At 35.4% G+C, this 57,671-nt stretch carries 56 protein-coding genes and 1 tRNA gene (2 of these 57 only partly in view); 35 read left to right on the top strand and 22 right to left on the bottom strand.

Translation table 11 applies throughout. The annotated features are described in order from the left end of the window. The 5 genes from AP058_RS14575 to AP058_RS14595 all read right to left on the bottom strand — a co-directional run. Positions 1 to 148 carry the 5' end (the start) of an efflux RND transporter permease subunit gene (locus AP058_RS14575; protein ID WP_066312473.1) on the bottom strand. The gene continues 3,029 nt to the left of window position 1, outside the view, so 148 of the gene's 3,177 nt are visible here — the first part of the coding sequence; the start codon lies at positions 146 to 148; its stop codon lies off the left edge, out of view. 124 nt (positions 149 to 272) lie between these two features. Then, entirely contained in the window at positions 273 to 1,337 is a 1,065-nt protein-coding gene (locus tag AP058_RS14580) for an efflux RND transporter periplasmic adaptor subunit (protein ID WP_066312476.1), read from the bottom strand. A gap of 1 nt (position 1,338) precedes the next feature. Beyond that, complete coding sequence (locus AP058_RS14585) at positions 1,339 to 2,679, bottom strand: TolC family protein (protein WP_066312477.1); 1,341 nt, start codon at positions 2,677 to 2,679, stop codon at positions 1,339 to 1,341. Further along, positions 2,676 to 3,284, bottom strand: coding sequence for a TetR/AcrR family transcriptional regulator (locus AP058_RS14590; protein WP_066312480.1), 609 nt, complete (start codon positions 3,282 to 3,284; stop codon positions 2,676 to 2,678). Before AP058_RS14590 ends, AP058_RS14585 begins: the two co-directional genes overlap by 4 nt. 151 nt (positions 3,285 to 3,435) lie before the next feature. Further along, entirely contained in the window at positions 3,436 to 3,957 is a 522-nt protein-coding gene (locus tag AP058_RS14595; protein WP_066312483.1) for a YceI family protein, read from the bottom strand. A gap of 254 nt (positions 3,958 to 4,211) precedes the next feature. Between AP058_RS14595 and AP058_RS14600 the strand changes: the two genes are divergently transcribed. Further along, complete coding sequence (locus AP058_RS14600) at positions 4,212 to 5,186, top strand: polyprenyl synthetase family protein (RefSeq protein WP_066312485.1); 975 nt, start codon at positions 4,212 to 4,214, stop codon at positions 5,184 to 5,186. 13 nt (positions 5,187 to 5,199) lie between these two features. Beyond that, complete coding sequence (locus AP058_RS14605; protein WP_066312486.1) at positions 5,200 to 5,553, top strand: hypothetical protein; 354 nt, start codon at positions 5,200 to 5,202, stop codon at positions 5,551 to 5,553. A gap of 149 nt (positions 5,554 to 5,702) precedes the next feature. On the opposite strand, the gene AP058_RS14610 is transcribed toward AP058_RS14605, so the two are convergent. Then, a complete protein-coding gene (locus AP058_RS14610; RefSeq protein ID WP_066312491.1) occupies positions 5,703 to 6,248 on the bottom strand; it encodes a hypothetical protein in 546 nt (181 codons plus the stop codon). A gap of 116 nt (positions 6,249 to 6,364) precedes the next feature. Here AP058_RS14610 and AP058_RS14615 point away from each other — a divergent pair, with 116 nt between their 5' ends. After that, a complete protein-coding gene (locus AP058_RS14615) occupies positions 6,365 to 9,154 on the top strand; it encodes a 2-oxoglutarate dehydrogenase E1 component (RefSeq protein ID WP_066312493.1) in 2,790 nt (929 codons plus the stop codon). A gap of 84 nt (positions 9,155 to 9,238) precedes the next feature. Further along, positions 9,239 to 10,483 carry a 2-oxoglutarate dehydrogenase complex dihydrolipoyllysine-residue succinyltransferase gene (gene odhB, locus AP058_RS14620; protein WP_066312499.1) on the top strand — a complete coding sequence of 415 codons (1,245 nt, stop codon included), beginning with the start codon at positions 9,239 to 9,241 and terminating at the stop codon, positions 10,481 to 10,483. Between the two features lie 102 nt (positions 10,484 to 10,585). Here odhB and AP058_RS14625 read toward each other — a convergent pair whose 3' ends face one another. Next, positions 10,586 to 10,909, bottom strand: a complete 324-nt coding sequence (locus AP058_RS14625; RefSeq protein WP_066312501.1) for a toxin-antitoxin system YwqK family antitoxin — start codon at positions 10,907 to 10,909, stop codon at positions 10,586 to 10,588. Positions 10,910 to 11,086: 177 nt separating this feature from the next. Continuing rightward, positions 11,087 to 12,079, bottom strand: a complete 993-nt coding sequence (locus AP058_RS14630) for a TlpA disulfide reductase family protein (RefSeq protein WP_066312503.1) — start codon at positions 12,077 to 12,079, stop codon at positions 11,087 to 11,089. A 141-nt stretch (positions 12,080 to 12,220) separates the two neighbouring features. Between AP058_RS14630 and aspS the strand changes: the two genes are divergently transcribed. Further along, positions 12,221 to 13,966 carry an aspartate--tRNA ligase gene (gene aspS, locus AP058_RS14635; protein ID WP_066312504.1) on the top strand — a complete coding sequence of 582 codons (1,746 nt, stop codon included), beginning with the start codon at positions 12,221 to 12,223 and terminating at the stop codon, positions 13,964 to 13,966. A 269-nt stretch (positions 13,967 to 14,235) separates the two neighbouring features. On the opposite strand, the gene AP058_RS14640 is transcribed toward aspS, so the two are convergent. Together AP058_RS14640 and AP058_RS14645 are read right to left on the bottom strand one after the other, a co-directional pair. Beyond that, positions 14,236 to 16,254 (bottom strand): OmpA family protein, encoded by a 2,019-nt coding sequence (locus AP058_RS14640; RefSeq protein ID WP_066312506.1) that lies wholly within the window; start codon positions 16,252 to 16,254, stop codon positions 14,236 to 14,238. 11 nt (positions 16,255 to 16,265) lie between these two features. Next, a complete protein-coding gene (locus tag AP058_RS14645; protein WP_066312507.1) occupies positions 16,266 to 18,260 on the bottom strand; it encodes an Ig-like domain-containing protein in 1,995 nt (664 codons plus the stop codon). A gap of 614 nt (positions 18,261 to 18,874) precedes the next feature. Here AP058_RS14645 and AP058_RS14650 point away from each other — a divergent pair. The 16 genes from AP058_RS14650 to AP058_RS14725 all read left to right on the top strand — a co-directional run bounded on the left by AP058_RS14650 (position 18,875) and on the right by AP058_RS14725 (position 33,519). Then, the gene (locus AP058_RS14650) at positions 18,875 to 19,069 is read left to right on the top strand and encodes a cold-shock protein (RefSeq protein WP_007137066.1); all 195 of its coding nucleotides are present in this window, start codon (positions 18,875 to 18,877) and stop codon (positions 19,067 to 19,069) included. Positions 19,070 to 19,306: 237 nt separating this feature from the next. Next, a complete protein-coding gene (locus AP058_RS14655) occupies positions 19,307 to 19,672 on the top strand; it encodes an NADH-quinone oxidoreductase subunit A (RefSeq protein WP_066312508.1) in 366 nt (121 codons plus the stop codon). Positions 19,673 to 19,809: 137 nt separating this feature from the next. Further along, positions 19,810 to 20,358 (top strand): NADH-quinone oxidoreductase subunit B, encoded by a 549-nt coding sequence (locus AP058_RS14660; RefSeq protein WP_066312510.1) that lies wholly within the window; start codon positions 19,810 to 19,812, stop codon positions 20,356 to 20,358. A 1-nt stretch (position 20,359) separates the two neighbouring features. Further along, positions 20,360 to 20,881, top strand: coding sequence for an NADH-quinone oxidoreductase subunit C (locus AP058_RS14665; protein WP_066312512.1), 522 nt, complete (start codon positions 20,360 to 20,362; stop codon positions 20,879 to 20,881). A 32-nt stretch (positions 20,882 to 20,913) separates the two neighbouring features. Then, the gene (locus AP058_RS14670) at positions 20,914 to 22,149 is read left to right on the top strand and encodes an NADH-quinone oxidoreductase subunit D (protein WP_066312514.1); all 1,236 of its coding nucleotides are present in this window, start codon (positions 20,914 to 20,916) and stop codon (positions 22,147 to 22,149) included. Between the two features lie 51 nt (positions 22,150 to 22,200). Continuing rightward, the gene (locus tag AP058_RS14675) at positions 22,201 to 22,731 is read left to right on the top strand and encodes an NAD(P)H-dependent oxidoreductase subunit E (protein WP_066312517.1); all 531 of its coding nucleotides are present in this window, start codon (positions 22,201 to 22,203) and stop codon (positions 22,729 to 22,731) included. 1 nt (position 22,732) lies between these two features. Beyond that, complete coding sequence (nuoF, locus tag AP058_RS14680) at positions 22,733 to 24,100, top strand: NADH-quinone oxidoreductase subunit NuoF (RefSeq protein ID WP_066312519.1); 1,368 nt, start codon at positions 22,733 to 22,735, stop codon at positions 24,098 to 24,100. Between the two features lie 81 nt (positions 24,101 to 24,181). Continuing rightward, positions 24,182 to 25,207, top strand: coding sequence for a 2Fe-2S iron-sulfur cluster-binding protein (locus AP058_RS14685; protein WP_066312521.1), 1,026 nt, complete (start codon positions 24,182 to 24,184; stop codon positions 25,205 to 25,207). A 3-nt stretch (positions 25,208 to 25,210) separates the two neighbouring features. Further along, positions 25,211 to 26,263, top strand: coding sequence for an NADH-quinone oxidoreductase subunit NuoH (gene nuoH / locus AP058_RS14690; protein WP_066312526.1), 1,053 nt, complete (start codon positions 25,211 to 25,213; stop codon positions 26,261 to 26,263). Between the two features lie 154 nt (positions 26,264 to 26,417). Beyond that, positions 26,418 to 26,960 carry an NADH-quinone oxidoreductase subunit I gene (locus AP058_RS14695; RefSeq protein WP_066312527.1) on the top strand — a complete coding sequence of 181 codons (543 nt, stop codon included), beginning with the start codon at positions 26,418 to 26,420 and terminating at the stop codon, positions 26,958 to 26,960. Between the two features lie 3 nt (positions 26,961 to 26,963). After that, positions 26,964 to 27,476, top strand: coding sequence for an NADH-quinone oxidoreductase subunit J (locus AP058_RS14700; protein WP_066312529.1), 513 nt, complete (start codon positions 26,964 to 26,966; stop codon positions 27,474 to 27,476). After that, positions 27,476 to 27,796, top strand: a complete 321-nt coding sequence (gene nuoK / locus AP058_RS14705; RefSeq protein WP_066312537.1) for an NADH-quinone oxidoreductase subunit NuoK — start codon at positions 27,476 to 27,478, stop codon at positions 27,794 to 27,796. Before AP058_RS14700 ends, nuoK begins: the two co-directional genes overlap by 1 nt. 6 nt (positions 27,797 to 27,802) lie before the next feature. Further along, the gene (gene nuoL / locus AP058_RS14710; RefSeq protein ID WP_066313506.1) at positions 27,803 to 29,686 is read left to right on the top strand and encodes an NADH-quinone oxidoreductase subunit L; all 1,884 of its coding nucleotides are present in this window, start codon (positions 27,803 to 27,805) and stop codon (positions 29,684 to 29,686) included. 10 nt (positions 29,687 to 29,696) lie between these two features. Further along, entirely contained in the window at positions 29,697 to 31,136 is a 1,440-nt protein-coding gene (locus AP058_RS14715; protein WP_066312542.1) for a NuoM family protein, read from the top strand. 88 nt (positions 31,137 to 31,224) lie between these two features. Further along, positions 31,225 to 32,598 carry an NADH-quinone oxidoreductase subunit N gene (locus tag AP058_RS14720; protein WP_066312543.1) on the top strand — a complete coding sequence of 458 codons (1,374 nt, stop codon included), beginning with the start codon at positions 31,225 to 31,227 and terminating at the stop codon, positions 32,596 to 32,598. A 153-nt stretch (positions 32,599 to 32,751) separates the two neighbouring features. Beyond that, positions 32,752 to 33,519, top strand: a complete 768-nt coding sequence (locus AP058_RS14725; protein WP_066312544.1) for a Bax inhibitor-1/YccA family protein — start codon at positions 32,752 to 32,754, stop codon at positions 33,517 to 33,519. A gap of 54 nt (positions 33,520 to 33,573) precedes the next feature. On the opposite strand, the gene AP058_RS14730 is transcribed toward AP058_RS14725, so the two are convergent. Both AP058_RS14730 and dinB read right to left on the bottom strand, forming a co-directional pair. Further along, a complete protein-coding gene (locus AP058_RS14730; RefSeq protein WP_066312545.1) occupies positions 33,574 to 34,080 on the bottom strand; it encodes a PAS domain-containing protein in 507 nt (168 codons plus the stop codon). An 89-nt stretch (positions 34,081 to 34,169) separates the two neighbouring features. Then, positions 34,170 to 35,252 carry a DNA polymerase IV gene (gene dinB, locus AP058_RS14735; RefSeq protein ID WP_066312546.1) on the bottom strand — a complete coding sequence of 361 codons (1,083 nt, stop codon included), beginning with the start codon at positions 35,250 to 35,252 and terminating at the stop codon, positions 34,170 to 34,172. 133 nt (positions 35,253 to 35,385) lie between these two features. On the opposite strand from dinB, the gene AP058_RS14740 reads away from it, so the two are divergent. Then, a complete protein-coding gene (locus AP058_RS14740) occupies positions 35,386 to 36,111 on the top strand; it encodes a metallophosphoesterase family protein (protein WP_066312547.1) in 726 nt (241 codons plus the stop codon). Positions 36,112 to 36,152: 41 nt separating this feature from the next. Continuing rightward, the gene (locus AP058_RS14745; protein ID WP_066312552.1) at positions 36,153 to 36,653 is read left to right on the top strand and encodes a DUF6646 family protein; all 501 of its coding nucleotides are present in this window, start codon (positions 36,153 to 36,155) and stop codon (positions 36,651 to 36,653) included. An 83-nt stretch (positions 36,654 to 36,736) separates the two neighbouring features. On the opposite strand, the gene AP058_RS14750 is transcribed toward AP058_RS14745, so the two are convergent. The 6 genes from AP058_RS14750 to AP058_RS14775 all read right to left on the bottom strand — a co-directional run bounded on the left by AP058_RS14750 (position 36,737) and on the right by AP058_RS14775 (position 44,068). Continuing rightward, positions 36,737 to 37,174 (bottom strand): retropepsin-like aspartic protease, encoded by a 438-nt coding sequence (locus tag AP058_RS14750; RefSeq protein WP_066312554.1) that lies wholly within the window; start codon positions 37,172 to 37,174, stop codon positions 36,737 to 36,739. Beyond that, a complete protein-coding gene (locus AP058_RS14755; RefSeq protein ID WP_066312557.1) occupies positions 37,126 to 39,789 on the bottom strand; it encodes a CHAT domain-containing protein in 2,664 nt (887 codons plus the stop codon). Before AP058_RS14755 ends, AP058_RS14750 begins: the two co-directional genes overlap by 49 nt. A gap of 96 nt (positions 39,790 to 39,885) precedes the next feature. Further along, the gene (locus AP058_RS14760; RefSeq protein WP_066313507.1) at positions 39,886 to 41,838 is read right to left on the bottom strand and encodes a PKD domain-containing protein; all 1,953 of its coding nucleotides are present in this window, start codon (positions 41,836 to 41,838) and stop codon (positions 39,886 to 39,888) included. A 186-nt stretch (positions 41,839 to 42,024) separates the two neighbouring features. Next, positions 42,025 to 43,005, bottom strand: coding sequence for a hypothetical protein (locus tag AP058_RS14765; protein ID WP_066312559.1), 981 nt, complete (start codon positions 43,003 to 43,005; stop codon positions 42,025 to 42,027). A gap of 115 nt (positions 43,006 to 43,120) precedes the next feature. After that, positions 43,121 to 43,702 (bottom strand): hypothetical protein, encoded by a 582-nt coding sequence (locus AP058_RS14770; RefSeq protein WP_066312565.1) that lies wholly within the window; start codon positions 43,700 to 43,702, stop codon positions 43,121 to 43,123. Positions 43,703 to 43,768: 66 nt separating this feature from the next. Further along, positions 43,769 to 44,068: a hypothetical protein gene (locus AP058_RS14775; protein WP_066312567.1), complete on the bottom strand. Its 300-nt coding sequence runs from the start codon at positions 44,066 to 44,068 to the stop codon at positions 43,769 to 43,771. 127 nt (positions 44,069 to 44,195) lie between these two features. Here AP058_RS14775 and AP058_RS14780 point away from each other — a divergent pair, with 127 nt between their 5' ends. The 5 genes from AP058_RS14780 to AP058_RS14800 all read left to right on the top strand — a co-directional run bounded on the left by AP058_RS14780 (position 44,196) and on the right by AP058_RS14800 (position 48,656). Further along, the gene (locus tag AP058_RS14780) at positions 44,196 to 44,780 is read left to right on the top strand and encodes an RNA polymerase sigma factor (RefSeq protein WP_066312576.1); all 585 of its coding nucleotides are present in this window, start codon (positions 44,196 to 44,198) and stop codon (positions 44,778 to 44,780) included. 2 nt (positions 44,781 to 44,782) lie between these two features. Beyond that, positions 44,783 to 45,508 (top strand): tetratricopeptide repeat protein, encoded by a 726-nt coding sequence (locus AP058_RS14785; protein ID WP_066312582.1) that lies wholly within the window; start codon positions 44,783 to 44,785, stop codon positions 45,506 to 45,508. A gap of 146 nt (positions 45,509 to 45,654) precedes the next feature. Beyond that, positions 45,655 to 46,434 carry a TatD family hydrolase gene (locus AP058_RS14790; protein WP_066312584.1) on the top strand — a complete coding sequence of 260 codons (780 nt, stop codon included), beginning with the start codon at positions 45,655 to 45,657 and terminating at the stop codon, positions 46,432 to 46,434. Positions 46,435 to 46,498: 64 nt separating this feature from the next. After that, positions 46,499 to 47,635, top strand: coding sequence for a 1-acyl-sn-glycerol-3-phosphate acyltransferase (locus AP058_RS14795; protein ID WP_066312586.1), 1,137 nt, complete (start codon positions 46,499 to 46,501; stop codon positions 47,633 to 47,635). Then, positions 47,625 to 48,656: an asparaginase gene (locus tag AP058_RS14800; RefSeq protein WP_066312588.1), complete on the top strand. Its 1,032-nt coding sequence runs from the start codon at positions 47,625 to 47,627 to the stop codon at positions 48,654 to 48,656. Before AP058_RS14795 ends, AP058_RS14800 begins: the two co-directional genes overlap by 11 nt. Before the next feature lie 154 nt (positions 48,657 to 48,810). Here the strand turns inward: AP058_RS14800 and AP058_RS17175 are convergent, their stop codons facing one another. Beyond that, on the bottom strand, positions 48,811 to 49,002 hold the full coding sequence (locus AP058_RS17175) for a hypothetical protein (RefSeq protein WP_231739694.1): 192 nt from the start codon (positions 49,000 to 49,002) through the stop codon (positions 48,811 to 48,813). A gap of 7 nt (positions 49,003 to 49,009) precedes the next feature. After that, a complete protein-coding gene (locus AP058_RS14805; protein ID WP_231739696.1) occupies positions 49,010 to 50,041 on the bottom strand; it encodes an MFS transporter in 1,032 nt (343 codons plus the stop codon). Positions 50,042 to 50,131: 90 nt separating this feature from the next. On the opposite strand from AP058_RS14805, the gene AP058_RS14810 reads away from it, so the two are divergent. Both AP058_RS14810 and AP058_RS14815 read left to right on the top strand, forming a co-directional pair. Then, positions 50,132 to 51,010: a LysR substrate-binding domain-containing protein gene (locus AP058_RS14810; protein WP_066312590.1), complete on the top strand. Its 879-nt coding sequence runs from the start codon at positions 50,132 to 50,134 to the stop codon at positions 51,008 to 51,010. A gap of 58 nt (positions 51,011 to 51,068) precedes the next feature. Further along, positions 51,069 to 51,153: transfer RNA gene (locus AP058_RS14815), tRNA-Ser, on the top strand. Positions 51,154 to 51,229: 76 nt separating this feature from the next. Here AP058_RS14815 and AP058_RS14820 read toward each other — a convergent pair. Then, entirely contained in the window at positions 51,230 to 52,027 is a 798-nt protein-coding gene (locus AP058_RS14820) for an endonuclease/exonuclease/phosphatase family protein (RefSeq protein WP_197413410.1), read from the bottom strand. A gap of 498 nt (positions 52,028 to 52,525) precedes the next feature. Between AP058_RS14820 and AP058_RS14825 the strand changes: the two genes are divergently transcribed. From AP058_RS14825 to AP058_RS14840, 4 genes are all read left to right on the top strand, one after another. After that, positions 52,526 to 53,398 (top strand): DUF808 family protein, encoded by an 873-nt coding sequence (locus AP058_RS14825; protein WP_066312595.1) that lies wholly within the window; start codon positions 52,526 to 52,528, stop codon positions 53,396 to 53,398. A 190-nt stretch (positions 53,399 to 53,588) separates the two neighbouring features. Next, complete coding sequence (locus AP058_RS14830; protein ID WP_066312597.1) at positions 53,589 to 54,062, top strand: BON domain-containing protein; 474 nt, start codon at positions 53,589 to 53,591, stop codon at positions 54,060 to 54,062. A 7-nt stretch (positions 54,063 to 54,069) separates the two neighbouring features. Further along, complete coding sequence (locus AP058_RS14835; protein WP_066312599.1) at positions 54,070 to 54,441, top strand: LysM peptidoglycan-binding domain-containing protein; 372 nt, start codon at positions 54,070 to 54,072, stop codon at positions 54,439 to 54,441. A 179-nt stretch (positions 54,442 to 54,620) separates the two neighbouring features. Next, complete coding sequence (locus tag AP058_RS14840; protein WP_066312600.1) at positions 54,621 to 55,319, top strand: porin family protein; 699 nt, start codon at positions 54,621 to 54,623, stop codon at positions 55,317 to 55,319. Positions 55,320 to 55,373: 54 nt separating this feature from the next. On the opposite strand, the gene AP058_RS14845 is transcribed toward AP058_RS14840, so the two are convergent. Beyond that, positions 55,374 to 55,979: a hypothetical protein gene (locus tag AP058_RS14845; protein WP_066312601.1), complete on the bottom strand. Its 606-nt coding sequence runs from the start codon at positions 55,977 to 55,979 to the stop codon at positions 55,374 to 55,376. 143 nt (positions 55,980 to 56,122) lie between these two features. Between AP058_RS14845 and AP058_RS14850 the strand changes: the two genes are divergently transcribed. Then, positions 56,123 to 57,671, top strand: partial view of a bifunctional UDP-N-acetylmuramoyl-tripeptide:D-alanyl-D-alanine ligase/alanine racemase gene (locus tag AP058_RS14850; protein WP_066312604.1) — the 5' portion only. 914 nt of this gene lie beyond the right edge of the window; 1,549 of the gene's 2,463 nt are visible here — the first part of the coding sequence; it begins with the start codon at positions 56,123 to 56,125; its stop codon lies beyond the right edge, outside the window.

The raw sequence follows: 57,671 nt of genomic DNA on the forward strand, positions 1-57,671 counted from the left end.
TGGTCGAAATTGTAATTACGTTTTGTTCAAATTTCGGAATCAGTTCATAGCCAAGTTGGCTATAACTAAAGAGTCCACCAAGTGTCAAAATTGTAAATAATACAATTATAATCGACGGACGTTTTATGGATATTTCGGCTAATTTCATTTTTTTCTTTTAAATAGTGATGAGCGAGTATGGAATAGTACGTAGTAATTAGCGTATGGTATTCAACAGAAGTTTAGTCTGTAGCGAATTACTAAGATTTAATTACTAGGCACTTGAATTGCTTTTATTTAATAATCTCTACTGCGTTACCATCTTGCAAGTTAATTTGTCCAGTAACAATCACGATGTCACCATCAGACAATCCATCGACAATTTCGACTTGATCTCCTAAGATTCTTCCAGCGGTTACTTTTTTCAATTTAGCAATACCATTTTCTACCACAAAAATTTGATTGCTGCTCACACTACCTACAAAAGCATTTCTAGGTACAACTTTTAATTCTTGTTTTTGGTGTGAACCAAAACTAGCTGTTCCGTACATTCCTGCTTTTAAACTGTTGTCAGAGTTGTTTGCAATTTCGATTTCCACTGGAAAATTTAATGTTTCATCTGCTTTAGAAGCAATAAATGTGATAGTACCCGAAAATGTTTTGTCAGGGAACACACTTGATGAAACCGTTACTTTATTTCCTTTTTTCAAACTAGCTACTTGGTTTTCATTTACATTCACGTTCAGTTTTAATTTTGAAACATTTACAATGTCGAATAAAGGTGTAGCAGGCATACCTGTCAAAATAGAACCAGGTTCAATGTATTTTTTGTTGATGAATCCTTTAATAGGCGCTTTTAAATGCGTATCACCTACATTGATGTTGGCCTGTGTAAGATTGGCTTGTGCATTCGTTAGGCCTAATTTTGCTTGATCCAGTTGTTGTTTGGTTACACCGCCTGTTTTAAAAGCATTTTCGTAGCGAGAATAATCAGATTTTGCATTGTCGTATGCTGCTTTAGCAGTTTGTGCGTTTACATTAATCACGTCACTTCGAACAATTACTAACGTTTGTCCTACGTTTACGTAATCACCTTCTTTTGCCAAAACGCGAATTACTTTTCCTGATTTTTCTGCAGAGAAAGTCAGTTCTTGAATCGGTTCAAAATTTCCGTTGGCTACAAAATCTAATGAAACGCCTTCGGTTTTAACTGTAGCAGTTTTTACAGAAACCGATGCGTTTTTTATGGCTACAATATCTGTTTTTGCTTTATTCTCTGCTTTGTTTTTCGTAAGTACGTAACCAATTACACCTAAGGAAGCAACGATTGCGATTATTATAAGTATTGTCTTTTTCATTTTAGTTATTTATTAATGTTTTAAGTTCTCCTTGTGATTTAATTAGCGCAATTTCAGCTAGTTTGTATTCTAATAAAGCAGTAGTATAATTATTTTGAGCCGCTATCAATTCGTTTTCGGCATCCAATAGATCAGTTAATGAAGCCAATCCTTGAACGTAATTGTTGTTGGTGTTGGTCAAAACTTCTTGTGCTAATTGTGCATTTTCTTTTTGATTATTAATCGAAATTAAACTGTTTTCGATTTGAGTTTTAGCATTGTCGTATTCAAAATCCAAAGCCAATTTGGTATCTTCCAAATCTACTTTTATAGATTCCAATTTATTTTCAGCCTGACGAACTCTGGCACGAGTTCCAAATCCGGTAAAAATAGGAACGTGTAAATTTAATCCAATAGCCGCGAAATCAGACCAGTAAACGCCGTGTGAAGGTTTTTTAAACCAAGGCATTTCTGGACCTTGTCCAATATAGTTGTAGCTTCCAGATAAGGAAAGTGTTGGGTAGTAAGCCGCTTCCACTGATTTTTTCTGGAATTCTAAAAGTTGCTCGTTCTTTTTCATCAACAAATATTCTGATCGATTAGCTGTGTTGGGTCTTTCTGAAAGTACGTTGGCACTCACTTCGAACTCGGTTTCGGGAATCGTAATTTCAGTTTCAATTGGCATTCCCATCAAAAACTTCAACGCGTTTTCCTGTAGCGCAACTGCATTTAAAGTTTGCTGGCGCTGCGTAGTAATGTTTGAAAGACGAACGCTAGTACGGTCTAAATCAATTTTTTTAGCCAATCCATTATCAAATTGTCCTTGAATAATGTCTTTTATTTTGTTGGTGTTTTTTAAATTATTATCTAAAACACTCAATTTTTCACGGGTAACATACACTTGGTAATACGCATTAGCTACTTTTTCAATCACTTGCTCTTCCGTTAATTGCGCATTGATCTGATAAAATTCTTTGGTAGATTTTGCAGCTTTCAATCCGATAAAAACCGATTGGTCATACAGTGCTTGATTAAGAGAAAGACCTGCGACAGAACTCCATTTTTGACCAAAAGCAGCTTGAATTGTAGTTCCTGGAGCACCAAAACCTGAACCATCAATAACCGTGGTTTGAATGACAGGATTGTAAGTTAAACTTCCGTTGGCTGAAATTTGTGGTAAAGCGCGAGCACGAATTTCCTGAATTTGATAGTCGCTATTTTCTACTTGTAATTTTGCTTTTTTAGCGTCGGATTTATTTTCTAACGCATAATTTATCGCTTCTTTAAGCGTTAGCGTTTTAGGGTTTTGTGCTTGCAGCGTAAAGGCAAACGCAAAGACCAAAAGAGACATTATTGTTTTCATAAATTGATTTGTTGAAATATATTGTGTAATTGTTTTTCTAATTCTTCGACTCCTTTAGTCGTGGCCATAGCTCTTGTGTGATATTCTAATGCTTCGAGTTCTATTTTACGAGCTTCAATTTCAGAACTGGTGTTTTCATTGATGTTAAAAATTAAGATGTAATAAAAACGAACGTAATAGTCAATGTTGATGTCTGAGCGGTATAATCCTTGATTTATTCCTTTAGTAATATTTTCATAAAAGCAGGATTTACATTCGTCAATTTCTACCCTTAAAACGTTTTGATAAATCTCTGGATAATGCTTCTTTAGCTGATAAATTGGAGAACTATCTGACGATTTAAACATTTCTTTAAACATCTTTCTAATCTCAAAATTTTCCCTAATCGCATTATGATTGTTGGAAACAATGGTGTCAATTACAAAGTGAACCTGTTCGTGAACCAGTGCGGTACTTTGCTCGATCAATTTTTCTTTGTTGCAGAAATACTTGTATATCGTCTTCTTTGAAATACACATTTCTCCTGCAATATCATCCATAGTGACACTTTTGAATCCTAATTTTAAAAATAGTTCACTAGCTTTTTCTATGATTTTTTCTTTCATACAGATAGAGTTTATTTTTTTTCTCGGTGTTGTTTGTAACCTTTTATGTCTAGCAAATCGATTGTCTATTAATAGGCCATTTTTTTATAAGACCCTTAAAACTAAAGAAGGAAACTATTTTAGTTTACCTAGTTTTCTGTTTTTTCATGAATTAGATACTAAATTCGAAATTGGCAATGAATTGAATGTCTTTTCCAATCGCAAATCCGTTATTGGTGCTCATGTTACTATTCATTAGACCAAAGTCTTGACGATTGATGTTTCCTGTAATTTCAAAAGCAACTTTTTTATTGCCATTGTAGGTATCCGAATCAATGTACTCTGCTTGTAATTCTACTACTCGCGTCACATCTTTGATAGTAAGGTTCCCCTTAAAGAAGTTGATATTTTTATTTATTTTTTGAAAAGAAGTCGATTCAAAACTCAATACAGGCACTTCGTCATTGTTGAATAGATCCAACAATTGCATGTAGTTTTTAGCCGATTCTCTACGATTTGTCTTTAGACTATTGCCCATTGAAAAGGCAACAGAAGCATCTTCGACTTCATTACCGTCAAAATCTACATAACCTGCAAAAGTATTCGAGTTTCCAGCCAAATAACCAATCGTGTTGTGTCTACTTTGTAGTAAAACGTCTGATTGTGCTGGGTTTATTTTCCATTTGGTCTTCATAAACAACTAATTTAGTATTGGTATCTAGTAGTTTGTGCGTTTATTCACAAAAAACAACGGTGCAAAGATAGAAAGGAAACTCTAAACACCAATAAAGTTTCCAATGTTTTTTCTAAATTTTTTTATTTTGTTGTTATTGCCTTTTTTCAATACTTGATCTTCATTCGAAGAAGAGTGCTAAACAGCAACATTTGATGTCGTTTTATTGTGATGGTAGTTGTATATTTGAATCCAAAAAAATCTCCAGTTTAATTATGTACGCAATTACGGACTATCAATCCTTTTTTATAGAATATTTAAAAAAGCAATCCATTACCAAAGAGCCTCAAAACTTATACATGCCAATTGATTATATTTTACATCTTGGCGGAAAACGCATGCGTCCTGTTTTGACGTTAATGGCCGCAGAAATTTTCGATATTTCTTATGTAGAAGCACTTCCAGCAGCGATGGCAGTAGAGGTTTTTCATAATTTTTCTTTAGTGCATGATGACATTATGGATGCCGCTCCGTTGCGACGTGGACAAGTAACGGTTCATGAAAAATGGGATTTAAACACCGGTATTCTTTCTGGAGATGCCATGCTAATCTTGGCTTACCAGTACTTTGAACAATACGAACCGGTAATCTTTAGAGATCTTGCAAAACTATTTAGTAAAACGGCATTAGAGGTTTGCGAAGGACAACAATTAGACGTTGACTTTGAAGTTCGTGATGATGTTACGATCCCCGAGTATTTACAGATGATTCAATATAAAACGGCTGTTTTAGTGGCAGCAGCTTTAAAAATGGGAGCAATTGTAGCAGATACTACTAAGGAAAACGCTGATTTAATTTATGAATTCGGTCTGAATTTAGGTTTAGCTTTTCAGTTGCAAGACGATTATTTAGATGCATTTGGTGATCCAGAAACTTTTGGCAAGCAAGTGGGAGGAGATATTATTGAAAATAAAAAGACCTATTTGTATCTTAAAGCCATGCAGTTTTCTAGCGAGAGTCAAAAAGTGCAATTGAAAGGATTTTTTGGAGTACAATTGGACAATAGTGAGGAAAAGATAGAAGCCGTAAAAGAAATTTTTAATGAATCTGGTGCTTCAAAAATGACTCAGGAAGCTATTGAAGAATATACTTTGAAAGCTTTTGAAACATTGAAAAAAATGACAATCGCCGAAGAAAAGAAATCCATTTTGGTGACTTTTGGAAAAAATTTAATGAAACGTAAAGTGTAACGCTGAAGGTATGATGTTTGTAGCGCCCCAAAATACCGATCTTTTATTGCAAGAAGCCGAAAAGCTTGCTTTGTATTTAAGCTTAGTAGAACAACTCAACAAGGATTTTAATTTAGCTAACGAGGGAATTGATTTTCCGTTGAGTATAGCTCCAGACGAATTAAAAATTCAGTTGCACGAAAAGGTGTATCGAATGATTCAGTATAAATTTGCCGAATACTTAAATTTGCTCTACATTATAGATGTTTCCGAAGCTGAAATTAAAAAACTGGACGGTTCAGACTTAGTTTTGCTTGCTGAGCAAGTTGCTTTTTTAATTTTAAAAAGAGAATGGCAAAAAGTGTGGTTTAGAAATCATTATAAGTAGGTTTTTTTTGAGAAAGACTCGAATTTTTTGAGTTGTAGTTTTTGATTCAAATGATTTCTGCTTCGCAATATTTTCTAAGATACTTTGACTCGAAGAAAAATACAGTTTAAATCTTCCACGCTTTCGATCTTTTAAGTTCTATGTTTTACTTAAAAATATACCCTAACAAAAGGCATAAAAGGTTCGGCGTAAATGCTTTTGTCTTTATTGTATAGAACGTCGTAACGAACGCCTACAGTTATGTTTTGAGTTCTATAACCTGCTCCTAAATATAAAGCGGTGTTCCAATATTTGTCAGATAAATTTCCGCCCTCCAACTCGTAAGTAGTATTAAATCTAGTTTCTTCTAATTCAGCAGAAAGTTGCACTTGTGGTATCGGATTAACTAATCCGATAATACTTCCTCCATAATAAAAAGAGTTATAGTAATCAGTATTTACATAGCCGAACAATAAACTAGCTCCCGCCGATACAATTGGATTGATATTGTAAATCGCACTGGGTGAGACCGTAATGTCGGTGTATCCAGAGCCGATATTAAGGCCGAGGCCACCTCCAAATTGCACTTTATCCCAAAAATTAGGACCTTGATTTATGGCCGGATTGTTTTGTTGCGCAATCGTTGTATCTGAAAATAATAGAAAAACGATGCAAAAAAGATTTATGAAAACGATTGAGCTTTGAGTATTCTTCATAACAAGATGGTTTTTAACAAATTTTTACGTAAAAGTAAGTAAAAAAGAGATTTAAATAATTTGTATTGTCGTACTTTTGTCGAACTATTTAACAAAAAGTATATTCACTAAATATTATGGATAGGTTTTCATTTTTAAATGCAGCACACACGGAGTTTTTCGCTCAATTGTACGATCAATATATAGAGAATCCAGACAGCGTCGAGCCAAGTTGGAGAAGTTTTTTCCAAGGTTTCGATTTTGGAATGACCACTTACGGTGAAGAGAATCAAACTCAAGCACCGGTACAACAAATGGCCGATTATGCTGCTAATGCACCAGCAGATTGCAGTTTGGTTTCTGAAAAATTACAAAAAGAATTTAATGTTCTTAAATTGATAGAGGGCTACAGAGTTCGTGGTCACTTGTTTACAATGACCAATCCTGTTCGTGATCGTCGAAAGTCGTCACCTTCTTTAGAAATTGAAACTTTTGATTTATCAAGTTCCGATTTAAACACCGTTTTCGACGCCGCAAAAATATTAGGGTTACAAAGTGCGACACTGCAAGAAATCGTTAATCATCTAAAATCAGTTTATTGTCAACACATTGGAATCGAATACATGTACATTCGAAATCCTGGTGTAGTGCAATGGATTCAAGATAAATTAAGTGTAAATGCGAATCAGCCAAGTTTTAATTCTTCAGAGAAAAAGAACATTTTAAATAAATTAAATGAAGCGGTTTCTTTTGAGAATTTCTTACATACTAAATACGTAGGTCAAAAACGTTTCTCGCTTGAAGGAGGAGAAACAATTATTCCGGCTTTGGATGCTTTAATAGAAAAAGCTGCCGAAAAAGGAGTAGAGCAATTCGTTATGGGAATGGCACACCGTGGTCGTTTGAACGTTTTAGCGAACATATTTGGAAAATCAACACAAGATATATTTGGAGAGTTTGATGGTAAAGATTACGATCAAGAATACTTTGATGGTGACGTAAAATACCACTTAGGGCTTACTGCTGATAAGGTTACTGCTTCAGGTAAAAAAATAAACATCAATTTAGCGCCAAATCCTTCGCATTTAGAAACAGTAGGTGCGGTTATCGAAGGAATCACTCGTGCCAAACAAGACCGTCATTATGCGGATGATTTCTCAAAAGTTTTGCCAATTGCCGTTCACGGTGATGCTGCGATTGCGGGTCAAGGTCTTTTGTATGAAATTATTCAAATGGCACTTTTGGATGGATACAAAACTGGTGGAACAATTCATATTGTAATTAACAATCAAGTTGGTTTTACGACTAATTATTTGGACGCTCGTTCATCTACCTATTGTACAGATATTGCCAAAGTTACTTTGTCGCCAGTATTGCACGTAAATGCCGATGATGCGGAAGCAGTTGTTCATGCAGTTTCGTTTGCTTTGGACTACAGAATGAAATATGGTCGTGACGTATTTATCGATTTATTAGGATATAGAAAATACGGTCATAACGAAGGTGATGAGCCTCGTTTTACACAACCGGTTTTATATAAATTAATTGCAAAACATAAAAATCCACGTGACATATATGCTGATAAATTGTTAACAGAAGGAGTTATTGATGCTACCTACGTAAATGGTTTAGAAGAAGCGTATAAGGCGAAAATGGAAGAAAATCTGGAAGCATCTAGAAAGAAAGAGCTTACCGTAATTACACCATTTATGCAAAATGAATGGCAAGGTTTCGCCCAAGTAAGTGATGATGTAATGCTTCAAAATGTAGATACTTCTTATTCAAAAGAAGAATTAAAAAAAGTGGCTACTGCAGTTTCTAATTTGCCTGCAGATAAAAAGTTCATTAAGAAAATTGAAAAATTAATTAATGCTCGTAAAACAATGTTTTTTGAAACAGACAAACTGGATTGGGGAATGGCAGAGCACTTAGCTTACGGTTCACTTTTGCAAGAAGGTTTTGATGTTCGTATTTCTGGTCAAGATGTCGAGAGAGGAACTTTCTCACACCGTCATGCTGTTGTTAAAGTGGAGGATTCTGAGGAAGAAGTAATTCTAATTAATAATTTAGAGAATAAAAAAGGACAGTTTCAAATTTACAACTCATTGCTTTCAGAATATGGAGTATTAGGTTTTGATTATGGATACGCTTTAGCAAGTCCTAAAACACTGACAATTTGGGAAGCACAATTTGGAGATTTCTCTAACGGTGCTCAAATTATCATCGATCAATATATTTCTTGTGGAGAAGACAAATGGAACAATCAAAACGGTATTGTTTTATTATTGCCCCATGGATATGAAGGCCAAGGTGCAGAGCATTCTTCGGCTAGAATGGAACGTTACTTGCAATTGTGTGCGAGACAAAACATGTACGTTGCCGATTGTACTACTCCAGCAAACTTCTTTCACTTGTTAAGAAGACAAATGAAGACCAATTTCCGTAAACCATTAATTGTGTTTACACCAAAGAGTTTGTTGCGTGACCCACGTTGTGTTTCTTCAATTGAAGAGTTAGCAACTGGAAGCTTTCAAGAAACAATTGATGACGTTACTGTAGATAAAAATGAAGTTAAGACATTGGTTTTCTGTACAGGTAAATTCTATTACGACATTACAGCTGAGAGAGAAACTAATGGACGTACTGATGTAGCAGTAGTTCGTATCGAACAATTGTTTCCATTTCCTGCAGATCAAATCAAAGCGATTATTGCAAAATATCCAAACGCAGACGATTATGTTTGGGCACAAGAAGAGCCTAAAAATATGGGAGCGTACAGCTTTATGTTAATGAACTTCGACTTCATAAAATGGAGATTGGCTTCATTAAAAGCATATTCAGCACCAGCAGCGGGAAGTTACACTCGTGCAAAACGCCGTCATGCAGATGCAATACGAATGGTATTTGATAAAAATTTATTTAGATAATTAAAAATTGTTTCAAGTTTAAAGTTTCAGATTTTATTTCGAATCTGAAACTTTAAACCAATTAAACTTTAAACGAAAAACAAGATGATTTTAGAAATGAAAGTCCCATCACCAGGGGAATCAATTAAAGAAGTTGAAATTGCAACTTGGTTAGTAAAAGATGGCGATTATGTAGAAAAAGATCAAGCTATTGCAGAGGTTGACTCAGATAAAGCAACACTTGAACTGCCTGCTGAAGCAAGTGGAATTATCACACTAAAAGCGGAAGAAGGTGATGCGGTAGCAGTAGGTGCAGTCGTTTGTTTAATTGATACAGAAGGTGTAAAACCATCTGGAGCAACTACCGAATCAAAAAGCGAAGCTCCTAAAGAGGAGACTCCAAAAGAAGAAGCTCCAAAGGCTGAGGTTAAAGCTGAAGCACCAAAAGCAGCTCCAGCAGTAACTTCTCATGCAGCGGGAAGTCCTTCGCCAGCAGCAAGAAAAATCTTAGATGAAAAAAATATAGCTCCAGCTACTGTTTCAGGAACAGGAAAAGGAGGAAGAATCACTAAAGACGATGCTGTAAACGCAATGCCTTCAATGGGAACTCCAACAGGAGGAAATCGTGGTTCTGAGCGTTCAAAATTATCAATGTTGCGTCGTAAAGTAGCGGAAAGATTAGTTTCTGCTAAAAATGAAACAGCAATGTTAACTACTTTTAACGAAGTGAACATGTCTCCAATTAATGCGATTCGTAATGAATACAAAGATGCTTTTAAAGCAAAGCACGCTGGGGTTGGTTTAGGATACATGTCTTTCTTTACCAAAGCAGTTACTAGAGCATTAGAGTTGTATCCAGATGTAAACTCTATGATGGATGGTGATTATAAAGTAGCTTACGATTTTGCTGATATTTCGATTGCAGTTTCAGGTCCAAAAGGTTTGATGGTTCCTGTAGTTCGCAATGCTGAGAATTTATCTTTCCGTGGTGTTGAAGCAGAAATTAAAAGATTAGCGATTAAAGCGCGTGACGGTCAAATAACGGTTGACGACATGACTGGTGGTACTTTTACAATTACCAACGGAGGTGTTTTCGGAAGTATGTTGTCTACGCCAATTATCAATCCGCCACAATCAGGAATTTTAGGAATGCACAATATTATTGAGCGCCCAATTGCGGTGAATGGTAAAGTTGAAATTCACCCAATGATGTACGTGGCATTATCATATGACCACAGAATTATTGACGGTCGTGAGTCTGTTGGCTTCTTAGTAGCAGTTAAAGAGGCGTTAGAGAATCCAATGGAGTTATTGATGGATAACAATCCTAAAAAAGCATTAGAGTTGTAATAACAACGTATTTAGCTATAAAAAAATCCCAGATTCGTTAAGAGTCTGGGATTTTTTGGTTTATTGGTTTGGTTGTAATGCTATTTTTTAAAATAAGATATCCTATTTGCAGTTTTTAACGTTTGCAATTCGGCTGTCCGAATAATCTACTTCGGTAAGACAGCTGTCGTTCCAGAAAAACCACTTTCCTATTTTGTTTCCGTTTCGGTATTCAGCAATAGCTTTTTTATGCCCCGCTTCATCATAGGCGATCCAAGTACCATCGAGTTTTCCATTTTTAAAAAAACCTTGTTGCTGCACGGTGCCATTCTCAAAATAATACGTGGCTTTTACTTTGCTATCGACAACTTCTAACTCCGGCTTTGTCTGTTGTGAAGATACAACTGCCGAAATCAATATTGCTACTAAACTTAAAGAATTTTTCATGTTTTAGTTTTAAATGTTAGCCAGTTCTCCATCAAATATAAAAAATAGTTTACATTAAATAAACTTTTAGTTAACAATTTAATAACACAACAGAAAACCTTAACATTAGAATTTTCTGATAAATAAAAAAGCCAGCACATTTGTGCTGGCTTTTTCTATCTAAAATTGGTTTGCTTCTTACTTCAATAAAGCATTTAATTGACCTTCTAAGTCTCCTGAAGATGGGCGAGAAGCATTAGCATCAACTACGTTTCCGTTTGGGTCTATTAATATAAAACGTGGAATTCCGGTAATGTTATAGCTGGTTACAAACTCTGAGTTCCAGTCTTTATCAGCGATAAGCTGAATGCCTCCTAATTGTTTGTCAGTAACAAATTTTTTCCATTTGTCATGGTCTTTTGCTGCATCTATAGAAATACTAACGAAAACAACATTTTTACCATGAAATTCTTTTTCTATTTTTTGAAGATATGGAATTTCCATACGGCACGGTGCACACCACGTGGCCCACATATCAAGATAAACATATTTGCCTTTTAAGTCAGATAACTTGGTTTTTCCACCTGCGTGGTTTTCATAATCAAACGTTGGTGAAGGTTTGCCACCCAAAGAATTCATTTTTTGGTTGTTGTCGTATTCCATTTTTGCATATTCATTGGATTTTAGCATCGACTTTTTGTACGCTTCTTTAAAATCCTTGTCGTAAAGTCCATTTTCTATCGCTTCACTTTCAAATTTTTGCTTGGCTGCTAATAATTTTTCAAATTCTTCAGGCCCTTTTGTAAAAGCTTCATTTTGGAAAGTTTCGTCACGCAAAGCAGATTGAGCCAAAAAATTATTTTCGTCAGCACCTTTACCAGTATAAACGATTGTCTCGTCAAATTGAGCTGCATCCATGGTCAACTTAATGTCGTCGCCCGGTTTTAAAAATAAATTGGAAACTTCTTGTTTGTCTGAAAATTGATAAAAGCCTTTTGGCCCTTCAAAGCTGGTGCTAAATGTGCCTTTTTTGTCAAGTATAATAATTTTGTTGAATTTGTTAGCTCCTCTAATCATTAGAGTGTCACTATTTCTATTGGCAATTTTTGCTGTAAAGTCAATACGGCCTACAGAAGTTTGTGCGTAAGAGCAGCTCATTGCAAGTAACAGTAACCAGGTAAGTTTTTTCATTGTAATTTATTTAGTTATAGCAAAAATAATCTAATTTTTGTTTAAAGGTATAAAAAAAACTAGCACTGATTATCGATAATATTTTAGAATATACAGGTTTTCTAGTTTTTGTGTTTACTTTTGCAAACTAAAATAGGAATCATGTATAGAAGTCATAATTGTGGCGAATTAAACGCCTCTCACATTAATACAGAAGTTACACTTGCTGGTTGGGTACAAAAATCTCGTGATAAAGGATTTATGAATTGGATTGACTTGCGTGATCGGTACGGGATCACGCAGCTTATTTTTGACGAAGGTCGTACCGATAAAACTGTTTTTGAATTAGCAAAAACACTAGGTCGTGAATTTGTAGTTCAGGTAAAAGGTATCGTAATTGAACGTGAAGCAAAAAATAAAAATATAGCCACAGGTGAAATAGAGATCTTAGTTTCTGAACTAACTATTTTAAATAGCGCATTAACTCCTCCGTTTACGATTGAAGATGAAACGGATGGCGGTGAAGATATTCGTATGAAATACCGTTACTTGGATATTCGAAGAAATCCCGTAAAAAACAGTTTACTGTTTCGTCATAAAGTAGCTATGGAAGTGCGTAAGTATTTATCGGACCTAGATTTCTGTGAAGTAGAAACTCCATATCTGATCAAATCTACTCCAGAAGGAGCTAGAGATTTTGTGGTGCCAAGCCGCATGAACGAAGGGCAATTTTATGCCTTGCCGCAATCGCCACAAACTTTTAAGCAATTACTAATGGTGGGCGGAATGGATAAATATTTTCAAATTGTAAAATGTTTTCGCGACGAAGATTTACGTGCCGATCGTCAACCTGAGTTTACTCAAATTGACTGCGAGATGGCCTTTGTAGAGCAAGAAGATATTTTGAATGTATTTGAAGGGCTAACAAGACATTTATTGCAAGAAATAAAAGGAGTTACAGTAGAAAAATTTCCTAGAATGACATACGAGCATGCTATGAAAACCTATGGTAACGACAAGCCAGACATTCGTTTTGGGATGGAGTTCGGTGAATTGAACGAATTTGCACAACATAAAGAATTTCCTGTATTTAATGCTGCTGAATTGGTAGTTGGAATTGCAGTTCCTAATGCGGGAAACTATACGCGTAAAGAAATTGATGCTTTAATTGACTGGGTTAAAAGGCCTCAAGTTGGTGCAAGCGGAATGGTGTATGCAAAGTGCAATGAAGATGGTACTTACAAATCATCAGTTGATAAATTTTACGCTCAGGAAGATTTAGCGCAGTGGGCAAAAATAACTGGTGCAACAGCGGGGGATATGATTTTTGTTCTTTCTGGTCCTGCCAACAAAACGCGTACACAATTGAGTGCTTTGCGTATGGAATTGGCGACACGTTTGGGCTTAAGAAAGCCAGAAGAATTTGCTCCACTGTGGGTAGTTGATTTTCCTTTATTAGAGTTTGATGAAGAAAGTGGTCGTTACCATGCCATGCATCATCCATTTACATCTCCAAAACCAGAAGACTTACATTTATTACCAACCGACCCAGGCAAAGTTCGTGCAAATGCGTACGACATGGTTTTAAATGGAAATGAAATAGGTGGTGGTTCTATTCGTATTCACGATAAAGCGACGCAACAAATGATGTTCAAGTATTTGGGTTTCACAGATGAAGAAGCCAAAGCGCAATTTGGATTTTTAATGGATGCTTTTCAATTTGGGGCACCTCCACATGGTGGCTTAGCCTTTGGTTTAGACCGATTGGTTGCGATTTTAGGTGGTCAAGAAACGATTAGAGACTTTATCGCATTTCCAAAAAATAATTCGGGAAGAGATGTAATGATCGATGCGCCAGCTGCGATTGATGAGAAACAATTAAAGGAATTGAATATTAAATTAAGATAAAGAGCATTAATACGAATGCAAAAGCCTCGAACTTTTCGAGGCTTTTTTGGTTTGTAACTTTGATACAATTCCTTGTAAAGAGATTATGATTTCTCATAAAAAAACGGCATTTTCGTTGTGGTTTTTTAAGAAACAAATACAGGTTAAGTAGCCTTTTTGAAAAACAAAAAAGGAGTGAAAATCATTTTGATTTTCACTCCTTTACTTTGGTTAATTTCAATTACAAAACTTGCAATTGAAGAAGCTCAGTTGTAAAGATATACATTACTTTATTTAGCTGGAATGATATCAATGATTACGGTTCGATTGTAAAAACGCTCTTCGGGAAACTTGTTATCAAAAGGGGCATCGTTTGGATTTTCTCCAAAACCGTTAACTACAAACTTAACATCGTTACGACCTGCTTTTGATAGGCTGCTTTCAATAATAGTTTTTGTGTCATTAGCACGTGCTAGTGACAACTCTTGATTGTAAGTTTCTTCTCCAATGATATCCGTATAACCTTTAATTAATACTGTTGCACCTATTGGAATTTGAGTTGTAACAATATCAGAAAGATATCTTTCGTAAATGTTAGTAGCCTTAGATTCGTTAAAATCATAAATAATACTGTAACGAATTCCTTGCTCAAATGTAGCAGGAGTCCACAAGGTAACGTGCGTTTTGACTTCTTTTTCAGATAATTTTCCACTTTTAGTTGTACCGATCATTTTTGCAGTATAGTCACCTTGTGATCGACTTCCCAAAATGGTAGCGGTGGGTAGGCTAACAGTATCTTCTGTATATGGTCCGAAGTTTTTAATTTTTCCATTCTCATCCTTTAGTTCCATGTTCCATGAACTGAATGCTTCTGTAGCTCCCGCATTCTGAAATACGACATAACTTTCAAGCGGCGCTTCTTGCGGCGCATTTATTACTACTGGTTTCAAAGGAGCATTTGGCCCATTTTGAAATTCCATTAACAGTACTGGCGAATTACTTTCTATTGAAACCCTGCGGTCTCCCTCTCGTAATAATTCTAGCTCACGTGTTCCTCCAGGTTGTTCTGACGGATTTTTTGGCTTTTCACGCCCTTCAACTAAAATTCTTTCTGAAGAAATTTCAAATACATTTACTAAATAGGATTGAATGGCAGTTGCCATTTCTAAACCGTTTGCCTGTCCCTTGTCAGAAGAGCCTACCAAAGTTATTTTTGCTGAAGGGTTTTTTTGCATGCGATCGCCTAAAATGTTTAAAACATTATAGTACACAATCATTTGGCGTTTTGATCGTTCTGAAAGATTTTCTGAATTTGAAACTTTCAATTGATCTTCCTTGAAATCTTTGACTTGCTCTTTTCGTAACAATTCATATCGTGCCGGAATCTGGCTAGAACCTTCGTCGAAAAAGACATAATTACGAAGCGGAAAAATTTCACTAGCGGGTCTTCTTTCCGAATAATTACTCGGGGAATTGATTGAAAATTGTGATTCGCTGTCGATTACTTCAAGGGTCTCACTTCTAGTTCCTGTTCCAAATTTTAGTGCCACACCAGCTCGTACTGTAGTTATATTCCACGTTTCTACTGAACGAGGATGCTGACCAAAATAGGGCTGAAAGGCTACAAAAGGAGAAAGTACAAATTGTGTTTTCTTGCCTGATGCAGTAAGTGGAATGTCGTAACCGGCTCCAATTTGAATTGAAAGTATGGTTTTTTCAACATCACTAAAATCGCCTTTTATCGCTTCTCCTTCTATTTGGTTTGGAAATGCGGGATTAGCGTGCAATTGGTATGTGAATGATTTATCGACATTGAAAGCTAATCTTGGTCCACCGTATAAATAAAACCCAGATTTGAATGGTGCAAAACGCACGCTTGGCTCTAGTGTTATATAGCTAAGATCTGTCTTTAAATCAGCTGGACAGTTGCAGTCACTAAGTACTTGATCAAAAGAGCCTTTACGACTGTCGTAACCTGCTTGAAACATTATTCCCCATTTTGAATTTGCGGGACGGTATTCAATAAGTGGTGCTGCAAATAGTCCAATCCCATCACCATCATGAAATGCAACTGGCGGAGTAAAGGCAGCATTCATTTTTTGGGTCGAACCTTCAAAGAAATTAAAGTTAGCTCCGGCGACTGCTCCAAAGTACCAAGAAGGTTTGCTGTAATCTGTGTCTTGTGCTTGTAAGGATGTTAGCGAACTAACTAAAACCAGAACAGCTACCATAAAATGTCTAAGAACTAGACTATGGCTGCAGAAAAGTATTGGATACGGTTCCTTTTTATATTTATATATATTGATCATAAAGTGATGAATTAAGGTTTAGTTATCGTATTTGTATCAGTCATTACTACGGCACCGTTACTGGCTAGCATTCTGCCTACAGCAGTTGCGTGAGATCCCATAGTTATAGATGTTAATGCTAAAACGTTTCCTTTGAAACTGGTGTAGTCTCCTATTGTTGCAGAACTACCTGTTTGCCAATAAATATTTTTAGCTTGAGCTCCATTCGTTAAGATTACGTTTCCACCAGCACCCCCAACTGTTGTAAAAGCAGCAGCAATTTGAAATACAAAAATAGCATTCGGGTCTCCTTGTGCGTCAAGCGTAAGGTCGCCAGACTGAATAAGCAGTGTTGAAGTCGATTTATAAACTCCTGGTGCTAGCGTTAATCCACCTTGGTCACCAGAAACGGTTGTAGTTGCTGGCATACCTTCGATTTGTAAATAAGCGTCAGACAAATCTTGTTTTGCTTGTTGCAGTACAGCTGCTATCCCTGCTGGAGCAATATCGTCGGAAGCATAGATAGCTCCATTAACAACTATTGCAGGAGGAAATCCGGTAATTGATGAGCGAACTCCGGGACTAATACCAACATTCATATTGTTAATTACACTAAAACCAGCATTATTACTAACGCCAACTCCTGCTAATATTCCAAAATTACCTGCAGACTTAAGATAATTAGTAAGTGCTGTTCCAGTTGTAAACTTCCAAACAAAGTCTGCTGTAAGTGCCTTACCTTGATCGCTTTTAGCCCCTGTTGTTACAGTCGCAGTGTACTCTTTGTTAGTTTCGAGCGCAATACTAGGAGTAAACTGAACTGTAGTTCCATTATAAGAAATAGTCCCAGTAAGTGCTGTAGTGCCTTGTTTTACACTAAACGTACTGTTGTTTAATGTTGTCGGATCCATAGCCATGTCAAACTGAGCGCTAATTATTTTGCTAACAGCTACATTTGTAGCAAGATTTTGAGGATCAGTAGTTAGTATTTTGGGTGCAACAGCTGTTTGTGTAGTGAACTTCCAGACGTGATTATTAGCAATAGCATTGCCTTGTGTGTTTTTTGCACCTGTGGTTATAGTGGCGGTATATTCTAAATTACTATTTAAAACAGTTGTTGGTACAAATTGAGCCGTTGTTCCACTATAGGAAACGGTTCCAGCGATTTGAGTTGTGCCTTGGTTTAGAGTGAAAGTTGTATTATTTAGCGTCATTGGATCCATCGCTGTGTCAAATTTCGCTGTAATTACTTTATTTAAAGGTACGGCGGTGGCCAAATCTAGTGGATCTGTCAAAATAATTTGTGGTGCGGTAAGTATACCCGTCGTGAACTTCCAAACATAATTTAAAGCAATGGGCGTTCCATCTAAATTTTTTGCACCAGTCGTGATTGTAGCAGTATATTCTGTATTAGCTGTTAAAGCAACTGTTGGTGTAAAGAACGCTTTGCTTTGATCGATAGTTACGGTACCAGCAATGGTAGTTGTTCCTTGTTTTAGAGTAAACGTTGCTGCATTTATAGATGCTATATCCATAGGCATGTTAAAGGTAGCGTTTACGATTTTGTTCAAAGGAATATCGATCGCATTGGCTAAAGGATCTGTAAGCACAATGGTTGGTGTAAGTAATTTACCAGTGCTAAAAGCCCAAATGTAATCTTCTTGCAAAGCATTTCCTTTTAAATCTTTTACGGTAGTCTTGATTACTGCAGTGTAAGTAGTATTGATTGCCAAGGGTACTGAAGGAGTAAACGACGCAGTTTGCCCTGTATACGAAATTGTACCATCAACGGGCGTGTTGTCTTGTAAAATGAAAGAGGCTTCTGTAAAAGTGTCAGAATCCATCTCCTCATTGAATGTAACTGTAATTATTTGATCAAGAGGTACATCTATAGCGCCATTAGCAGGTGCTGTTGCGACTACAACAGGGCAAACCCCAATGGTTTCTACGAAATCATCTTTCTCACATCCGGCTAGAACAGCAACGAATGCCAATAAAGAGAGTGTTAACGTTTGTTTAATTTTCATTTTTTAGAATTAAGCGTGAAATAGTTTTCACGTGGTAAAGATAAATTACATGCGACTGGAATGTTATACAATTAAGCCTTTTATTTGTATAATTTTTAGAATTTAATTTTTATCAGTTTTTACGTATTTAAGTTGAAAAATATTACTCTTAGTATTTATTTGTTGAATATTATTAAGCATTATAGTGCATTAAGTAAGAAATGGTTAAATAGTAGTTAATGATAAATGGTAGTATTTGTCCAAACAAAAGAAAATACGCTTGTTCTGCAGATGTTAATTCTGTACATAGTTGAAAATAAACTGCTACGTATAAAGATTAAACAATATTTAAAAAAATAGTAAAATATAGAAGGTTTATTGATAGTTGATTAAAGTAGTAGTGTTTGATGTTCAAATAGATGCGTTGTTTTTTAATTAAGTTAATTCTTGTTAAAATTTTATAAATATTGATTTTCTCTAGATTGTAAATCCCTGAATCTGCTTACCGATCTCTGAACATGAAAGTAAGTTCACAACTAAAAAAATATTATTTGTAAAATATTTTAACATAACATGTTGGTAGTATGATATTAAACGTTACATTTGCTTCATTATAAATTATTATTATTATTACAATGCGTACAGGTACAGTAAAATTTTTCAATGAGTCAAAAGGTTACGGATTCATTACAGACGAAGAAACAGGAAAAGATATCTTCGTTCATGCTTCAGGAATCAACGCGGAAGAATTGCGCGAAGGTGACCGTGTAAGTTACGAAGAAGAAGAAGGAAGAAAAGGTAAAGTTGCTGCTAAAGTTGCAGTAATCTAAGCAATAAATATAGCATTCTATTTTTTTTTGCCTACGAAAGGTAAAACGTTCCGATATATCGGAACGTTTTTTTTTATACCTAACTCAAAAAACTTACAAAAGAAGGCTGCTATTTATAATCAATAAAAATTATAACTAATGCCCGATTCAGTGGACACTTAAATCCGCTTTTGTCTTGTGATTTACATACATGCGAACTATCTTTGTGACTCATTTTTTATATATAATTCAAGGATTATGCAAGCCGATCAAATTAATTATATTCCAATCTTCATGCAGGCTGTTCTAGCTGTAGGATTTGTGGTAGGTACCATCATTATTTCTGGAAAATTAGGACCAAGTAGAAAGTCACAGAAGAAAGATAAAAGTTTTGAATGTGGAATAGAATCTGTGGGTAATGCCCGTATTCCTTTTTCAGTAAAATATTTCCTAGTAGCGATCTTGTTTGTGCTTTTTGATGTTGAAGTTATCTTCTTGTATCCTTGGGCAATTAATTTCCAAGAACTAGGATTAGAAGGAATGGTGAAAATGGTTATTTTCATGATGTTGCTTTTAGTTGGGTTCTTTTACATAATCAAAAAGAAGGCTTTAGAATGGGAATAAAGTACTGTTTGAAAATCAGTTTTGTAAAAGTTGATATTAGTGCTACTACCTTCTAAATGCTGTTTATTTTTATACAAAATAGTTTTACTTCTTCAAGAAGTTTTCTTGAAAATTAGAACTCAAAATCTAAAACGAATATGAGTAATTCAGATGTAAAAATCGTTGCTCCGCCAGAAGGTGTTTCTGGTGAGGGTTTTTTTGCTACAAAATTAAATGATGTAGTAGGATTGGCTCGTGCAAACTCCCTTTGGCCTTTGCCATTTGCAACTTCTTGTTGCGGGATTGAATTTATGGCTACCATGGCCTCGCATTATGATTTAGCGCGATTTGGATCAGAGCGTGTTAGCTTTTCTCCTCGTCAAGCAGATATGTTGTTGGTAATGGGAACTATTTCAAAAAAAATGGGACCTATTCTACGTCAAGTATATGAGCAAATGGCTGAACCTCGTTGGGTTATTGCTGTTGGTGCGTGTGCAACTTCAGGTGGTATTTTTGATACCTATTCTGTTTTGCAAGGTATTGATAAGGTAATTCCTGTTGATGTTTATGTGCCGGGATGTCCGCCAAGGCCAGAGCAAATTCTAGACGGCGTAATGAAATTGCAAGAGTTGGTACGAAGCGAGTCTGTTAGACGCAGAAGTTCGCCAGAATACCAAGAATTATTAGCATCGTATAATATTCAATAAAATGGCATTAGAGACTCAAAAAATACAAGAGAAACTTGTAGAAGCATTTGGAACTGATGTGTTTAACTTCGTTCAAGATAAAGATATTTTTACATTAGAAGTTTCTGCGGATGTAATTACTTCTGTGGTTTTATTTTTAAAGAACGATCCAGAATTGCGTTTTCACTTTCTTACCGATTTGTGTGGCGTACATTATCCTGATAATGAATTAGAGCGTCAATTTACCATTGTGTATCACATGCATAACTGGTACGAAAATGTACGACTGAAAGTTAAAGTTTTTATCAACGGTGAAAAGCCAGAGATAAAGACTGTGTCTAATATTTTTCTTTGTGCCAATTGGATGGAAAGAGAAACTTATGATTTTTACGGTGTAAATTTCATTGGTCATCCACAATTGAAACGAATTTTAAATATGGATGAAATGATTTCGTTTCCGATGAGAAAAGAATTCCCGATGGAAGATTCAGGAAGAACCGATAAAGACGATCGTTTCTTTGGAAGAACCACCACAAATTGTTAAAAGACAAACGTATAATTTTTCACATTAAATAAATGTCAGAACTATTATTATCACCAGAGCAGCGTTATGCTAAAATAATCAAGGAGAACCTAAATGAAGACGGAAGTGAACTTTCAATTCTGAATTTAGGACCTACTCACCCAGCGACACACGGTATTTTTCAAAACGTATGTTTAATGGATGGAGAGCGTATTCTTGATGCAGAACCAACGATTGGATATATTCACCGTGCTTTCGAAAAAATCGCCGAAAATAGACCGTTTTACCAAATTACTCCGCTAACTGACCGAATGAATTATTGTTCGTCTCCTATAAACAATATGGGATGGTGGATGACTGTGGAGAAAGCATTGGGTATTGAGGTGCCAAAGCGGGCACAATACCTTCGGGTAATTGCAATGGAGTTGGCTAGAATTACCGATCACTTAATTTGTAATTCAATTTTAGGTGTAGATACTGGTGCTTACACTGGGTTCTTGTACGTATTTCAATTTAGAGAAAAAGTATACGAAATTTACGAAGAAATTTGTGGCGCTCGTTTGACTACCAACATGGGTAGAATGGGTGGTTTCGAAAGAGATTGGTCTCCGGAAGCTTTTAGAAAACTAGATGTTTTTTTAGAAGAATTTCCAGCGGCTTGGAAAGAATTTGAAAATCTATTTGTTAGAAATAGAATTTTTATGGATAGAACAGTAAATGTTGGAACAATTGATGCCGAAAAAGCTATGGCTTATGGTTTTACTGGTCCAAATTTACGTGCTTCAGGTGTTGATTATGACGTGCGTGTAGCGCATCCATATTCTTCTTATGAAGATTTTGACTTTATTGTTCCAGTAGGAAAATCAGGAGATACGTACGATCGTTGGTGTGTAAGAAATGCTGAAGTCTGGGAGAGTTTAAGTATTATTCGTCAAGCCTTGGATAAAATGCCAGAAGGTCCTTACCATGCAGATGTACCCGATTATTACTTGCCTCCAAAAGAAGATGTGTATACGTCAATGGAAGCGTTGATATATCACTTTAAAATTGTAATGGGAGAAATTCCTGTTCCTGTAGGAGAAACGTATCATGCTGTTGAAGGAGGAAATGGAGAACTTGGTTTTTACTTAATAACTGATGGAAGTAGAACGCCTTACAGGTTGCACTTTAGAAGACCTTGCTTCATATATTATCAAGCGTATACGGAAATGATAAAAGGTTCAATGCTTTCTGACGCCATTGTAATTTTATCAAGTTTAAATGTTATTGCTGGAGAGTTGGATGCCTAATATTTTGGTTGGATTACAAACGATTTGATATTTCAGATTTAAAGAAGCGAAATGGAACACAAAAGATACGAACAAGAATTAAAAATGACCGAAACATTGATGAATCGCATCAATGAATTGATTAGTCATTACCCTGCAGACAAAAAAAAATCAGCACTATTGCCAGTTTTACATGAGGTACAAGATGCACATGACAATTGGTTGGGTTATGATTTGATGGATAAAGTGGCGGAGATGTTAGAGATTTTGCCTATTGAAGTATATGAAGTAGTCTCTTTTTATACGATGTTCAATCAAAAACCAATGGGAAAATATATGTTTGAGTTCTGTCAAACTTCTTGTTGTTGTTTAAATGGTGCCGAAAATTTGATTGAATATACAGCAGATAAATTGGGTATTAAAGTAGGCGAAACTACTGCAGACGGAATGTTTACTGTGGCAGGTGTACAGTGCTTAGGTGCTTGCGGTTATGCTCCAATGATGCAGGTGGGTGATTTTTATAAAGAACACCTTAATGAAGAAAAAATCGATCAGTTAATTGCTGATTGTAGAGATAATAAAATAATATTACACGATAAATAAGATGTCAAAAAAAATATTATTAGATAAAATTAATGTTCCAGGCATAAAAACCTATGACGTATACCGCCAAAATGGAGGTTATGCATCTGTAGAAAAAGCATTAAAAACGTTAACTCCTGATGAAGTAGTTGAAGAAGTTAAAAAATCGGGTCTTCGTGGACGCGGTGGCGCAGGTTTCCCTGCGGGAATGAAATGGAGTTTTATTGACAAAAAGTCGGGCAAACCAAGACATTTGGTGTGCAACGCGGATGAGTCAGAGCCCGGAACGTTCAAAGACCGTTATTTGATGGAGCACATTCCGCATTTACTAATCGAAGGAATGATCACGTCAAGTTATGCTTTAGGGGCTAATTTATCGTACATCTACATTCGTGGAGAGTACATGTGGATCTATAAAATATTAGAAAGAGCCATTAACGAAGCGAAAGCAGCAGGTTGGTTAGGAAAAAACATACAAGGATCTGGTTACGATTTAGAATTGTATGTGCACTGCGGAGCAGGAGCATACATTTGTGGAGAAGAAACCGCTTTAATAGAATCTTTGGAAGGAAAAAGAGGAAATCCGCGTATCAAACCGCCGTTTCCAGCTGTTTCTGGACTTTGGGCTAATCCTACAGTGGTAAATAACGTAGAAACGATTTCAGCAGTGCCTTGGATTGTAAACAATTCTGGCGATGAATATGCTAAAATTGGAATCGGAAGATCTACAGGGACTAAATTAATTTCTGCTTCAGGACACGTTAAAAACCAAGGAGTTTACGAAATCGAAATGGGATTGAGCGTGTATGAATTTATGAATTCTGATGAGTATTTGGGAGGAATGAGTTCTGATCGGCCATTAAAAGCGTTAGTTCCCGGAGGTTCATCGGTACCTATCTTGCCAGTTGATTTAATTTACAAAACAGCGAACGGCGAAGACCGATTGATGAGTTACGAATCGTTGAGCGACGGTGGTTTTGCTACTGGTTCAATGTTAGGTTCAGGTGGTTTTATTGTATATAATGACACGTCTTGCGTGGTTCGAAATACATGGAATTTCTCTCGTTTTTACCACCACGAAAGTTGTGGGCAATGTACACCGTGTCGTGAAGGGACAGGTTGGTTAGAGAAAGTTTTATTCCGTATTGAAAACGGTCAAGGTCGCGAAGAGGATATCGAGTTATTGTGGAGTATTCAAAGTAAAATTGAAGGAAACACAATTTGTCCATTAGGAGATGCTGCGGCTTGGCCGGTAGCAGCTGCTATTCGTCATTTTAGAGATGAATTTGAGTACCACGTTCGTTTTCCAGAAAAAATAAAAAATCGTGAACACTTTGTAGTAGAGCCTTTTGAAAAGGTGAAGCACCTTGTTGGTAAACTAACAGTATAGTTAAAAGTTAAAAAGTTATAAAGTTTAAAGATGAAAGACGCTGTTCTTTCTACTGGCAGCTTTTGACATCAAGACACAATTATGAAAGTAACAATAGACGGTCAAAGTATTGATGTAGAACCAGGAACAACGATCCTGCAGGCTGCACGTATGATAGGAGGAGATTTAGTTCCACCTGCAATGTGTTATTATTCTTCACTGAAAGGAAGTGGAGGAAAATGCCGTTGTTGCTTGGTTGAAGTTTCTAAAGGAAGTGAAGCGGATCCAAGACCAATGCCAAAATTAATGGCCTCTTGCGTAACAGGCTGTATGGATGGAATGGAAGTGAATAGTAAACAATCGGAAAGAGTAACAGAAGCACGTAAAGCGGTTACCGAATTTCTTTTGATTAACCACCCATTAGATTGTCCAGTTTGTGATCAAGCAGGTGAATGTGATTTGCAAAACCTTAGCTTTGAACACGGTAAAGCGCAAAGTCGTTTTATTGAAGAAAAAAGAGTTTTTGAACCAGAAAATATCGGTCCGTACATACAGTTGCATATGAATCGTTGTATTTTATGCCAGCGTTGTGTGCAAGTTGCAGATCAGTTGACTGACAAAAGAGTTCACGGTGTTGTAGATAGAGGTGATCATGCTAATATTTCAACTTGTATTTCAAAAGCAATTGATAATGAGTTTTCTGGAAATATGATTGATGTGTGTCCAGTAGGGGCTTTAACCGATAAAACATTTAGATTCAAGTCTAGAGTTTGGTTCAATAAACCATTTAATGCACACAGAGATTGCGATACCTGTTGCGGAAAAACAACCGTTTGGATGTTTGGAGATGAAATACAGCGCGTTACAGGTCGTAAAGATGAATACCACGAAGTAGAAGAGTTTATCTGTAATGGTTGTCGATTCGATCATAAAAATGTAGAAGACTGGGTTATTGAAGGACCAAGAGAATTTGAAAAAGATTCGGTTATCAATCAGAACAACTACATTCGTCCGTTGCAAAAAGTAGAAATTGCTACTGAAAAAACTATTTTGATGGGAAGAGACCAAGATCGTAAAAAGATCAGTATGTCTGCTATTCCTTTAGATGATAATACAGAAAATTGTTAAAGAATGGATAGTACATTTATCATAGAAAAAAGCGTTGTCATTGTTATCGTTTTTGCGGTAACCATGTTAATGGCGATGTATTCTACTTGGGCAGAACGTAAAGTAGCTGCTTATTTGCAAGACCGTGTAGGACCAAACCGTGCCGGTTGGGGTGGTTTGATGCAACCACTTGCAGATGGTTTAAAATTATTTTCGAAAGAAGAGTTTTTCCCAAATACACCCAATAGATTTCTATTTATTGTGGGACCTGCAATTGCAATGAGTACGGCATTAATGACAAGTGCTGTTATCCCTTGGGGTGATCGCTTGCATTTGTTTGGGCGTGATATTTTATTGCAAGCAACGGATATCAATATCGGATTACTGTATTTTATTGGAGTAGTTTCGATTGGTATTTACGGTATTATGATTGGTGGTTGGGCATCTAACAATAAGTTCTCTTTGATGGGAGCTGTTCGTGCTGCATCTCAGATGGTATCGTATGAAGTAGCCATGGGCTTGTCTATTATCGCTTTATTGATGATGACAGGAACACTTTCTTTAAAAGAAATTACCATGCAACAATCTGGAATGAACTGGAACGTTTTTTATCAACCGTTGTCGTTCTTGATTTTCTTAATTTGTGCATTTGCAGAAACCAACAGAACTCCTTTTGACCTACCAGAGTGTGAGACCGAACTAGTGGGTGGATACCATACTGAATACTCGTCTATGAAAATGGGATTCTATTTGTTTGCGGAGTATGCTAATATGTTTATCTCTTCTACTATTATTGCTATTTTGTTTTTTGGAGGATATAATTATCCAGGAATGCAATGGATGGTGGATAATGTAGGCGTAAATATTGCAAATCTATTAGGAATGTTAGCCTTGTTTATTAAACTTTGCTTCTTTATCTTTTTCTACATGTGGGTGCGTTGGACGTTGCCAAGATTTAGATACGATCAACTGATGAATTTAGGTTGGAAAATTTTAATTCCATTATCAATTATCAATATTATTGTTACTGGAATAGTAATTTTAAGAGCAGATATTATTGCATATTTAGGGTTTTAATACAAGCAATTAGCCCTAGCCCTGATAGCAGCGAAATCCTTTTTGACCGCCCTAGCGGATAAAAAGATTGGAGTGAATAGCAGGAATAGCTTCAAATAAATATAATTAAAGTTAGTTTTGGATTGGAATCTGAAATTGCAAATCATACATTAAAATGAGTATAGATACGATATCATTATCGGGTAGAAAAAAGGTAGTCTCTAATAAAGAGATGACTTTTTGGGAAAGCCTTTATTTGGTTGCCATTTTTAAAGGGTTGTGGATTACGATCCAACACCTTTTTACGCGCAAAGTTACCATACATTATCCGGAGCAAATTCGCGAGCGTAGTCCTGTTTATCGTGGACAACACATGTTGAAACGTGACGAATTGGGTCGTGAAAACTGTACGGCTTGTGGACTTTGTGCCTTGTCGTGTCCTGCAGAAGCGATTACGATGAAAGCTGAAGAGCGCAAACCAGATGAAAAACATTTGTACCGCGAAGAAAAATATGCGTCAATCTATGAGATTAATATGTTGCGTTGTATTTTCTGTGGTTTGTGTGAAGAAGCTTGTCCAAAAGATGCCATTTATATGACTATTTCTAAAGAATTGGTGCCTTCGAGTTATGACCGTGAAGATTTTATTTTCGGTAAAGACCGTTTGGTTATGCCTCTAGAAATGGCGATAAAAAATGCTCAACTTAAAAAAGAATAATTAATGTCAACAGAACTTATTATATTTTGTGTTTTAGCGTTCATTACCGTATTGACCGCTTTTTTGACTGTATTTAGTCGAAATCCAATTCACAGTGCCATTTATCTTGTGATCAGTTTCTTTTCGATTGCAGGACATTACTTTTTGCTGAATTCCCAATTTTTGGCTGTGGTTCACATCATCGTATACTCGGGAGCCATTATGATTTTGTTTTTGTTTACCATCATGTTGATGAACTTAAATGAAAGACATGAAGTGCACCGCCCTAGAATTACGCGTTTGGGAGCAATTGTTTCCTTCATTTTGGTATGTGCTGTCTTAATCGCACTCTTCATCAATTCAAAACCAATTGAAGGGGGATATGATTCTACAGGAGAAGATTTTCAATCAATAAAAGTGTTGGGTAAAATATTATTGAACGAATACATGGTTCCGTTTGAGTTTGTTTCTATCTTATTGTTAGTGGCAATGATTGGTACAGTATTATTGTCTAAAAAAGAAAAATTGAAAAAATAATGGAGAATGTTTTAAATCATATTGGTATTGAAAACTACATTTTTTTAAGTGTCGTGCTTTTTTGCGTGGGTATCTTTGGAGTGTTGTACCGTCGTAATGCCATCATCGTTTTTATGTCAATCGAAATTATGTTGAATGCAGTCAACTTATTATTTGTAGCGTTTTCGACCTATCATCAAGATGCGCAAGGACAAGTTTTTGTATTCTTTTCAATGGCAGTAGCTGCCGCGGAAGTAGCAGTTGGATTGGCAATTTTAGTTTCGATATTTAGAAACTTAGGTTCAATTAGTATCGATAATTTAAAAAATTTAAAAGGATAAATGGAAATGGATACCAACTTAGCTTTAGTCTTAGTTTTAGCTCCCCTTTTGGGATTTTTAATTAATGTTTTCTTCGGAAAAGCATTGGGTAAAACCGTTTCAGGAATTGTAGGAACACTAGCAGTAGTGGTTTCTTTTGCTGCAACATTAATGTTTTTTTCTCAGATTAGTCAAAATCAACAAGCCATTCAAATTTCATTATTTGACTGGATTCAAATTAGTACTATAAAAATCGACTTAGGATTTTTATTGGATCAACTGTCTATTTTGTGGTTATTATTTGTAACCGGAATTGGCGCACTGATTCACATATACTCGATCAGCTACATGCATGACGATGATAATATGCACAAGTATTTTGCATACTTAAACCTATTTATCTTCTTTATGATTATGTTGGTTGTGGGTAGCAACTTATTAGTATTATTTATTGGTTGGGAAGGTGTTGGACTTTGTTCGTACTTGTTAATCGGATTTTGGTATAAAAACCAAGAGTTTAATGATGCGGCTAAGAAAGCTTTCATCATGAACCGTATTGGAGATTTAGGCTTGTTAGTCGGGATTTTTATTATTGGTTCGATGTTCTCTACTTTAGATTATGGGACTTTAAAAACAGCAATAGCTACTGAAACAGATTTGGACCTTCCGATGTTGTCGATTGCTGCATTATGTTTGTTTATTGGTGCTTGTGGTAAATCGGCCCAAATTCCGTTATATACGTGGTTGCCAGATGCAATGGCAGGACCAACGCCAGTGTCGGCTTTGATTCACGCTGCTACGATGGTAACAGCGGGTATCTTTATGATCACGCGTTTAAATTTTGTTTTTGACTTAACACCAGAAATTCAAAATATAATTGCCATTGTTGGTGGTGCAACAGCAATTTTTGCTGCAACTATTGGTTTGGTTCAAAATGACATTAAAAAAGTGTTGGCTTATTCAACCGTTTCGCAATTAGGATTTATGTTTATTGCTTTGGGTCTTGGTGCTTATGAAGTTGCAGTTTTTCACGTAATTACACATGCTTTCTTTAAAGCTTGTTTGTTCTTAGGATCAGGTTCTGTAATTCATGCATTGAATGGTGAACAAGACATGCGTAAAATGGGTGGGTTACGTAAAGTGATGCCCATTACATTTTATACTTTCTTAGCTTCTTCATTAGCAATTTCTGGAATGCCATTGTTTTCTGGTTTTTTCTCTAAAGATGAAATTTTATTAACTGCTTTCGAACACAATAAAGTGCTTTGGGTTGTTGCATCGGTAGCGTCTGTTTTAACTGCGTTTTATATGTTTAGATTGTTATTCTTGACTTTCTTCAATGACTTTAGAGGAACAACAGAGCAAAAAAATCATTTGCATGAAAGTCCGGCTTTAATTACTATTCCACTAGTTGTTTTAGGTTTGTTAGCCACTTTTGGAGGATTAATTAGCTTGCCAGGAAATAGCTGGTTGAATCATTATTTAGCACCGTTGTTTTCAAAGGCAGAACATGCAGCGCACCAATTGGGTTATATTGAGTATTCGCTAATGGCTTTAGCAGTAGCAGGTGGATTATTAGGAATTATGATAGCCTTTGTAAAATATATCAAACGCCAAGAAGTACCTGTCGCTGATGAACATCAAGAAGGGTTTGGTAAGGTGTTGTACAATAAATATTATATTGATGAATTGTATGATACGTTGTTTGTTACTTCAACTAATTCTATCTCTAAGTTTTTCAAAAATAAAGTAGAAACTAATTTGTCTGAAGCTTTCTTCGGATTTGGAAGTATAATTGAAGAAATCGCTTTTCAAGGTAAAAAGATACAAAACGGAAGTATTGGTTTGTATTTGTTTGCTTTTGTACTTGGACTTTGTGCCATCGTTTCTTATTTATTTTTAGCTCAATAATTTACTAACTATGAACGTTTCCCTTATATTAATTATTCTTTTAATCGGCGCTTTTGCTACTTTTTTAGTAGGTAACAAACTCGCATCAAAAGTGGCGTTGTTATTCAGTTTAGCTGCTTTATGTGGTTCAATTCTTTTATTAAATCAGTTCAACCTAGGCGAAAACATTAACTATATCAGCCAATGGATTGCGCAACCTCAAATTAGCTTTGCTTTGCAAGGTGACGGTTTAGGTTTGGCGATGGTTTTATTGACGACTGCTTTAACGCCAATTATTATTTTTTCTTCCTTTGGAAATAATGTAGAAAATGCCAAAAGCTTTTACGCTTTAGTACTTTTTATGTCTTTTGCAATGGTTGGAACCTTTTTGGCTGCGGATGGTTTATTATACTACATTTTTTGGGAATTGGCATTAATTCCAATTTACTTCATCGCTCTAATTTGGGGTAATGGTGATACCGAAGAACGCAAGCGAGCAGTAGTAAAATTCTTTATTGTTACCTTGGCAGGATCTTTATTTATGTTGGTAGCATTTATCTACTTGTATTCAAAAGCTGGATCATTTATGATCACTGATTTGTATCAATTAGAACTTACAAGCAAAGAGCAAATGTGGATCTTTGGTGCTTTCTTCTTGGCTTACGCAATTAAGATTCCATTAATTCCTTTTCACTCTTGGCAAGCAAGTGTATACCAAAAATCACCAACTGTTGGAACCATGCTTTTGTCTGGTATCATGTTAAAAATGGGATTGTACAGCATCATTCGTTGGCAATTGCCAATTGCTCCACAAGCAGCTCAAGAGTACATGCCAATTGTTATTGGTTTAGGGATTGCTGGTGTAATTTACGGTTCTATTGTAGCGATGAATCAAAAAGATTTAAAAAGATTATTAGCATACTCTTCATTGGCACACGTTGGATTAATTGCCGCGGGAACGTATACTTTAACTTTAGATGGTTTTAGAGGAGCTGTAATGCAAATGATTGCTCATGGATTTGTGGTAGTTGGATTGTTCTTGGCTTCTGAAGTTATCTTCAGACGTTACGAAACAAGAACCATTGCAGATTTAGGAGGAATTCGCACACAATCTCCCAAGTTCTCTTCTATGTTTTTAATTTTGGTAATGGCTTCAATTTCACTACCGTCAACTTTTAACTTTGTTGGTGAGTTTACAGTGTTATATAGCTTAGCACAAATCAATATATGGTACGCAGCTTTAGGTGGTACAACAATCATTTTAGGTGCATACTACATGTTAAAAATGTACCAAGGAGTTATGTTGGGTGAAACGAATTCTAAAATGTTTAGAGACGTAACCTTAAATGAAGGAATATCCTTTGGAGTTATAATTGCTGTGTTGTTGTTCTTTGGTTTTTATCCAAAGCCAATTATTGAGTTGATAACGCCCAGTTTAGAAATCATCTTAAAAACGATTCACAATTCATAATTGAACGGTCAATAAGAATTTAAATAAAAATATAGAATAGCAATTAGAAGATACGAATAAACGTAGAGTCTAAATCTCAAGAAAAAAAATGAATACATTAATAGCTATAGTAGGATTAGGGGTTTTATGCCTTGTATTTGAAATTTTCAATTTAAGAAAAGGCATTGTTCCAGTTACAATAATTGGATTGTTGGCAGTCTTAGCTTTAACCATTTCAGAGTTTGGTACTTCTGAAAGTTATTATAATAATATGATTGCGACCTCTCAGTTTTCGTTGGGATTCTCCGCTTTATTTATTGTTTTGACTATCTTTTTAGTAGCCTTAAGTTTTAATTTTTACGAAGATCATCCGACTAAGATCTCCGACTTCGTTGCAATCAAAGTATTTTTATTAGCAGGTGCGGTTGCAATGGTTTCCTTTGGAAATTTAGCTATGTTCTTTCTAGGTATCGAAGTGTTGTCGATCGCGCTTTATATTTTAGCTGCTAGTGACCGTTTGAGTCTTAAAAGTAACGAAGCAGGTATGAAGTATTTCTTGATGGGCTCATTCGCCTCAGGAATTATCCTTTTTGGTATTTGTTTGATCTACGGAGCAATGGGAAGCTTTGATGTTGTTGAAATTAGCGAGTTGTCACAATCAGCAGAATTGCCTATTTGGTTTCCAATCGGAATTGTATTGTTGACTGTTGGTATGTTTTTTAAAATTGCGGCTGTACCCTTTCACTTTTGGGCTCCAGATGTATATGAAGGCTCTCCAGCTTTAACAACCACGTTAATGTCAACTTTGGCTAAAGTAGTTGCTATTGCGTCTTTATTTAAATTACTAGAAGTATTAAATGCTGATTTATCAGATAATTTTAAAATAGTTATTGTTGTCATTTCAATGGCTTCTATGACTGTAGGTAACGTAATGGCATTGCGTCAAGTAAACGTAAAACGTATGTTGGCTTACTCTGGTATTTCACACGCAGGTTTTATGTTGATGACTTTATTAACGATTCCAGAATCTGCAGGAACATTGTTGTATTATACTGCGGCTTACAGCTTAGCGGGAATTGCTGCTTTTACAGTGCTTTTGTATGTATGTAAAAACACACCGTACAACGAAGACATGACCAACTTTCATGGTTTAGGAAAATCGAATCCTTTACTGGCAGCGATCTTAACAGCAGCAATGTTGTCTATGGCTGGTATACCGATTTTCTCTGGATTCTTTGCTAAGTTGTTTTTGTTCAACCAAACTATTCAAGCAGGTTATATTGCTTTAGTGATCGTAGCGGTAATCAACTCTATTATTAGTGTGGGGTATTACTTTAAATTACTATTGGTTATGTATACAAAAGAACCTAATGAGAAAAGAACAGCCACTCCAATTTTAATTTACGGTGTAGCAATAGTTTCTATTCTTTTAAATATTATTATCGGATTAAATCCATCTTTAGTTTTGGATATTATTAAATAGTAAACAAAGTCAAATTATAAAAAAGCCATCACTTGTTGATGGCTTTTTTTATGCGATGAAAGGCAAAGTGAATGAAGATGTTAAATATAATATAGCAGTTTGAGGACATCAGAGAAATAATATTATATTTGATGAAAAATTAATTAAACTACAATGGAATTTAAATCTAATAACCCTTTTTTAAGTAATAAGCGTTTTTCAAATACAGCGGTACAAGAAAAAGTACACCACGCTGAAATTATTGATTACGGACAAGAAATGTCATTGTCTGGAACAATTAATAAAACAGCATTATTATTTATGATTTTGGTTGCTTCTGCTATGGTAACGTGGTGGATGTCATTTAACGGAATGAATGTAATGTTGCCCGCTATTGGAGGTGCAGTAGTTGGATTGATTTTAGTAGTGATCGCGGCTTTTAAACCACAATATTCGGGTTATTTAGCACCTGGTTACGCTTTATTTGAAGGATTATTTATTGGTGGAATTTCTGCCATCTTCGAAGCAATGTATCCTGGAATTGTAATGCAAGCAGTTGGATGTACGTTAGTGACATTTATGGTTTGTTTGGGGTTGTATAAATTTAAGATAGTAAAAGTAACAGAGCGTTTTAAATCGGTGGTAATTGCGGCAACTTTAGCAATTGCGACATATTATTTAATTTCGTGGTTGTTCTCGATGTTTACGAGTTTCGTTCCCGTTCATTACGGAAATTCAATGATGAGTATCGGAATAAGTGTGTTCGTAATTATAATAGCTGCTTTAAACTTATTTTTAGATTTTGATCAAATAGAAAAAGGAGTGCAACAACGCATGCCAAAATTCATGGAATGGTTTGGTGCTATGGGCTTAATGATTACCTTGGTTTGGTTGTATATAGAATTCTTGCGTTTGCTATCTAAATTGGCTAGTAAAGACTAAGTAAAATATAGATATATATAAAAAAAAGCTTTCTGAATTTCAGAAAGCTTTTTTTTATACTGTTTTTTCAAAGGCTACAAAATGAGTTAAATTACCTTTATTGTTAAAGATAGGAACTCCCATAATTTCACATTTATAAGTTGATCCATCTTTTTTGTAGTTCACAACTGTTTGCTCAAAAGGTTCTTGTGCGTTTATAGAAGCTCTAATTTGCTTAGAAATTAAAGGAGAGGTTTCTTTTCCTTGAAACATTTTGGGAGTTTGACCTAAAACCTCAACCTCCGTATACCCATTCATTTGATGCATTCTATTCGAAGCAAATATTATTTCGAGTTTCGGAGTAGTCACAATGATGACTACTTGTTGTAATTTGTCTAATAAATTATAATTGAAATTTTGCCAAGAGTTTTTTAAAGCTAAATTCTTCAATCGAATGTTATCGATGCAAGAGCGCTTAACACTTACAAATGCATCCGAATAATACTCTACCGAAACGATCGGGAAAGACGAATTTTGTCTGGATTGATGGTGAGCTACAATGGCATCTTCGTAAGCATTCATTAGATTATAACTTTAAGATTTGATCAAAGATAATTCTAAATGACGAAACAACTTACGTTTTAAGATGTTTTAACGCTTGTTTAATAGCTTTAGAAATCAAACTTAAGCTGAACGACAACTGCTTTCTTTTGTTCAGTATTAAGGTTACTTAAAGAAATACCTAGTAATCGTACCGAGTCTTTCATTCGTTCTTGGTATAATAGGTCTTTGACAGTTTCTACAATCAAATGTTTATCTGCTATAAAATAAGGCAACGTTTTACTTCTTGTTTGGGTTGTAAAATCGCTGTATTTAATTTTTAAAGTCACAGTCTTGCCCGAAACTTTATGTTTTAAAATGCGTTTTTCTAAAGATGCAGCTATTTTTTCGAGTTGTTCCAACATGAATATTTCCGAAGACAAATTCACATCAAACGTATGCTCTGCCGCTACCGATTTGGCAATTCGATGCGATTTTACTTCACTATTATGCACGCCGCGAACCACATTGTAATAAAATTTACCTGACTTCCCAAAGTGTTTTTCTAAAAATTCTTCCGATTTTGTTTTTAAATCCGCACCAGTAAAAATACCAAGTTGATACATTTTTTCAGTAGTAACCTTTCCAACTCCATAGAATTTCCGAATGGCCAGTTCTTCTAAAAACGGAATCACTTCATGTGGATTTACAGTTTTTTGGCCGTTGGGCTTATGGTAATCGGAGGCGATTTTGGCAACAAATTTATTTATCGAAATTCCTGCAGAAGCCGTTATTCCCACTTCGTTAAAGATTCGTAATCTTATTTCTTGTGCCAGTAAGCTTGCACTTGGATTTCCTTTTTTGTTTTGAGTCACATCCAAATACGCTTCATCTAATGATAGTGGTTCTACTAAGTCAGTGTAGTCGTAAAATATTTTATGTATTTGCTGAGAAATTTCTTTATACCGATCAAAACGCGGACTAACAAAAATAAGATCAGGGCAATTGCGTTTAGCTTGTGCGCCCGAAAGCGCGCTTCGAACACCAAATTTGCGAGCTTCATAATTTGCTGCCGCTACGACACCTCGGTTTTCCGATCCACCAACGGCAATGGGTTTCCCTAGTAATTCAGGATTGTCCATCTGTTCGACTGACGCATAAAAAGCATCCATATCAATATGAATAATTTTGCGATAAGTTCCTTCTTCAGCCATTATGCAAATTTAGAAAGGAAAGCGGCAATAGAAGTACGAAAAAGATAAAAAAACGATGCTAAAATTTGCTTAAAATACGAATAAGCAAAACAATTTCTCTTATTTTTGTAAAAAGCACCTCAAAAAACACAAGATGAGAACATTTGTTATAGGCGATATTCATGGGGGACTTTTAGCATTGGAACAAGTGCTTGAAAGAGCAGCCGTGACTACCGATGATAAATTAATATTTTTAGGCGATTATGTAGATGGTTGGAGTCAATCGCCGCAGGTGATCGACAAATTAATAGGATTGCAACAGCAACAAAATTGTATTTGCATTCGTGGTAATCATGACGATTTGGTCTTGCAATGGCTTAAAGACGGCAAAGACAATGAGCAATGGTACGATCACGGTGGCGAAGCTACTGTTTTAGCCTACGAAGAATTAACAAGAACGCATAAAGATATTCATGTTTTGTTTTTAGAATCCTTAGAAGATTACCATTTGGATGCTGAAAACAGATTGTTTGTGCACGCCGGATTTAGCAATATGAATGGTGTGGAGTACGAATATTTTTCGAAAACGTTTTATTGGGACAGAACCTTGTGGGAAACAGCGTTAGCTCTTGATCCCTCAATGCACATTAGTGATAAGTTGTATCCAAAGCGATTAACTTTATATCCAGAAGTGTATATCGGTCACACACCAGTTTCTAGAATTAATGAAACGGTTCCCGTACAAAAAGCAAATGTTTGGAATGTTGATACCGCTGCCGCATTTAAAGGTCCGCTGACCATTATGAATGTAGATACCAAACAAATTTGGCAAAGTGATCCCGTTTACAAATTGTATCCCGAAGAAAGAGGAAGGAATTAGAATAAAAATCTTATTTTTGCAGTACTATTAAAATCTTTAAAATGAAAAAAATCTTTACTTTATTAGTTGTACTAGCAACTACTTTCGCTAGCGCACAAACTGCTTTTTCAGGAAAAGGCGATACCAAACTTAATATTGGAGCCAATATTCAGGATGGTGGTACAGGAGTTCAAGCTTCTGTTGATTTTGGACTAGGAGAGAACTTCTCTTTTGGTGTAGTTACCGGTTACTTATTAGGTGTGGACGAAGTTTTAGGAGATAAACCAAAATTTGGAGATCGTTTTGATGCTAAAGTAAGAGTGAATGCGAATTTGGGTTCAGTTTTAAATATTTCAGAAGCGTTTGACTTGTATCCAGGTTTAAATTTAAGTTTGAAAAATTTTGGAGGACACGTTGGTGCTCGTTATTTCTTCTCAGATGGATTTGGTCTTTTTACTGAAATTGCTTTCCCTATTGCGAAGTATGACAGTAATGTGCAAGGTTTTGAACACTTGAACAATCAATTTACTTTTAATATTGGAGCCGCTTTTAATTTGAACTAATTGCACCACTTATAAAATAAAAAAAATCCCGAACATCAACTTTATGAGGTTTGGGATTTTTTATTATTTGTCTTTAAAATTCGTTATTTTAAATACAAATAATGATTGTAGTAATCTATTATTCCTTTTCCAGTCATTAGCACATCTGCACCAATAATACCGTGAACTGGCTTTGCCTTGTGATCCCGCAAAGCTTCATTTACGTGCGACATATCAAAAACGATTACAGTATATTCTTTTTGTTTCCAACGGCCAATTTGCAGTATGTTGTTTTTGGATACTTGCGTGTCCATGCCTGTGCCTCCTGCGCCAGCGGCTTTATCGTCTGAGTCTACTACGTCGAGCTGGTATCTCTCAATAGCCTCGTAGCCGACACAAGTATTAGAAGCCCCAGTATCTAATATGAAATTCCCATGAATTCCGTTTAATTTAATTTTAACAACTAAATGATTGGTGGCAATAAACTTAAATTTTATTTTTTGATACTTTGCTTTTTTGAGGACTTTTTGAAGTTCTTCCATTTTTGATAACGATTGAAAATCAAAAATAAACCAATTGCACCCAATATACTAATGATGTAAACGATAAAATCAGCTGACTTTTCGTGTGGAGTAACATTGCCATAATACACAAAAGCGCTCCAATAATACGGTGATTTTTTTGCGTTTGAAATAGTAGCATCCTTTAGGAAATCGCGTTTTGCGTTGGCGTTGGCCCTAAAATAAGATTGTTTGTTTTTAATGTTTTTATAAAAATGCTGCATAATAACAGAAGTGGTAAAATCGTTCACTTTCCATAATGAAAACAATAAATTTTGTGCACCAGCCATTTGAAAACCTCTTGCAATACTCATAGGACCTTCTGCTTTATATAGCTTTCCAAGACCAGTTTCACAAGCACTCAAAACAACTAAATCTGGATGTAGACTCAGATCATATAATTCAGAATACAAAACCTCTTCATCAAAAAATTTAATGCTCGCTGGAGTTTCGGTATCACCCGATGAGGCGTGTGTGCTTAAATGTAAGATGGAATAATTGGCAGCATTAGTTTTAAAATTGGAAAATGTTGCAGTATTATTTTCGAAAAATTGCCCCTTAAAATTTTCTTTTATAGATTGCAATTCATTTTTAGAAAACGTTAAAGCATCAGGCGTATTATCGAAGATTGGAAAAATTCCCAACACCGTTTTTTTAGTTTTAGAAAACGGAACTGCATTCAGATAAAATGAAGCAGAATTACTGTACGCTACATTAAATTCATTCAGCAGATACGGCATTTGGGCAAAGTTTGTTGTTTTTGATGCCTGAGTCAGTAAAGATTCAAACGGTAAAAAACTTAAAACACCGTCGGGAATAATAATCAGATTTTGCAACTTTGTATCTGACGGGAGTTTGAGTAATTCGTAAGTAGTATTGCCTAACCTATTGTAGTCTTGAGGATTTTCGGTAATAGTATTGGCGTTGTTAAACAGAGCAATAAAATCGAATAAAGTTTTACGATTGGGATCTTTAAGGACAATTTCGTGAAGTGCTATTTTCTTTTTTGCAACCGTGAAGTTATAGATTGTCTTCTCACCAAAAAAGTACGAAACTAAGGTTGCTTCGTCTTGCTCTAATTTGTTGTAGAATTGCTGTAAATTAAACTCAGTAGTATTATTGTTAGTCGTTTTTGTTGGTTTAGACTTTAGCAAAAGCATCAATTCGTTCTGTTTCTTGATGGCTTCGTTAATTTTAGAAATATTAGCTAATTCTAGTTTTTGCTGCTCTTTTACAATAAGCGTATTCCATTTTTGTAGTTGTTGTCGAATGAGCTTTTCTTCTCGTGTTCTTGTTGCATTTGTCTGAGAATGCGCTTTTAAAACAATAGATTTCGTTTGTTCAGCCAGTAAAAAAGCACTTTCAATATAGGATTGCTTTTTCTCTTTTGCATACAGCGAATAGTAAATCGAAAGACATTTTTCGGTTCGAATTCGGTTTCTAATTTGTGTGACAATCTTAGAATTATCGTAAACCAAAAGTGATTGAAACAATTCTTCGATATGAAAAGAAAGCGCATAGCTTTTTAACGCACTTTTTAGCTGGTTCTGTGACACATATATACTCGCTTGTAAATCTAAAGCATCCAATAAAACAGTCTCTGCATAAAGCGAATTTTTGTCGGGTAATGAATTTTTTAAAGTAGAGTAATTCGGAATCAATGTTTTGAAAATAGCCGTGTTGTTTTGATTAGCGTCTGCTATTTTTCCTTGTTTAAAAGCAAGATAAGCCGCCTGATAATAGAGCTTGGCTATTTTTCGCGGTTCATGATTGGTTGTTTTATAAAATTCAGTCTTGGCTTTTTCAAAATAGTTTGCTGCTTTGCCTAGATCATTGCGCTCGATATTTAGCTTTGCTAAATTTTGATAGGCGTTAGAAAGTGTTTCGTTTTGCGATTTGTCCTTTTTTAAAAACACAATAGCATTTAATAACGTTTTTTCGGCTTCCTCGTAGCTGTTTTGTTTGCTTGAAGATTGAGGTGCTGTTACAATGTAATTGGCGCCTAAGTTATTGAGTAAAATTCCTTTTTGAGTGGCAGTTAATTTTTCGGTTTGAATCGTTTTTTCGATTAAATCAATTGCTTTAATTGCACTTCCTGTGTTTTGATATACGTTGGATAAGTTAAGAATTGCGGCCACTTTTTGAGCTTCATTTTTATCTTGATTGGCAATGAAATAATATTGTTTGATCGTATTTTCTGCATTTTCGTAATCGCCTAAAAGAGTGTATAAGTTTCCTAGCGGTTTCAAGCAATATTCAATAATGTCGTAATTTTTTAGTTTGTTTTTTTGATACGTCTGCCACCCTTTTTCATAACTTTTTATCGCATTTTGAGAGTGTCCAAACTGGTTTTCATAATAGGCTTTGTTGCAAATTAAAATGACGATAGCAAGTAATTCATCTTCGGATTTTAGTTGCGTATTTTTCCAGAAATCAGTTTCAGTTTTGGTCAGTGTTTTTAGATTTTGAGCCGTAGGTTTGGCTACAAAAACATCAATAGCTTCGTATATCTTATTTTCTGAACCAGCCAGCTTCTGACTCCAAACGTTCAGGTTTATAAATAAAAAAATTAAGACATATAAGTAATTTAAGTTCATGTACGATTTATTAGGATGTTGGTAATTATCAAACGAAAGATAACAACTTATAAACTTAGCAAATCTTCTTTTGTTTTGCGATTTTCTGTAAGACAATTAAAACTTCCAAATGCCATAGAACTGAAAGTAATTGAAATTTTGTTCGAAATTGATGACGTATCTCGCACCTAGACTGGGTCCAATTCGCGCTGCTCCAATGGTTAGGTCAATTAACAACCCTGCTTTTACATCGGCAAAAGAGTTTTTTAAAGTTTGATCAGCGACTTGAGTACTCATAATGTATTTATCCGAATCTCCTTCGAAGGTTTCTATTTTGATGCTTTGATTTTGTTCTTTCAAAATATCTAAGTTGGCTTGCAATCCCGCGCCAATTCCAATGTAATTGTTGATGTTGTATCGAATAAGAACGGGAATTTCCCAATTAACAGTTTTGTTTTCTGAGTTGATCGTCGTGCGTTGTCGCTGTTTGTTTCCTTTTGGATCAACAACAACTTCATCTGTTATCTTGGTCGCGCTTTCGTAATTATTCAAACTATTTATCCATTCGGCTTGCCAGTAAAAGCGGTAAGATTTGAACGGAGAAATGGTCGCACCGACAAAATAACTCGTGGCATCGTTAAGGTCTGCATATAAGTTATAACCCGCTTTTGCACCAATTGAAATGCCAGGTAAAAATCGGGTGGTGGCATAGTTGGTAATTATGGGATCGTTTTTATCGAAAATAATAGCAGTGCGACTTTTGGTTTTTACTTTATGAAAGTCTTCGTTAAACTTCATCGAATATTTTACAAAGCCTTTGGTGCTGTCTTTTTCTCGTACATTTTTTTGTTCGGTTCCGGGCAAATAAATATTTTTGAACGTAAATATAATTTGTTTTTGTTTAATTATGGTGTCCAGACAACTTACGGTTGGCTCTTCTTCTTTTGGACAAATGGGGCACTCGGGATACATGCCTTCAATTTTAAAGGTTTTTTTATCAAACATATCTGGGATATCGGTTTCTAACCGAATCATTCGTGCTGGGCCTTCGCCATTATTTTGGAAACGGGTTTTAAATTGTACTCTTCTATAACGCACCAATCTGTAATTGATAAAACTTCCGTTGGAACCCATTTTGTTGGGATCATGAGACGTTACAATTTCCATTTCAAGATTTTTTGTCTTGTGATTTTTGTAATTTCGATTCGGAACATAAATACCGCGCATGGTCACAGTTGCGCTGGTATCTTTGATCATTTCAGGCGTTGTTTTAAACGTATAAAAAACATTAAGTGTTGCGCCGGGATCCGATTCGTCCATTTCTAAAATAGATACATTATTGTACAATTGATGCGCTTCGGATAGACTGGCATCCAAATCTTCTTCGGTGGTTGTGTTTTTGTGTTTTTTGGTTTTGAAATTACTGTCGGCTGAAGCCAAATAGTTGTGCGTGTCATCTAAATCACGTATAGCAGCGATAGTGTTTTCTTGCACTTCGCGTTCGTTGGCATGTGTTCTATAATCAAGTAATTCGAAGTTGTCGTTTTTGAATTGCTTTTCGTTGTAAAATAAGTATAGCTTTCCGTTTGTTACATAATTTTCCATATTTTCGTAACTAACTACAACGATCATTTCTTGATCAGGAATGGGATCACAATTTTTTAGAATTGCAAATCCGTTTTGATCTGCAATTGATGCAATGTCTTTGTAATCTGGATCTGGGACATCATTGATAACTACTTTTTTAGGTCTAGTAGCGGGTGGTTTTCCGTTGTCGTAATTGTTGGTTACAGAAAGTTTGGTGGTGTATGTTCCTTTATTTTTATAAACGTGTTTTGGTTCAGCTTGCTTGCTGTAGTGGCCATCGCCAAATTCCCATAAATAAGAATAGCTGGGTTTTGGTGCGCCAGAGATAGGAATTAACGGCGGTGTTTCGGGTTTAAAAGAAACCTGATTTCCGCTTTGATCGTAAGTGATTTTTGCTCTTCGGGTTAGCGTGTCTTTTACTTTGGTTTGTGCCAGAACCATCACTGATGATAGAATTAGGAAACAGTATAAAAGTTTTTTCATGGACGAGGAGTTTTTTAGCCCTGATGGAAGCGGCATCCTTTTGTCCCGATTCTTTTTCGGGATAAAAGATACAGTGGACAGCAGGATTAGCTTCTGAAAATCAGTATCATTAAGTTGAAAACCGACTAAATGTAAAAAAAAGTGATGAGCAAATCACCACTTTTCCTTAAAAAAGAGTTTTGTAAGTTATTGTATGCCATTGATTGCAGTTACCATTTGTGCTTCTGAAGCGAGTGCCGTTTCATTTAAAGTAAAAGTATAAACATCTCCAGCGGCAACGGTAACGGCTTTGATCGCATAGCGCCATTGACCTTGATCTTCGGTTGCGAAAATAATGTGACATTTTAACCCAATAGGAATTTGACCGTAGTGTTCGCTAAATAATCCTTGAGCTGTGTACGTATCTAATTTGGCAAGCGCATTAGTTCCTTCTCCATCGTACGACAAATAAATGGCGCTATTGGTATTATTGTAACCTGTTGGAGCGGCTACTAAAAGTGACGTTTTAGGTCTTGGATCGCTGTAAAAACGATCGACGTTTGTCCAGCCGAAATTACCAAAGCTTACATAATAATTATCTGTTTCGCCTTTCACGCCACCTTGGCCGTTGGCACCATCACCATTTGCTTCTCTCCATGCTAATTCGCCATCTTCGTCGATTTCACCATTCCATAAAATCATAGCGGTGTCTAAACCATTGGTCAAAGCAGTCGGAACAATCATGTTGATATTGCAGGTGGTTGCCAATGGTACGCCGCCCTGAGTGGCTTTGATGAAGAATTCACCGCCAGATAAAAGTAGTTTTTTCTTTCCGTCAGGCAAAAAACCCATAGTTGGTTTGTTGGTAATTAGCATGTTTCCTTTGTCAAAAAGCTCAATGTATTCAATGACTACGGCGCCGGTTGCTGGACTTCCGTTTTTGGTCAAGCAGTCTCCATTGATGCTTACTTTTACACCATTCTTAGTAGTAAAGGACACCATTCCTTCGCCTGCATTGATTGTAAAGTTTTGCGTATTTTTTTTAATGCCGTTTTCCTGAATTCCTTTGAATGCTGCTGCAGTTGGCGGAAGAATTAGCGTGTTATCGTCAGTGTCGCTGTTGTCACAGCTAACGAAAGTTGCTACGAGCAAAAATAATAATCCGATTGTTTTAAAGTTGGTTTTCATGATTTCTAATTTTTGTAAATCTGAACTGAAAGTCTTCAGCTGGTTTTCAGATTCTGGTTGTTAATTTATTTTATATCAGTATATCAATTGGGATTTAAAATTGTTACCCCTTTTTTTAATTTACTTTGAAACCTAGTGGAATATACGGTTGGCCAAAATTTACGTTTGGACCACCCGTTCCGTAAAAAGTAGAGCCTAAAAAAACTACATTTCCTTCTGTAATTGGATAAGCAATGTTAGAATAAGTGGCGGTTGTAAACATACGACCTATGGTTTGGTCGCTTGTAAAACCAGGAAGAATGGTTCTTTTTACATTTATAATGTCGCCTGCTTGTACGATTACAGGTGTAATTGATTGGTAATCCAGCGCAGCTTGAGAGAAGGTATGTACGCCAGAATAGCTTGTATTTGCAGTGGTATTAATCACTTCCATAGTGTAGCCGCCGGTGTAGGAGCTAGGATTTTGATAGCCAATAGTGCAAATTTCACCATCCGCATTAATCTGAATCGAATACTCATGTGTTGCCAAATCCATCGTTACTTGATCGACGTAGCCATTCGCTGTAGAAAATGCGCTGTTGATTAATGTAGCAGTGTAAGCAGTATCACAAACATTATTGGTTGGGTCGTTGTCATCGTCGCAGCTAATTATCGAAATAGCTGCCAGACATAATACAAGAGTTTTAAGTGTTTTCATGATTTGTAATTTAAGGTTGTACTAACAGATGGGATGAGTAATGTAATTGTTACCCCATTTTTTAATTTATTTTGAAAAACATTTTTCTTCAAAGACATTTCCGTCTTCGTCGACGGCTACTAAAATGTCTTTTTTTTGATGTGCCGTGATAATTTCGTAAAACCAAACCACAGACCAAAACCCCAAAGTGGATAAAGTCATTAGTATATGAAAGGTGTAATCAATTTGCTTTTTCTTTCGAGATAAAACCACATAAGGTAATTTGTCATTTTGCTCTATGATCACAAATCCGTTTCTAATTTTACTAGAAAGTGCTTGTTGAAATTTGTCAAAACTGCTGATCGAGGTAAATTGGTAGCTTTCCATTTTTTTGTAATTTTAAATTGATAATCAGATGGTTGTACCAGTATATCAATTCGGTTCAGAAATTGTTACCCTTTAAGAATGAATTAAGTGTAGATTCTTTTTTTTACATTCGTATATAATTTTTAATATGGCAAATAGCACAATTCATCCCGACCAAATGTATATTGAAGGACTTGCAGAGAATAATTCGGCAATTATTCAATCTATTTATAAAAAGTTTGTTCCTAAAGTGGTGTCATACATCAGGAATAATTCGGGAGATGAAAATCAGGCGCAAGATGTGGTGCAAGAAATTATGATGTTGATGTTTAATCAGGCTAAAGCAAAAACGTTGCAGCTGACTTGCCCCTTTGATGCGTACTTTTTTTTGTTGTGCAAAAGAAAATGGCTTAATGAATTGAAAAAGACAGGGAATAAAGGGGTAACAATTAATGAAGAAGTTGCATCTATAAATGAATCTGCATCCCTATTGGTCGAACAAGCAGAAGCATTTGACGAAAAACAGCAACTTTTTGATGCCATGTTTCAAAAGTTAGGAGATAAATGCCAAGAGTTGTTGAAGTTAAGTTTCACTATGAAATCAATGGAGGAAGTAGCTGAGAAGTTACATGTCACTTACGGCTATGTCCGTAAGAAAAAATCGCTGTGTATCGGTCAATTAACACAATGGATTCGGGAATCTAAAAACTTTAAATCGCTAAAAAACAACTAGTCATGAACGAAGAGAAATACACACAGTTTGATCATTACCTTCAAAATGAAATGACGGTTGAAGAACGCATTCGCTTTGAAGGTGAAGTAGCGACGAATGAAGTTTTAGCATCCGAATTGGAAAGTTTTAAAGAAATGAATGTTCAGTTAAAACATAAATTTGGAATAGCAGAAGAACGCGAAGCGTTTAAAGAAAACGTAAAATGCATAGCTGAAAGTCATTTTAATTCTAAAAAACCAAAAGTGATTAGCATTAAACCTTGGTTGTATGCCGCTGCGGCTTCGGTAGTTGTTGTATTTGGACTGTTTTTTTTCAATCAAAATGCGAATCCAAATTTTGACGATTTTAATCGGCACGAACAGGCTTCCTTTACAGAAAGAAGTGAGAGCAGTGCCAAATTAAAACAAGCCGAACAAGCTTTTAATACGAAAGATTACAAGAAGGCAATTCCTGTTTTTGAAACAATATTAAAAGAGAAAAGCTCTGCTGAGATTCAATATTTTTATGGCGTTGCATTGTTGCAAGAAAATGAGTTTATCAAAGCCGAAGCTGTTTTTACAGCATTGCAATCGGGAACTTCTGTGTATAAAAATAAAGCAACTTGGCAGTTAGCTTTATCCAAATTAAAACAAAAAGACTATCAAACGTGCAAAGAAATTTTGGTTACAATACCACGCGATTATGAAAACCAAAAGCAAGTTCAGCACTTGCTAAAGGAATTAAACTAAGAAAGTTCTCACAGAATTTAAATTTTTATTTGAATACAGATTCGCAACATTTTAGTATGTTACGAATCTTTTCTGTTTGGAGAACTTTTATAAAATTTTCTTTTTAACAATATTGTGGTAATTTTGCTTTTTTTAAAACAATACGTTTGAATTCAACTACAATTATTACCGATACACATACACATTTATATTCAGAGGAATTTGCTGAAGATCGAAACGAAATGATTCAGCGCGCTATAAACGCGGGTGTTTCTCGTTTTTTTATACCGGCAATTGACTCTGCAACTACGCAAGCCATGTACAATTTGGAGCAAGATTTTCCAGAAAACATTTTTTTAATGATCGGATTACATCCAACTCATGTAAAAGAAAATTTTGAAGAAGAATTAAATCATGTGACAAAAGAACTTGCAAGACGAAAATTTTACGGTATTGGCGAAATTGGTATCGATTTATACTGGGACAAAACGACTTTAGACATTCAGAAAGCAGCTTTTAAAACGCAAATTCAATTGGCGAAGCACTATAAATTACCAATCGTAATTCATTGTCGTGATGCTTTTGATGAAGTTTTTGAAGTGTTGGAATCTGAAAAATCGACAGACTTATTCGGAATTTTTCATTGCTTTTCAGGAACGTACGAACAAGCGTTGCAAGCGATTTCGTACAACATGAAACTAGGAATAGGTGGCGTTGTTACCTTTAAAAATGGTAAAATAGATCAGTTTTTAAAGCAAATTGATTTATGTCATATTGTGTTAGAAACAGATTCACCATATTTGGCACCAGTTCCCTTTCGCGGTAAGCGAAATGAGAGTAGTTATATTGTTAATGTCGTTGCGAAATTAGCCGAAATTTATGGCCTTTCAGAAATGGAGATTAGCGCTGCGACCACTCAGAACTCTAAAGACGTTTTTGGGATTTAATACTCAAACATTAGTTTTTTGGTTTTTTTTTTGTTCATTTGTCCACTTTAAATAAAATTTAGTAATGCATAGATTTGACGCCATTCGGCCTTTTCACGATTCAGAAATAAACGAGGTGCTCCAAAAAGCCGCGAATCATCCCATCTTAAAAGCGATGATGAATTTCTCTTTTCCAGAATTGAAAGACGACGAATGGAAAGAGCAATTGAAAAGAACCCATTCGATACGTGATTTTCAATGCAATTTCATATACCAAACCATTCAAAAAATATTAGATAAAAGTTCGGAAGGACTAACGACTTCAGGTTTTGAAAAGTTAGAAAAAGACGAATCATACCTATTTATTTCGAACCATCGTGATATTTTATTAGACACGACTTTATTAAACGTATGTCTATATGAGCATAAATTGGTAATGACGGCGTCGGCAATAGGGGATAATTTGGTCAAAAAGCCATTTTTGAACACGTTGGCAAAACTAAATCGTAACTTTTTAGTTTTAAGAGGTTTGTCTCCGAGAGAGATGTTGCAAAGCTCTAAACTACTATCTGAATATATAGGACATTTATTGTTTCATGAAAATCGTTCGGTTTGGATCGCTCAACGCGAAGGGAGAACGAAAGACGGAAATGACGAAACTAATCCAGGTGTTTTAAAAATGATCGGAATGGGTTCTGACGAAGCTAATTTAATGGATTATTTTAAGAAATTAAAAATTGTTCCTGTATCAATTTCATACGAATACGACCCAACCGATGCCATGAAAATGCCGCAATTAATGGCAGAAGCCAATAATGAGGTGTATATAAAAGATAAAAATGAAGACTTCATGAATATCATGAGTGGTATGATGGGGCCTAAAAAGAGAATTCACATGCAAGTGGGTTCGATTCTGGATGCCGAAATTGATAAAATTGGTAAAGCCAACGATAATGTGAACAAGCAAATTCAAGCTTTGGCGCAAGTAATTGATGATTCAATTATTAAGAACTATCAATTGTGGCCAACCAACTTTATTGCCTACGACATTAAATTTAAGACCAATAAGTTTGCTCATAAATATCAAGAAAAGGAACGCTCGCTTTTTGAACGTCGTATGGAAATGAGAATTGATACGGCAAATGAGGTGGCTATACAAGGATTTTTGGCGATGTATGCCAATCCTGTGGTCAATAAATTAAAATACTACGATGAGCTGTAAGTCCAAAATTCTTTTACTATATACTGGTGGTACCATCGGTATGAGCAAAGATTTTGAAACAGGTGCCTTGAAGGCTTTCAACTTCAATAAGTTACTTAAAAGTATTCCTGAACTCAAGCAATTGGATTGCGAAATTGAAACAGTTTCGTTTGACGAACCAATTGACTCGTCGAATATGGATCCCGAAAAATGGATTCGAATTGCAACCAGTATTCAAGATAATTATCAAGACTTTGATGGTTTTGTAGTATTGCACGGTTCAGATACCATGTCTTATTCGGCCTCGGCATTGAGTTTTATGTTAGAAAATTTAAACAAGCCAGTTATTTTTACGGGTTCACAATTGCCTATTGGAGATTTGCGCACCGACGCTAAAGAAAACTTGATAACAGCCATTCAAATTGCCTCTTTGCAAGAAAATGGAGAACCACTTTTGCGTGAAGTATGTTTGTATTTTGAATATAAATTATACCGCGGCAATCGAACTACTAAGACAAATGCAGAACATTTTCAGGCGTTTGCTTCACCAAATTATCCGCATTTGGTCGAATCTGGAGTAAATCTGACTTTAAACAAAAACTTATTTTTAAAAGGAAGCGGTCAGTCAGAGTTGCTTGTGCACACGGCCTTAGACAATCGTGTTGTGATTATTAAAATGTTTCCAGGAATAAGCGAAACGGTGTTAGCTGCAATTTTGGCTATTCCAGATTTAAAAGGAATTGTTTTAGAAACCTATGGAGCAGGAAATGCACCAACCGAAAATTGGTTTTTAGCTTTAATAAAAAAAGCGATCGACAGCGGCTTGCCTGTTGTCAACGTAACCCAATGTTCGGGCGGAAGTGTTGATATGGGTAAATACGAAACCAGTACGGGTTTAAAGAATTTAGGTGTTATTTCGGGAAAAGACATTACAACAGAAGCTGCAATTACAAAACTAATGTATTTGTTGGGTCATAAAATAGAAGTAGAAAATTTTAAAACTGTCTTTGAAACTGCACTTCGAGGCGAAATTTCTCTTTAGCTCATTTTGTGTAAATTGTTATAAGCACTTAACCTTAAAAGATTTTTGAATGTATTTCAGTATTCAATCTCTTTCGTTTACTTCTGTGTCAAAATCCATAATTTCGTCACTCCGACAAAGGATTGATTTTTCATAAATTGTTCGTAATCTAAAATTAATTTTTATAGGTAATTGGACACATCGTTACTTTTTCTACTTTTTTATGACTCTTGTAATACACATAAAAAGCAACAGAAATTAGACAGATAATCCCTTGCGAAGCTACTGTAGTTCTTGTTTCTATAAAATGTGAAATATAACCAATAACTAGACTTCCCACCGGAATCATTCCTTGATATGCCATCATATAATAACTAATACTTCGGGAACGCATGCGAGGCGAACTGCTGGTTTGCACATAAATATAGATAAGACGTTTGCCCCATCATTCCAATTCCGCTTAAAACCATACAGATAAGAGCTAAAACGAGACTGTCGGATAAAGCAAGCACCAAAATACTTATACCAAGTAAAATACTAGCACCAATCATGATTTTATCGATGTTTGCAGATGATTTTAGATTGGCTAGATAAATGGCTGAAACAATGGAGCCAATTCCAGCAGCGCTTTCAAACCAACTAAAAGTTTGCGCATTGCCGTTAAAAATATCCTTCGCAAAAACCGGCATTAAGGTGTTAAAAGAAATTACAAATAAGCTACTGCAGGTCAACATCAGCAGCATTTTTGCCATCTGACTTTCGTTTTTAACGTAGTCGATACCTTCCATAAAATCATCCATCATATTTAACTTATCCGTTGGCTTAGTGAACGGTTTAATTTTCATTAAAATCAACGAAGTAAGGACCGGAATATAACTCAAGAAATTCCCTATAAAACAAATATCTTCCCCGTATTGATGCAAAATTATACCCGCCAAAGCGGGACCTGCGATTCGAGCAAAGTTGGTCAATGTTGAGTTTAAGGCTACTGCATTGTGCAAATCTTCGGCATTGTCAACTAAATCTACCATCATGGTTTGGCGACACGTCATGTCAAAGGCATTAATGATTCCTTGTATAAGACTTAATGCTAAAATAAAGGTGATGTTGTAAATTTTGAGATAGATTAAAACGGCTAGAACTCCAGCTTGCAACATGGCTAAGGATTGTAAAATAATCATGCTACGGTGTCTGTTGTAACGACCAATAATGCTTCCGGCTAATGGTGCTAAAAATAAAGAAGGAATCATGCTCAAAAATGTTGCCAGCCCCAACAGAAATACCGAACCCGTAATGCTGTAAACCATCCAACTTACTGCCGTTTTTTGCAGCCATGTACCCACTACTGATACAGATTGTCCATAGAAAAAGAGTTTGAAATTTGGAGAGCGTAGCGCTTTAAACATAGCTATTTTTGTTTGATACAAAGTTCGGAATTATAATATCATTACAAAAATTACTAATTTTACTGATAATGATTATCCAAACTTATTAATATGGAATTGTTTCAATTGCGCTATTTTGTGGCTTTGGCAGATGTGTTGCATTTTACAAAAGCGGCAGAGGCCTGTTTTGTTACACAATCTGGGCTCTCGCAACAAATAAAAAAACTAGAAGAAGAATTGGCCATGTCTCTATTTTTGAGAATTGGTAAAAAAGTACAGCTGACCGAAGCAGGTTCTGTTTTCTTAAAACATGCCAAACGTATTCTGGAAGATGTAGAATCGGGTAAGCAAGCTATCGATGACTTGAGTAATTTAATTGGTGGTGAATTGCGTATAGGAGTGACCTATATTTTTGGTTTACTAGTACTGCCTGTCGTGGAATTATTTGCAAATAAATATCCCGATTTAAAAATTATTGTGGAGTATGGAGCTACCGAACCGTTGCAAGAGAAATTGCTTAAAAATGAACTCGATTTGGTTTTGGTAATTTCTAATTATGAGATTGAATTGCCCATGCAAAAAATCCCACTATTTACTTCAAAGTTGGTAATGGCCGTTTCTAAAACGAATGATATGGCTAAGATGAAAAGCATTTCGTTTAAAAAATTACAAGACATTCCGTTAATTTTGCCTTCTAAAGGATTTAATTCGAGGGAGTTTTTGGATGTTTTATTTGCAAAGAATAAAATCAGCCCGAAAATTCCGATTGAATTAAATGCCATTCATGCCTTGTTGCAAATTATAGAGAATAGTGATTGGGCGACAATTGTAACCGAAAAAGCATTAAAGGGTTGGCACGGACTTCAAGCCATTGAATTGACAGGAGTTAAAACCGAACGGAAGTCGTATATCATTACTATTAAAAATGACTATCAAAAAAAAGCCATTGGTCTTTTTATCGATGCTTTTAGGAAATTGGTAGAAGCATAAATATGCGCAGAATTTGTTTTTTTAATCGTTTTTTTTTGTGTTCTTTGCAGCCCATTAAAGAGAGGTGGCCGAGTGGCTGAAGGCGCACGCTTGGAAAGCGTGTATATGGCAACATATCGAGGGTTCGAATCCCTTTCTCTCTGCGGTCAATTCTATAAAAAACCTGTAAGTCATTTGATTTACAGGTTTTTTTGATTTAGAGAGATTCTCTTTTTTATATTAAACAGCTTGCTTCTTCTCATTAGCAATTGCAATATCATCGGCATCAGGTTGCATTGGTTCCTGTTCCAATTTTGCTTTTTTTTCATATTGCAGACTAATAAACATTGGAAAATGGTCAGAATCAAAATTTTGAAGGCGCTTTATTTTTTTTAGTTTCATGTCTGCCGAGATAAAGGCATGATCTAGAGGGAATCTTAAAAATGGATAATGGGCGTGAAATGTATTAAAAAATCCTCTGCCTCTTCTTGGGTCCAACAAACCGCTCATTTTTAAAAAAAGAGTAGTCGTGTAACTCCAAGCAACATCATTTAAATCGCCTATTACGATTACAGGAAGATCTGTTTTTTGGGCACGTTCTGCAACTAATAATAGTTCTTTATCTCTTTCGGCAGAAGTAGGATTTTCGGTAGGAACCGGCGGCGTAGGATGAACGGCAAATAATTGAACTCTTTGTTGGTTTGGAAGTACAACTTTAGTATGAATAGACGGAATGTCTGCTTCGACCAAATGCTTTATTTCTGCTTCTTCCAGAGGTAATTTCGAATAGAGCAGCATGCCATAGGTATTCTCTAGTGGCACTTTTATACTAAAAGGAAAAGCTTCATCGAGCGCTACAGTTCCTAATTCCCATTTATGATCAGTTTCCAAAAGGAGTACGACATCGGGATTTGCTTTTTCTATTTCGCTTAAGCAACCTTTATAATTGGTATTGTACTGAAAGACATTTGCAACCATCAAACTTATTCCATTCTCAGGAATTTCTTTAGTAATGGCTAGCACTTGAATTGGACTCAATTTGGTAAAAGGAAGAATAAGATATAAAAGGTAAGATGCATTAAGAATCATTAAAACTAGAAATACCAAATGCAAAATAAGATTTGATTTAAAAAAGATAATCCAAAAGAGGATGCACAGACAGTTTAATACAAATTTTTGAAGACGTGGATATTCAAAAACTCTAAATATCCAATACTCATTTTTCACTAAAGGAATTAGAGTTGCTATTAATAATAAAGAAGAAAAACAGATCAATAGTGTTTGCATGAAATAAAATAAGTTTAGTAGCGTCGAGACTAGTGCGTAATTAGGTTTACACTTTACCTCAAACGTTTTACAATATAGTATTATATTTTAAATCGTTGGTAGAATTTTTATTTCAGATTTTATTGTAAAAGACAATACTTTCGCTGTTAGATAGTTCCGTAATTAACATAATTTTAATTGGTATTCAATTTTATTGATAAATAAAAATGAATAAAAAAAATTACTTTTACATTTATAAATAAGAAAAATATGGCTTCAGGTATTTTTGCAATTCTAGATGATATTGCTGCGTTAATGGACGATGTCGCTGTCGCAAGTAAAATTGCAACGCAAAAAACAGCGGCAATTTTAGGCGATGATTTGGCCGTTAATGCTGAAAAAGCGACTGGCTTTTTGTCAAGCAGAGAGCTGCCCGTTCTTTGGGCGATTACCAAAGGATCCTTTATCAATAAACTAATAATAATTCCGATTGCCCTGTTGCTGAATGTGTTTTTTCCAGCCGCCATAAACGGCGCACTGGTTATTGGAGGTTTTTACTTGGCTTATGAAGGTGTAGAAAAAATTATTGAATATTTTTTTCACCACGCACCCGAAGTTTTAGAAACGGTAGAGATAACAGAGGAAGATGCCGCTGTCGCTGAGAAATCAAAAATTAAAGCCGCTATAGTAACCGACTTTATTTTGTCGGTCGAAATTGTAATTATCGCTTTAGGAAGCGTTGCAGAAAAAATATTATCCATTCAAATTATGACTGTCTTTGTGGTTGCAATTATCGCTACCATTGGTGTTTATGGCATCGTAGCTCTTATTGTGCGTATGGATGACACTGGCTATAAATTGATTAAACATTCAAATAATAAAGGAATCTTAGCAAAAGTAGGCACTTTATTAGTTAAGCTTTTGCCGATGATTATTAAATTTTTATCCGTTGTTGGAACTCTTGCTTTGATTTTAGTTTCAGGGGGAATATTTGTACATAATATTGAATATGTGCATCATCTCATGCCGCAGTTGCCAATTGTTGCGCAGGAAACGTTCTTTGGTCTAGTTGCTGGTTTATTGGTGTTTGCGGTAGTAGCAATTTTTAAAAAATTGTTTACGCTATTCAAATTAAAAATATAGTTAGAGTCATTTTAAAAAGCCCAGTTCAACTTCTGGGCTTTTTTGATTTTCAATCTTTAATTAGCGAAAAAGCGTTGCGATTTTTTAGAGTTATTTACTAGTTTGATGCAGTTAAAAAAGAACTTTAATTTTGCAAATTGTTAAACATGAATTTATTAACTTTAATTATTAATATTAAAAAAAGATAATTATGAAAATTAAATCAATTTTATTGAGTTTAAGTATGGCCATTTTGCTGGTTGCCTGTGCTCCAAAAGATGCAGATATTGAAAAAGAAATTGCAGCAAAAATGACTGATATGCCAGGAATGCAAGTAAGCGTAAAAGATGGAGTTGCCACTATTTCTGGAGTTTGTAAAGATGCAAGTTGTAAAGAAAGCTGTGAGAAAATTGCTAAAGACGTAAAAGGAGTAAAATCGGTAGTAAATAACTGCGAAATTGCATCAGAACCAGTTGTGGTTGCACCTGTAGAAATCAGTAGCGATGGTACCTTAAGTTCTTCTGCCAATACTGTCGTGCAATCTTATTCTGGAGTAACGGCTACCGTATTGGATGGAGTAATTACCTTAAAAGGAGATATTAACAGAGACCAATTGGCTGGATTAATTCAGAGTATGCAAGAATTGCATCCTAAAAAAGTTGAAAATCAATTAACAATTAATTAAAGAAGGCATGAGTGTACAAAATAAATATGCCGATTTAGTGGCAGAAGCACACAGACTAGAAGTTGCAGATTTACAAGTGAGAGAAAAAGACAATGTGTTGTATATCGATGGCACAACCAAATCAACAAGCGATAAAGACAAATTGTGGGAGACCTATAGTAAAATTGATCCTGATTTTCGCTCTGCAGATGTTGTACTGAATCTTGCAGTGGCAGAAGGCGCATCGACTGAGTATACAGTAGCTAGTGGAGATTCTCTATCTAAAATAGGAAAGGCACACGGCGTTTCGTGGCAAGCTATTTATGAGGCAAATAAAGATATTATCAAAAATCCAGATCTTATTCAAGCCGGCTGGAAGTTAAAAATACCAGCAAAGTAATGTATTTAGGTTCATTGCCACAAAAAGTCTGTCTGTAATTAGACAGACTTTTTTTTTGCCTTTTACTTTCGATATAAAATCTAGTATCGCTGTTGTGATGCGTTGGCAATAACTATATTTGTATCTTCGTTTTGTACTATGTAAGTACCATTATTTAGAATCTTCTAACCCAAAATAATATGCGATTTGCCGTAAATTTTTGTTTTTTTATACTCACTTTGTCTGCTTTTGCGCAAGAAGAAATCAGCAAGAAAGATTCTACTGTGGTAAAAATTGACTCTTTGTATCGCGAAGATCAATTTTATTTAAGTTTGACTTATAACAGACTTCTTGAAGCGCCTGAAGGATTTAAACAGCAACGATTTTCTGCAGGAATATCAGGCGGATTCGTTCGAGATATGCCAATTAATAAACGCCGTAATATTGCTTTTGCAACTGGTGTAGGATTTACATATAATAATTACTTTCAAAACTTGGGGATCACAGGTGATAAAAAAAATGCTATTTATACGGTACTAGATCCCAAAGATTTTAGTCGAAATAAATTTTCGCAATTTTTAATAGATGTGCCATTGGAATTTCGTTGGAGAACTTCGACACCCGAAACGTATCGTTTTTGGCGTGTTTATGGAGGAGTCAAATTGAGTTATTTGCTCTACGATACGTCTGTATTAAAAAATGCGACTGGAAAATTAAAAATAACCAATAACGACGACTTTACTAAATTTCAATACGGCGTTTACTTGGCAACAGGTTTTAATACTTGGAATATTTATGGGTATTATGGTTTGAATGATTTGTTTAAATCAGCTAATACGGCGACAGAAAAAGTGAACTTAAACACCTTGAATTTTGGGATAATCTTTTATATTCTTTAAATTAAAATACTGGGAATTTAAAAATCGATATTTGCACTGATTCCTTTAATTCCTTTACATCCATAAATATAAAAACAACAACTGCGGAAATACTCCAAAGGCGCAACCTAGCGTGAGTTCAAAAGGCGAATGTGCTTTCATTACCAAACGGGATGAGGCTACAATTCCATTCAATAAAATGAGTAGCGCAATTACGATGGGCATTTTAATTTGTAAATGGATGCTTAAGCCCACAATAAAAACGGTTAAAGCACTAATCCCGAGCATGTGTAAACTAATTTTTATTTTAAAGAAAAGTAAGATAGTAGCACCCAACGTTCCAAATAAAGCAGCTAATAAAAAAAAGTGTAGTTCTGGATACCGTGTCACTAAAATGGTTCTCTTGACCAATAAAATAAAAAGCAAACACTGCAAAGCCATCGGTATTTTACGCTGTGCAGTTTCGTTAATCATGACCGAATCAACTTTGCCCGTAGTTCGTAATAGTAGAAAAAATAGCAACGGAATGATCACTGTTATGAGAAAGACTTGTAACAATACGTACATTTTTTCTTGATCAGAAAAAGTCTCTTCCTTCATAAAAAAATAGAACAGCGCCGAAAACATCGAGATGAATATTGGATGAAATAAATACGAAAATAACGGTAGTAACTTTTTCACTATTTTTCTTTTAGATGATGTAACAAATATAAAAATTATGTCCAATATCAACTCGCGATTTCAAGTTAAAACGCGAAAGAGCACGACTTTCTAATTTAGAAACTTTAAATTTGAATGTTTAAATTAGATTAAAATTATAAGGAATGAGTATACTTTTACAAAAAGCAATAACAATTTTACAGGCCGAATTTGTTGGAATAGGAGCTAATTTAACTTTCGATCACGTTTCTATTGATAGCCGATCGTTGCAAAATGGAGAACAGACCTTGTTCTTTGCTTTGGTTGGTTCTAATCATGATGGCCACGATTATGTTGCTGATTTGGTTGCCAATGGCGTTAAGAATTTTGTAGTCGAAAAAATACCAGAAAACAAACCATCACATTGCAATTTTTTAATTGTACCTGATTCTTTAAAAGCATTTCAAAATTTTGCAGCATATTATCGCGACACTTTTAATTTTCCTGTTATTGGGTTGACTGGTAGCAATGGGAAAACGATTGTAAAAGAATGGCTAAATTTTTTATTAAGTCCCGATTTTAATGTAATACGTAGCCCCAAAAGTTACAATTCGCAAGTGGGAGTTCCGCTGTCGGTTATGGCAATAAATGAAAAACACAATCTAGGTATTTTTGAAGCGGGAATTTCAACTGTTGGAGAAATGGCCAATTTGCAGCGAATCATGAAGCCTACAATTGGAGTACTTACAAATATTGGTTCTGCGCACGACGAAGGTTTTGCGAATACAAAGCAAAAGATAAATGAGAAATTACTCTTATTTAAAGATGCAACAACAATTATTTATCAAAAATCAGCACTTGTTGATGCGTGTTTAAGTGATTTAGTAAATAACACTGTTTCGTGCACGCTTTTATCATGGAGTTTTACGGATGAAACAGCTTCAGTTTTAATTGAAAGAATCGATAAGCAAAGCAACTCGACTATTATTCATTTTCAACATCAAAATACGTCTAGTTTGTTTGCAGTGCCGTTCCAAGACGATGCCTCGATAGAAAACGCCATTTCGTGTTTATTGATATTACTGCATTTTCAATATGACATTTCAACCATTCAAAATCGAATGACACTTTTGTACCCAGTACAGATGCGTTTGGAAGTAAAAAACGGAATTCACAATTGCAGTATAATTGATGACAGTTATAGTTCCGATTTTCAGTCGTTAAAAATTGCATTGGATTTTCTAGAAAGTCAAAAGCAAAACCCGATGAAAACGGTTATTTTGTCGGATATTTTTCAAAGTGGTTTTTCTAATGACGAACTATATACAAAGGTTGCTCAATTAATTACAGACAATAAAATTGCGCGTGTTATCGGAATCGGTAAGACTATAGCTTCCTTCAAAAATAAATTCGGAAATTGCATTACTTTTGAATCGACAGCCGATTTTATTGCCGCAATCGAAACGGTTGGTTTTGACAATGAAACCATTTTAATTAAAGGAGCGCGTTCCTTTGAATTTGAAAGGATTGTGGCGCGCTTGGTAGAGAAAACTCACGAAACAGTGTTAGAAATTGATTTGAATGCCATTGGACATAATTTGAACTTTTTTAAATCTAAATTGGATTCGGATGTAAAAATTATGGTCATGGTCAAAGCCTTCGGTTACGGAAATGGAGGACTAGAAATTGCCAAATTGCTCGAGCACCATCAAGTGGATTATTTAGGAGTGGCCT

The organism is Flavobacterium sp. TAB 87 (assembly GCF_001529295.1).
GTDB lineage: Bacteria > Bacteroidota > Bacteroidia > Flavobacteriales > Flavobacteriaceae > Flavobacterium.

What these genes read in the sequence shown, in the direction of transcription:
- AP058_RS14580 (WP_066312476.1), bottom strand. Translation starts at nt 1,337, where the DNA reads ATGAAAAAGACAATACTTATAATAATCGCAATCGTTGCTTCCTTAGGT.
- AP058_RS14585 (WP_066312477.1), bottom strand. Translation starts at nt 2,679, where the DNA reads ATGAAAACAATAATGTCTCTTTTGGTCTTTGCGTTTGCCTTTACGCTG.
- AP058_RS14590 (WP_066312480.1), bottom strand. Translation starts at nt 3,284, where the DNA reads ATGAAAGAAAAAATCATAGAAAAAGCTAGTGAACTATTTTTAAAATTA.
- AP058_RS14595 (WP_066312483.1), bottom strand. Translation starts at nt 3,957, where the DNA reads ATGAAGACCAAATGGAAAATAAACCCAGCACAATCAGACGTTTTACTA.
- AP058_RS14600 (WP_066312485.1), top strand. Translation starts at nt 4,212, where the DNA reads ATGTACGCAATTACGGACTATCAATCCTTTTTTATAGAATATTTAAAA.
- AP058_RS14605 (WP_066312486.1), top strand. Translation starts at nt 5,200, where the DNA reads ATGTTTGTAGCGCCCCAAAATACCGATCTTTTATTGCAAGAAGCCGAA.
- AP058_RS14610 (WP_066312491.1), bottom strand. Translation starts at nt 6,248, where the DNA reads ATGAAGAATACTCAAAGCTCAATCGTTTTCATAAATCTTTTTTGCATC.
- AP058_RS14615 (WP_066312493.1), top strand. Translation starts at nt 6,365, where the DNA reads ATGGATAGGTTTTCATTTTTAAATGCAGCACACACGGAGTTTTTCGCT.
- odhB (WP_066312499.1), top strand. Translation starts at nt 9,239, where the DNA reads ATGATTTTAGAAATGAAAGTCCCATCACCAGGGGAATCAATTAAAGAA.
- AP058_RS14625 (WP_066312501.1), bottom strand. Translation starts at nt 10,909, where the DNA reads ATGAAAAATTCTTTAAGTTTAGTAGCAATATTGATTTCGGCAGTTGTA.
- AP058_RS14630 (WP_066312503.1), bottom strand. Translation starts at nt 12,079, where the DNA reads ATGAAAAAACTTACCTGGTTACTGTTACTTGCAATGAGCTGCTCTTAC.
- aspS (WP_066312504.1), top strand. Translation starts at nt 12,221, where the DNA reads ATGTATAGAAGTCATAATTGTGGCGAATTAAACGCCTCTCACATTAAT.
- AP058_RS14640 (WP_066312506.1), bottom strand. Translation starts at nt 16,254, where the DNA reads ATGATCAATATATATAAATATAAAAAGGAACCGTATCCAATACTTTTC.
- AP058_RS14645 (WP_066312507.1), bottom strand. Translation starts at nt 18,260, where the DNA reads ATGAAAATTAAACAAACGTTAACACTCTCTTTATTGGCATTCGTTGCT.
- AP058_RS14650 (WP_007137066.1), top strand. Translation starts at nt 18,875, where the DNA reads ATGCGTACAGGTACAGTAAAATTTTTCAATGAGTCAAAAGGTTACGGA.
- AP058_RS14655 (WP_066312508.1), top strand. Translation starts at nt 19,307, where the DNA reads ATGCAAGCCGATCAAATTAATTATATTCCAATCTTCATGCAGGCTGTT.
- AP058_RS14660 (WP_066312510.1), top strand. Translation starts at nt 19,810, where the DNA reads ATGAGTAATTCAGATGTAAAAATCGTTGCTCCGCCAGAAGGTGTTTCT.
- AP058_RS14665 (WP_066312512.1), top strand. Translation starts at nt 20,360, where the DNA reads ATGGCATTAGAGACTCAAAAAATACAAGAGAAACTTGTAGAAGCATTT.
- AP058_RS14670 (WP_066312514.1), top strand. Translation starts at nt 20,914, where the DNA reads ATGTCAGAACTATTATTATCACCAGAGCAGCGTTATGCTAAAATAATC.
- AP058_RS14675 (WP_066312517.1), top strand. Translation starts at nt 22,201, where the DNA reads ATGGAACACAAAAGATACGAACAAGAATTAAAAATGACCGAAACATTG.
- nuoF (WP_066312519.1), top strand. Translation starts at nt 22,733, where the DNA reads ATGTCAAAAAAAATATTATTAGATAAAATTAATGTTCCAGGCATAAAA.
- AP058_RS14685 (WP_066312521.1), top strand. Translation starts at nt 24,182, where the DNA reads ATGAAAGTAACAATAGACGGTCAAAGTATTGATGTAGAACCAGGAACA.
- nuoH (WP_066312526.1), top strand. Translation starts at nt 25,211, where the DNA reads ATGGATAGTACATTTATCATAGAAAAAAGCGTTGTCATTGTTATCGTT.
- AP058_RS14695 (WP_066312527.1), top strand. Translation starts at nt 26,418, where the DNA reads ATGAGTATAGATACGATATCATTATCGGGTAGAAAAAAGGTAGTCTCT.
- AP058_RS14700 (WP_066312529.1), top strand. Translation starts at nt 26,964, where the DNA reads ATGTCAACAGAACTTATTATATTTTGTGTTTTAGCGTTCATTACCGTA.
- nuoK (WP_066312537.1), top strand. Translation starts at nt 27,476, where the DNA reads ATGGAGAATGTTTTAAATCATATTGGTATTGAAAACTACATTTTTTTA.
- nuoL (WP_066313506.1), top strand. Translation starts at nt 27,803, where the DNA reads ATGGATACCAACTTAGCTTTAGTCTTAGTTTTAGCTCCCCTTTTGGGA.
- AP058_RS14715 (WP_066312542.1), top strand. Translation starts at nt 29,697, where the DNA reads ATGAACGTTTCCCTTATATTAATTATTCTTTTAATCGGCGCTTTTGCT.
- AP058_RS14720 (WP_066312543.1), top strand. Translation starts at nt 31,225, where the DNA reads ATGAATACATTAATAGCTATAGTAGGATTAGGGGTTTTATGCCTTGTA.
- AP058_RS14725 (WP_066312544.1), top strand. Translation starts at nt 32,752, where the DNA reads ATGGAATTTAAATCTAATAACCCTTTTTTAAGTAATAAGCGTTTTTCA.
- AP058_RS14730 (WP_066312545.1), bottom strand. Translation starts at nt 34,080, where the DNA reads ATGAATGCTTACGAAGATGCCATTGTAGCTCACCATCAATCCAGACAA.
- dinB (WP_066312546.1), bottom strand. Translation starts at nt 35,252, where the DNA reads ATGGCTGAAGAAGGAACTTATCGCAAAATTATTCATATTGATATGGAT.
- AP058_RS14740 (WP_066312547.1), top strand. Translation starts at nt 35,386, where the DNA reads ATGAGAACATTTGTTATAGGCGATATTCATGGGGGACTTTTAGCATTG.
- AP058_RS14745 (WP_066312552.1), top strand. Translation starts at nt 36,153, where the DNA reads ATGAAAAAAATCTTTACTTTATTAGTTGTACTAGCAACTACTTTCGCT.
- AP058_RS14750 (WP_066312554.1), bottom strand. Translation starts at nt 37,174, where the DNA reads ATGGAAGAACTTCAAAAAGTCCTCAAAAAAGCAAAGTATCAAAAAATA.
- AP058_RS14755 (WP_066312557.1), bottom strand. Translation starts at nt 39,789, where the DNA reads ATGAACTTAAATTACTTATATGTCTTAATTTTTTTATTTATAAACCTG.
- AP058_RS14760 (WP_066313507.1), bottom strand. Translation starts at nt 41,838, where the DNA reads ATGAAAAAACTTTTATACTGTTTCCTAATTCTATCATCAGTGATGGTT.
- AP058_RS14765 (WP_066312559.1), bottom strand. Translation starts at nt 43,005, where the DNA reads ATGAAAACCAACTTTAAAACAATCGGATTATTATTTTTGCTCGTAGCA.
- AP058_RS14770 (WP_066312565.1), bottom strand. Translation starts at nt 43,702, where the DNA reads ATGAAAACACTTAAAACTCTTGTATTATGTCTGGCAGCTATTTCGATA.
- AP058_RS14775 (WP_066312567.1), bottom strand. Translation starts at nt 44,068, where the DNA reads ATGGAAAGCTACCAATTTACCTCGATCAGCAGTTTTGACAAATTTCAA.
- AP058_RS14780 (WP_066312576.1), top strand. Translation starts at nt 44,196, where the DNA reads ATGGCAAATAGCACAATTCATCCCGACCAAATGTATATTGAAGGACTT.
- AP058_RS14785 (WP_066312582.1), top strand. Translation starts at nt 44,783, where the DNA reads ATGAACGAAGAGAAATACACACAGTTTGATCATTACCTTCAAAATGAA.
- AP058_RS14795 (WP_066312586.1), top strand. Translation starts at nt 46,499, where the DNA reads ATGCATAGATTTGACGCCATTCGGCCTTTTCACGATTCAGAAATAAAC.
- AP058_RS14800 (WP_066312588.1), top strand. Translation starts at nt 47,625, where the DNA reads ATGAGCTGTAAGTCCAAAATTCTTTTACTATATACTGGTGGTACCATC.
- AP058_RS17175 (WP_231739694.1), bottom strand. Translation starts at nt 49,002, where the DNA reads ATGATGGCATATCAAGGAATGATTCCGGTGGGAAGTCTAGTTATTGGT.
- AP058_RS14805 (WP_231739696.1), bottom strand. Translation starts at nt 50,041, where the DNA reads ATGTTTAAAGCGCTACGCTCTCCAAATTTCAAACTCTTTTTCTATGGA.
- AP058_RS14810 (WP_066312590.1), top strand. Translation starts at nt 50,132, where the DNA reads ATGGAATTGTTTCAATTGCGCTATTTTGTGGCTTTGGCAGATGTGTTG.
- AP058_RS14825 (WP_066312595.1), top strand. Translation starts at nt 52,526, where the DNA reads ATGGCTTCAGGTATTTTTGCAATTCTAGATGATATTGCTGCGTTAATG.
- AP058_RS14830 (WP_066312597.1), top strand. Translation starts at nt 53,589, where the DNA reads ATGAAAATTAAATCAATTTTATTGAGTTTAAGTATGGCCATTTTGCTG.
- AP058_RS14835 (WP_066312599.1), top strand. Translation starts at nt 54,070, where the DNA reads ATGAGTGTACAAAATAAATATGCCGATTTAGTGGCAGAAGCACACAGA.
- AP058_RS14840 (WP_066312600.1), top strand. Translation starts at nt 54,621, where the DNA reads ATGCGATTTGCCGTAAATTTTTGTTTTTTTATACTCACTTTGTCTGCT.